Genomic DNA, 57671 nt, shown 5'->3' with positions numbered 1-57671 from the left:
CAAGGCGCTCGACGTGTGGGAGTGGTCCACCGCGGACGGCGGCATGATCTCGCAGTACCAGGACGTCGGCGGCACCAACCAGCAGTGGCAGTTGGCCGTCCTGGGCGGCTCCAGCGGCTGCGGCAGCGGCGCGTTCCAGGCCGAGGCCGTGCTGAACGGCGGCACCTGGACCGCCCGCAACGGCGGCAGCACGGTCTACACCGGCACCGACATGCGCGCCGCCGTGCAGGCGGCGGTGAACAGCCTCAGCGCCGGCCGCACCAGCAAGCAGCGGGTCGTGGTCCGTGGCTCCGGCACGATCAGCGCGGGCTCCCGCATCTCGCTGCCCAGCTACACCACGATCGACGTGTGCGGCACCATCAACGTCACCGGTTCCGGCACCGGCGACCAGGCCCCGATCTACTCACGCGGCACCACCCAGGTCGAGGTGCAGAACCTCAGCGTCACCGGCGCCCCGCTGTACGGCATCTTCATGCGCAACGTGACCAACGTGATCCTCGGGCAGATCGACATGCGGCTCACCGGCGGTCTGGGCGTCCGCATCGACAACCGGGGCGACACCAGCCAGTGGTCGCGCAACATCCGCATCGACAACGTGTACGTCTCCGGCGCCCGGGCGCACGCGGTCGAGACGTACGGGGTGGACGGGCTGACCATCGGCACGGTGACCGCCCGCAACGTCGGCGAGTCGGGCCTGCTGCTCAACGAGACCATCAACGCCACGGTGACCACCGTGGACGCGGAGAACGCCGGCACGGGTACCGGATACGCGGCCTTCCGGGTCGCCAACCGCGCGGGTCGGATCGGCTCGTCGTACCCGATCAACATCCGGGTCGGTACGGTCCGCGCGCGCGGCGGCGGTCGGGGCGTCTTCTGCGTCTCGGAGTCCGGCGGCACGGCGATCAACCGGGTGGACATCGCCAACACCGGCAACAACGCCGTCCTGATCGAGAACTGCACCGGCGTGGACATCGCGGCGGGCGGCGGCACGATCAGCGGTGGCGGGGAGGTCCGCCTGGCGGCCCGTGCCGAGTTCCCCGGCAACCGGGACATCACCCTGCGGAACTTCACGCTCGCCAACAACCGGATCGTGGAGAACCCCTGCGCCACCAACCTGACCATCAGCAACGTCACGCTCTCCAACGCGAGCATCAGCCGCTGCTGACCCGCGCGACCGCGCCCGGCGCGCCGGGCGCGGTGTGCAGTGTTAGGAAGGGTCCCCTGCTATGCACGAGGCGTTAGCAGGGGACCCTTCCTTTCATCTCAGCTGGCGGTGCAGGTGGGGGTGGCGGTCGGGCCGTTCCCGTTGCCCTGGAAGCCGAACTCGGTGGTGGTACCCGCGTTGACGGTTCCGTTGTAGCTGACGTTGCGGAAGCTCACGTTGCCGCTGGTGCCGCTGCCCTGGGCGTTCCAGGTGTTGGTCACCGTGCTGCCGCTCGGCAGCGCCACCGTCACCGCCCAGCCGTTGAGTCTGGTGGAGCCGGCGGTGACCCGGACGGTGGCGACGAATCCACCGGTCCAGGAGTTCAGCGACACGGTCGCGGTGCAGCCGGATCCGCCGGGCGGCGGGGTGGTCGGCGGCGGGGTCGTGGGCGGCGGGGTGGTCGGCGGCGGAGTGGTGGGCGGCGGGGTGGTGCCGCCCGCGTTCAGGGCCTCCAGCGTCGAGTTGTACGCGGCCTTCTTGTTGCCGCTGCCGTCGAAGAGCAGCGGGGTGCCGCCCGAGCGCCACGAGTCGGTGTCCCGGATGCCCCACACCGTGATGCCGGTGCAGCGGGCGACGGCGAGGCAGTCGGTGACCACGCCACGGTACGCGTTCGCCTGCGAGGTGCCGGAACCCTCGATGTCCAGCTCGGTGATCTGCACGTCCACCCCGAGGGCGGCGAAGCTGGACAGCGTGGTGCGGTAGTTGCCCGGGTACGGCGAGTTGGCGTTGAAGTGCGACTGCAGGCCGACGCAGTCGATCGGCACACCGCGCTGCTTGAAGTCCTGGACCATCCGGTAGACGGCCTGGGTCTTGGCGTGGGTCCAGTCGTCGGTGTTGTAGTCGTTGTAGCAGAGCTTGGCACCGGGGTCGGCGGCCCGGGCGGCACGGAACGCCGCCTCGATCCAGTCGTTGCCGGTGCGCTGGAGGTTGGAGTCGCGGCGGGCGCCGCTGCTGCCGTCGGCGAACGCCTCGTTCACCACGTCCCAGGAGTGGATCTTGCCCCGGTAGTAGGTGGCGACCTGGGTGACGTGGTTCAGCATCGCGTTGCGCAGCTGGGTGCCGGACATGTTCTGCATCCAGCCGGGCTGCTGCGAGTGCCAGGCCAGGGTGTGTCCCCGGACGGACATGCCGCGCGAGATGGCGTGGTTGACGATCCGGTCCGCGTTGGCGAAGTTGAACTGCCCCTGCTGCGGCTCCGTCGCGTCGATCTTCATCTCGTTCTCGGCCGTGACCGAGTTGAACTCGCGGTTGAGGATGCCGACGTAGGTGGAGTCGGAGAGCTTGTTCGCCGCCACGGCCGCGCCGAAGTAGCGGCCCTTCTCGGCGGCCGAGGCGCCCAGGGTGGTCGCGGCGCTCGCGCTGGAGGCCACCACCACGCTGGTGGAGATGAGGGCGAGACCGACGGCGGCCGAGACCAACGCGATGCGTGGCCGCAGTCGGGAAGCCGGACGCCCGCTGCCGCGGGCGAAGGCGTTGTTCATGGCATGAGCCTTTCGACGAAGCCGTGCTTGATGGAAGCCGGCCCCGACTACTGCCCAAACATGGTGGCTCCCGCCGTCTGCGCGGTTGCCCGTGAGCCGCGCCGGTCGGTGCCTGCAGCCCGCCACCATGAGTAGATCGAGGCTGTTGTATCGAAAACAGTATCGAAACACGTCTGAAAGCTCAACGCGCAGCGACACACTTTCGACCCGCCCGAGCCGGACCCGCGTGCACCTCGCAGCGGAACAACCCTGTGGCCAGGGCGTCAGCCGATCCCGACCGACACCTCCGGAAGTTTCGGTGGCCCGGGCCGGTCCGTCGTCCCGGAGAACAGCTCGGACAGCCACCGGAGCTGGCGACGGACGTGGGTCGCGTCGCCGTGCTCGTGGCCGTTGAAGGGGTACACGTGCATGCTCCGCTGCGGGGTGGGGCCGTCGATGCCGGCACCGTACTGGTTGTAGGCGGCGAAGACGGTGCTCGGCGGGCAGACGGTGTCCCGCAGCCCGATCCCGAAGTGCGCGGGCGCCTGGGCCCGCCGGGCGAAGCTGACCCCGTCGACATAGGACAGGGTGCGCCGGACCGCCGCCTCCGCCTCCCGGTGCACGGCCAGGTAGGTGACGATGTCGCCGTACGGGGCGGCGTCGGTGATCTCGATGGCCCGCTGCACGTGACAGAGGAACGGCGCGGTCGTGACCAGTGCGGCCAGGTCGGGCACCAGTCCGGCGACGGCCAGCGCCAGTCCACCGCCCTGGCTGTTGCCGGCGGCGACCACCCGCGCCGGGTCGGTGCCGGGCAGGGCACGGGCGGCGTGTACGGCCCGGACCGCGTCGGTGACGAGCCGTCGGTAGTAGTAGCCCTCCGGCGCCAGGATTCCCCGGGTCACCGGCGTCGGCCCGCCGGGCGTCGCGCCGTGCGGGTCGGGCGTGTCACCCAGGCCGTACTGGCCGGACTGTCCCCGGGCGTCCATCAGCAGGTGCGCGTACCCGGCCACCGGCCAGGTCAGGCGCTCGTGCGGCAGGCCCCGGCCGCGCCCGTAGCCGACGTACTCCACCACCACCGGCAGTGCTCCGTCCACCCCGGAGGGGCGGGTGTACCAGGCCCGGACCGGCTCGTCGGCGAAGCCGGCGAACGTGACGTCCCAGGTGTCTACCAGACGCAGGTCGGTCGGCTCGGGCCGGACGTCGATGAGCACCGGTGTCGCCGCGGTCGCGTGCAGGGTCCCCTGCCAGAAGGCGTCGAAGTCGGCGGGCTCCGGCACGGTCGGCGCGTACCGCCGCAGCTCGTCGAGGGGCAGGTCGAACAGGGGCATGGCTCCTCGCAGCGGTTGCTCAGGTGGACGGCGGGGCGGTGCTCTCGCGGATCATCAGCTCGGCGACCAGGTCGATGCGGCTGGTCGGCAGCGCGACCCCGCGCGCCAGGTCGAGCAGCATCTGGGTCGCCGTACCGGCCATGTCCCGCAGCGGTTGGTTGACGGTGGTCAGCGCGGGACCGATCCAGGCCGAGACGGGCAGGTTGTCGTAGCCGACCACCGACACGTCGCCGGGCACGTCCAGACCGAGCTGCCGGGCGGCCCGCAGCACCCCCATCGCCTGGAGGTCGGACCCGGCGAAGACGGCGGTCGGGCGGTCCGGGCGACTGAGCAACTGCATGCCGTGGGTGTAGCCGGCGTCGAGGTGGAAGTTGCCGAAGCGGACCAGTTCGGGCGCGACGGGTACGCCCATCTCCTCGTGCGCGCAGCGGAATCCCGCAGTCCGGGCCCGCGCGCAGAGCACGTCCTGCGGGCCGGAGATGATCGCGATCCGCCGGTGACCGAGCTCCAGCAGGTGACGGGTGGCCAGCAGGCCGCCGTTCCAGTTGTTCGAGCCGACCGCCGGCACCGAGGCGGCGCTGGCGCTGTCGTTGTCGATGACCACCACCGGGATCGACTGCCGATCGAACCGTCGGCGCTGCTGGTCGGTCAGGTTGCACATGACCAGCAGGACGCCGAGCGGACGCCGGGCGAGCACCGCGTCCACCCACGACTGCGGCGGTCGACGTGCTCCGCCGAGTTGGGAGAGCACCAGGTTCACCGGCGGCAGGGCGGCGACGGCCTCCACCCCACGGATGATCTCCAGGGCCCAGTCCGAGCCGAACTCGTGGAACACCAGCTCGATCTGGCCCTCGCCGGACGACCGACGGGCACGGCGACGATATCGGTGCCGCTCCAGACTGGCCTCGACCCGCGCCCTGGTGGCGGCGGCGACGTCCGACCGGCCGTTGAGGACCTTGGAGACGGTCGCCGCCGAGACACCCACCTCTCGCGCGATGGTCGCGATGGTCGCGATGGTGGTGGAGCCGAGCACGTCCGGCGATCGGTTCTCCGTCATCCGACCCTCTGCAACGATCCCGAAAATTTCGGGGAACCATAACACGGGATCCCCTCGATGGCGACGACGCCGGTCGATGCGGATGAGGAGTGCCCGATCGGTCGGAAATCGCTTGCCTGCCCTGCGGGTGCCGCGTGGGCAGTCGCTTCGCAGACCCTTGACACACTCCATTGACGCCCTTAAGTTCCCGACACGGGTGACGAACTGGTTTCCGAAAATTTCGAGAATCGCCGTCCGCAGCGGCGTCCGTGTGGCCTGCCGGGACGACCTGCCGGTGCCGGCCAGAGGGGTTCGCATGACGAGTCAGCTACCTGTCGACGATCGATTGACGTCACCGGACGGCGATCGGTGGCGCGACCCGACCCGGTGCCCCGACGAGCGGGCCGACGCGCTCATCCCGCTGATGTCGCTGGAGGAGAAGGTCGCCCAGTTGGTCGGCCTGTGGGTCGGTGCCGACGCCTCCGGCGAGGGCGTCGCACCCCACCAGACCGACATGGTCGAGCACACTCCACCGTGGCCGGAGGCGATCCGGTACGGCCTCGGGCAGCTGACCCGGCCGTTCGGCACCGCACCGGTCGATCCGGTCCGCGGCGCCCGGTCGCTGGCCGCCTCGCAGGCGCAGATCGTGGCGGCGAGCCGGTTCGGCATCCCGGCGCAGGTGCACGAGGAGTGCCTGACCGGCTTCGCCGCCTGGCGGGCCACCGTCTACCCGGCCCCCCTGAGCTGGGGTGCCGCCTTCGATCCGGAACTGGTCGAGGAGATGGCCGACCGGATCGGACGGTCGATGCGGGCAGCCGGTGTGCACCAGGGACTCGCCCCGGTGCTCGACGTGACCCGCGACTACCGCTGGGGACGCACCGAGGAGACCATCGGCGAGGACCCGTACCTGGTCGGGACCGTCGGCGCGGCGTACGTGCGGGGGTTGGAACGGGCCGGGGTGGTGGCGACCCTCAAGCACTTCGCCGGTTACTCGGCCTCCCGGGGCGGACGGAACCTGGCGCCGGTGCCGATGGGCCGCCGGGAACTGGCCGACGTGATCCTGCCGCCGTTCGAGATGGCGTTGCGGCTCGGCGGCGCGCGCTCGGTCATGCACTCCTACGCCGAGATCGACGGGGTGCCGGTGGCCGCCGACGAGGAGCTGCTGACCGGGCTGCTGCGCGACCGGTGGGGCTTCGGCGGGGTCCTGGTCGCCGACTACTTCGCCGTCCGCTTCCTGCAGAGCCTGCACGGGGTGGCCGCCGACGCCGGGGACGCCGCCGGCCTGGCGTTGCGCGCCGGTATCGACGTGGAACTGCCCACCGTGGACGCCTACGGCGCCCCGCTGGTGGCGGCAGTCCGCTCCGGTGCCGTCGCGGAGCCGCTGGTCGACCGTGCGCTGCGCCGGGTACTGATCCAGAAGATCGAGTTGGGCCTGCTCGACGAGGGCTGGCAGGAGCTGTCCGACGACGTCGACGAGCTGCGCCTGGACGACGAGGCCGGCCGGTCCGTCGCGTTGCGGCTGGCCCGCCAGTCCGTCGTCCTGCTGCGCAACTCCGACGGCGTGCTGCCGCTCGCCGCCGACAAGCAGGTGGCCCTGATCGGCCCGGTGGCCGACGACCCGATGGCGATGCTCGGCTGCTACTCGTTCCCGCTGCACGTGGGAGTGCACTATCCCGAGCACGGCGTCGGGGTGGAGATCCCGTCGCTGCGTACGGCCCTCCAGCAGCGCCACCCCCGCCTGACGTACCTGCCGGGGACCGCCGTCACCGGCGATGACACCTCCGGCATCGCGGCGGCGGTCCAGGCCGCCACCGAGGCCGACGTCTGCGTCCTGGCGGTCGGCGACCGGGCCGGCATGTTCGGCCGGGGCACCTCCGGCGAGGGCTGCGACGCCGTCGACCTCGACCTGCCCGGCGTGCAGGCCGAGCTGGTCCGTGCGGTGCTGGCCACCGGTACGCCGGTGGTGCTGGTGGTGCTCTCCGGTCGGCCGTACGCGCTCGGCGCTCAGGTGGACGACGCCGCTGCCGTCGTGCAGGCGTTCTTCCCCGGGCAACTCGGCGGTCAGGCGCTGGCCGAGGTGCTCACCGGCGAGGTCAACCCGTCCGGGCGGCTGCCGGTGAGCGTGCCCCGGCACGGCGGCGGCCTGCCCGGCACGTACCTCTCCCCGCCGCTCGGCCACCGCACGCAGGTGTCGTCGGTGGACCCGACGCCCGCGTTCCCGTTCGGGCACGGCCTGAGCTACACCACCTTCGAGTGGGACGAGGCCACGGTAGCCAGCGCCGACGACACCGGGCCCACGCCGTGGCCGGTCGACGGCACCGCCACGGTCGGCGTCACGGTCCGCAACACCGGTTCGTGGGCCGGCACCGAGGTGGTCCAGCTCTATCTGCACGATCCGGTCGCGCAGACCACCAGACCGGTGGTACGCCTTGTCGGCTACGCCCGGGTGCCGTTGCGTCCGGGCGAGGCGGCCCGGGTCACCTTCGAGGTCCCGGCCGACGTCACCTCCTTCACCGGGCTACGCGGCCGACGAGTGGTGGAGCCCGGTGACGTCGAGCTGCGGCTGGCCCGGTCCAGTGGCGACCCGGTGGCGCACCTGGCGCTGCGACTGGTCGGCGCCGAACGCGAGGTCGGCCCCGAGCGGGAACTGGTCTCCCGGGCCCGGGTCGCCCCCGCCACCCGAGGTCGGCGATGAGTGCCCCGGCCACGGTGACCGCACCGGCCCCCGACCCACCCACCCACCCACCCGGCCCACCGCGCGCGGCCCGGCGTACCTGGCGACGGGCGCTGCGCCGGGACTGGCAGCTCTATTCGCTGGCGATCCTGCCGCTGCTGTTCTTCCTGATCTTCCGGTACCTGCCGATGCTGGGCAACGTGATCGCCTTCCGCCGGTTCCAGCCCGGCGGCAGCATCTTCGGCGAGTACTGGGTCGGCCTGCGGTACGTGAAGATGTTCCTGGCCGACCCGACGTTCTGGAACGTCTTCACCAACACGTTGGTGCTGGGCGGGCTGACGCTGCTGTTCTGCTTCCCGCTGCCGATCGTGCTGGCGCTGCTGCTCAACGAGGTCCGTGCGCGCCGACTCAAGCGGTTCGTGCAGTCCGTGTCGTACCTGCCGCACTTCCTGTCGATCGTGATCGTGGCGGCCATGGTGATGCAGTTGCTCTCCATGGACGGCACGGTGAACTCGCTGGTCACGTCCGCCGGCGGCGAGGCGGTGCCGTTCCTGCAACGCCCCGAGTGGTTCCGGACCATCTACATCTCCTCCGAGGTCTGGCAGACCGTCGGGTGGGGCACCATCCTCTATCTCGCCGCCCTCACCACCATCGACGAGGACCTGTATGAGGCGTCCCGGATCGACGGCGCGAACCGCTGGCGGCAGACCTGGCACGTCACGCTGCCGGGGATCCGGCCGACCATGGTGACGCTGCTGATCCTCAACATCGGCACCTTCATGGCGGTCGGGTTCGAGAAGATCCTGCTGCTGTACAACCCGCTGACCTACCCGACCGCCGACGTGATCTCCACGTACCTGTTCCGGATGGGCTTCGGGTCCAGCAACTTCAGCTACGCCGCCGCGATCGGCCTGTTCGAGGCGGTGATCGGGTTGATCCTGGTGCTGTCGGCGAACCTGATCGCCCGTCGCACGGTGGGGACGAGCCTGTGGTGACCGTCGACTCCACCGCCGCCCGGTCGCGTCCCCGTCGCCGACGGGGCATCCGGCAGAGCCGGGGCTACCGGGCGTTCCAGGTGGTCAACGCGATCGTGTTGACCCTGGTCGTGCTGGTGACGCTCTATCCGTTCGTCAACATCGTGGCCCGCTCGCTGAGCAGTGAGGCGTTCATCATCGCGGGCGACGTGAACCTGGTGCCGCGCGGGTTCACCGTCGACACGTACCGCCTGGTGTTGTCCGATTCGCTGTTCTGGACGAACTACCGCAACACCCTGGTCTACACCGTCACCGCCACGGTCATCTCGATCGTGCTCACCACCTGCTACGCGTACGTGCTGTCCAAGAAGGACCTCAAGGGACGCGGCGCGCTGGTCGGCATCGCGGTGTTCACCATGTTCTTCTCCGGCGGCCTGATCCCCAACTACGTGCTGGTCACCAGCCTCGGCCTGAAGAACAGCGTCTGGGCCATCGCGCTGCCCAACGCGATCAACGTGTTCAACCTGCTGGTGATGAAGGCGTTCTTCGAGAGCCTGCCGAACGACCTGGAGGAGGCCGCCGCAGTTGACGGGCTCAACACGTACGGCATCCTGCTGCGGATCGTGCTCCCACTGTCGAAGGCCATCGTCGCCACCATGGTGCTGTTCTATGCCGTCGCCTTCTGGAACTCCTGGTTCGCCGCCTTCCTGTACATGGACAAGCAGGAGCTGTGGCCGGTGACCGTGTACCTGCGCAACCTGATCGCCGGTGCCACCGGCGCGGAGAACGTCGGTGCGATCGCCGAGGCCAACGAGGTACAGGCCGAGGCGACCCTCAAGTCCGTGACCATCGTGCTCACCACCCTGCCCATCCTCCTGGTCTATCCCTTCGTCCAGCGGTACTTCGTCCGGGGCATCATGCTCGGCGCGGTCAAGGGCTGACCAGCGGTTCCATCCCCGCTCCCACCACACCGAAAGGACCGCCATGTTCCGCAGATCGTGGCGACAGGTGGCGATAGCCGCTGCCGCCCTGCTCACCGCCTCCAGCCTCGTCGCCTGTGGCGACGACCCGTCCGACAACCAGGACCTGTCGGAGAACCGGGCCGGCGCGATGGAGAACTACGCGGTCGGTACGCAGTTCAAGGCCACCGAGCCGATCTCCTTCTCCGTCCTCTACAACAACCACCCGAACTACCCGCTGAAGAACGACTGGTTGTTCTGGTCCGAGTTGACCTCCCGGACCAACGTCACGCTGGAACCGGTGGCGGTGCCGCTGAGCGACTACAACCAGAAGCGCAGCCTGCTGATCGGTGCCGGTGACGCACCGCTGCTGATTCCCAAGACGTACCCGCCGGACGTGAACACGTTCGTCTCCTCCGGGGCGATCCTGCCGGTCAGCGACTACCTCGATCTGATGCCGAACCTCAAGGAGAAGATCGAGAAGTGGAACCTCCAGCCTGAGATCGACGCGCTCCGCCAGCAGGACGGCAAGTTCTATCTGCTGCCCGGCCTGCACGAGAAGCCGTGGCACGACTACTCGCTGGCGATGCGCACCGACATCCTGGAGGAGCTGAACCTGGAGGTCCCGAAGACCTGGGACGAGCTCTACACCGTGCTCAAGTCGATGAAGGCCGCGTACCCGGACGTCTACCCGTTCTCCGACCGGTGGAGCCAGCCCAACCCGGCCGGCAACCTGCTCAACCTGCTGGCCGTCTCGCACGGACTGGACGGTGCCGGCTGGAACTTCCAACACATGAGCTGGAACGCGCAGGCGCAGAAGTTCGAGTACACCGGCGCCAGCGAGCACTACCGGCACGTGCTGGAGTACCTCAACAAGCTGGTCGCCGAGAAGCTGCTCGACCCGGAGAGCTTCACCCAGACCGACGACGCCGCCCGGCAGAAGCTCGCCAACGGCAAGTCCTTCGTGATCAGCGCGAACGCCCAGGCCGTGGTGAACGACTACCGGCCGGACCTGGCGGCGACCAACCCGAAGGCGAAGATCGCCAAGATCCCGCTGCTGGTCGGACCGGCCGGTGAGATCAACCCGTCCAGCCGGCTGGAGAACGGGATGATGATCTCGTCGAAGGCGCGGGACAGCAAGAACTTCGTGGCCATGATGCAGTTCGTCGACTGGCTCTGGTATTCCGACGCCGGCCAGGAGTTCGCCAAGTGGGGCGTGGAGGGCACCACCTTCGTCAAGGACGCCTCCGGCAAGCCCACCCTGGCCCCCGACGTCAACGTCATCGGCCTCAACCCGAGCGCGCCCAAGCACCTGCAGAAGGACTTCGGCTTCTATAACGGCGTGTTCGCCTACGGTGGCAAGCCCGAGCTGGTCCAGGCGTTCTTCTCTCCCGAGGAGCAGGAGTTCCAGCAGGTGATGAACGCCCGCGCGCCGAAGTCACCGCCGCCGCCGTACCCGCTCAACGACGAGGAGCGCGAGCAGGTGTCGCTCTGGGAGACGCCGCTGCGTGACCACGTCTACCAGGCCACCCTCCAGTTCGTCCTCGGCCAGCGGGACCTCGGCCAGTGGGACGCCTACCTGGCGGAGCTGAAGGCCAAGAACATGGACGCGTACGTGGAGCTGGCGAACAAGGCGTACGAGCGCTACAAGGAGGCGAACCGCTGACCCCCGGGCCGGTCCGATCGTGTCGGTGCGATCGGACCGGCCACTTCCCCGCCCCACCCCCTGCGAGCCCCCGAGGACGAGGATGCGCACCACCGTTGTCGACCACACCGCGCCCGGCGGGAACGAGAGCCGCCTGCTCGGCCAGGAGCGGCCGTGAGCGCCGTGGTGCGGGAGTTCGGCGACGGGCCGCTGTCGCGGGGCGCGGCGCTGGTCTACACGCTGCTGGTGGTCGAGGTGCTGCTGCTGGTCTGCGCGGCACCCGGCCTGGTCGCCCTGTTCGCGCTGGAACGTCACCCGAGCAACCTGCCGCTGGTCGCGCTCTGCGCGGTGCCGCTCGGCCCGGCGCTGTCCGCCGCGCTCTACACGCTGCATCATCAGCGCCTCGACCTGACCGACCTGCACCCGGGGCGGCTGTTCTGGCGCGGCTACCGGGCCAACCTGGTCGGTGTGCTGCTGGTCTGGGTGCCGACGCTTTCGTGGCTGACCGTCATCGCGCTCAACCTGGCCAACCTGCCGGCGGCCGGGGTCCCCGGATGGTGGGTGGTGCCGCTGGTCACGGTCGGCGTCGGGGTTGCCGTGGTCGGGCTGAACGCGCTGGTCATCACCTCGCTGTTCGCCTTCCGACTGCGCGACGTGCTGCGGCTGGCCGGATACTTCGTACTGCGTACACCGGTGGTGGCGGTCGGTACCGCGCTGCTGCTGGTCGCGGCGGCGGCGCTGACGCTTGTCGCGTCGGAGGCGGCGACCGCGGCGCTGGGCTCGCTGCTGGCGCTGGCGCTGGTACGCGGTGCCGCACCCATGACCGACGTGGTCCGCGAGGAGTTCGTGCGGTGAGGTGTAAGGAAGGGACCCTTCCTAACGTCTCGTGCATAGCAGGGGTCCCCTGCTAACACCTCACCGCGTGCGCTGCGCACGGGCGACGGCGCGGGCGTGAGCGATCGCCAGCAGTCGGTCGATCTCGGGCAGCATCTGCGGGCCGGGCATGACGATGCTGGCGAAGCCCTGCCGGGCGTACGCGGGATGCGGCAGCACGGTGTCCAGCCGGGCGAAGTCGCACTCGTGCCGGTGCTGCGGGAAGTCGGCGGGCGGGAAGCCGAACAGTCGCGCGAACTCGGTCCGACCCAGGTCGAGGTTGAGCCGGAAGACACCCGGTCGGTCGAGTCCGGAGTCCTCGTCGAAGCCGGGCACGTCGCGTTCCACTATGGTGGCGAACGGCCGGCGGTGATCCGGGCCGACGGAGAAGAACCGGTCGCCCCAGGCACCTTCCGGCGCACCGTTCTCCTCGCTCGCGACCAGTTGCGCGGTGTCGGGCAGAGCCAGGATCCGGGCGGCGAGCATCGCCGGGTCGGTGCCGGTCGGCACGTGCAGCAGCGCGTCGGCGTGCTCCACGGTCGCCTGCTCCAGCGGGAAGTAGCGGTAGTCGTGGCTGCGTTTTCCGGCGGGACGCACCGTCGCGGCGGGGAGGTACCGGGGCAGGTCGCCGTCGCGCTGGAGGACCGCCTCGAAGGAGCCGGGCTCGGGTGCCCCGATGCCGAGCGCCGGGCTGACGCCGAGGCTGCCGACCACCACCGCGTACCCGTCGCCGAGCAGCGAGCCGGCGATGGCACCGGCGCTGCACCAGGTGACCTCGGTGCCGGCCATCGTCATCGTGCCCGGGTCGCGTTGCAGGTGCCGGTTGTGCGCGAAGACCAGGGTGGGGCCCCGGTCCGCCTCGGCCGCGCGGATCGCGAGCAGGTTCTCCGCCATCAGCGCGTCCCGGACCGCCACCAGTCGGGCGAAACGTTCCTCCCGGCCCAGCGGCGCGGCGGCCGCCGCGTGGTAGCGCAGCACCGCGACCGCAGACGTGGCCTGCGCGTACGCCGCCCGCCAGCCGTCGCGCCGCCGGGGAGCGTGCAGGTACAGCTCGGTCAGCAGGTCATCGGCGAGCACCCGCAGGCGGTGCGCCTCGGGCGTGTCGCCGACCGACCGCCCCGGCTCCCAGATCGCCGCCTGGTCGCTCCACCGGGCCTCGTCCCCCACCAGGGCGTCGATCTCGGCCGTCCGGTCCTGGCCAAGGAACTCGCAGACCCTGAGCAGGAAAGTGCGGGGGCTCGGGGCCCCGGTGATCTCCAGCGGGGCGTCGAAGCCGTGGAAGCTCAGCCGCTCGGCCGCCGGCCGCCCCGCGTTGTACTCGCGCATCCGCACCAGCAGGTCCCGGTTGGCCGGGGCGTCACCGAACCCGTGGCTGAACCCCTCGGCGAGGGCGCGGTCCAGGGGCACCGTGGCGGAGCCCCGCACGAACTCGTCGGCGACCAGGCCGGCGACCCGGTCGCTCTCCAGCGCGATGGACCGGTACCCGCGCTGCGCCAACGCCAGGAACAGCTCGTTGCGGATCTGGAGGAAGGCGGATTCGCCGTGGGTCGGTTCGCCGAGCGCGAGCAGGGTCGGCGGTACGGGAAGCAGGTCCAGGAGATTCGTCACTCCATCGACCGTATCGCTGAACCGCCCGTGGAGACTTTCCAGCAAACTGGCACGGTGAACGCGGTACAACCCTCAAACAGCGGGGTACGGCGACCGGTCGACCTCGCCCGCCCGTACGGCCTGTCCACGCAGGCGGTCCGCAACTACGAGCGGGACGGGGTCCTACCGCCCGCCGAACGCAGTCCGAGCGGATACCGCCGATACACCGAGCGGCACGCCCGGGCGCTCGACGCGTACCTGGCGTTGATCCCGGGGCACGGGCACGCGGCGAGCGGCGAGATCATGCGCGCTGTGCACCGGGGCGAGATCGACACGGCGTTGCGGGTGATCGACGAGGGGCACGCCCTGCTGCGCCGCGACCGGGAGACCCTGGACGCGGTCGAGACGGCGGTGGCGGTCCTCACCGGGGTCGCGCCCGAACCGCGCCGCCGGGAGGGGCTGCCGATCGGCGCCCTGGCGCACCGGCTCGGCGTACGGCCGGCGACCCTGCGCAAGTGGGAACGGGCCGGCGTGCTGCGGCCGGACCGTGACCCCGCGACCCGCTACCGCGTCTACTCCCCCGACGACGTGCGGGACGCCGAACTCGCCCACCTGCTGCGGCGCGGCGGTTACCGGCTCGACCACATCGCCGACGTGCTCCGCCGGGTACGCGCCGCCGGGGGTGCCGCACCGCTCGCCGCGTCGCTGCACGGCTGGCGGGAGCGGCTCACCGTACGCGGGAAGCACCTGCTCACCGGCGCGGCGCGACTCGCCGCGTACCTGGACCTTCCGGCGGAGACGACGCTGCCCGGCCGGTGAGGGGTACTCACCGACCGGGCAGTCGTGGTGGTTCCGGGTCAGGAGGTCAGGTCCCCGAGGCCCTTCATCATCTCGGCGAAGTCGGTGGTCTCCGCCGCCGGCGGGGTCTCGATGTTCACCGGCTTGCCGTAGTCGGTGTAGTCGACGGTGAGGTCGCCGAGGTTGCCGGTGACGATCTTGGCCCGACGGGGCTGGTACTGCCCGTCGACCCAGAGGTCGATGGTGATCTCCTTGACGCCCTGCTTGGCCAGCTCCTCCTCGGCGCCCTTGCGCATCTCGGCGTCGACCTGCTGGAGGTACTCCTGGATCGACTGGGTCACGGTGTAGTGGACGGTGTCCACCCCGTTCACCTTCTCCTCGCCCACGACCGTGACGTTCTCGCTGGCGAGCAGCGCCTTGACCTGCTTGGTCGGGTCGACGTCCTCAAGCTGCTTGGTGAAGTCCATGCCCGCCTGCGCACCGGCCGCACCCACATCGATCTTCAGCCAGCGCTTGCCGCCCATGCTGGCGCGGTCGGCCTCCGGGACCTCGACGTAGACCGCGGTCTCGATCATCCGGATGGTCGTCGGCTTGCCGTCCGAGTCGGTGGTCGTCATCTCGACCTTGATCGGGTCACGCAGATCGATGACACCCTGCGCGGTGATCTTCTCACCGGCGGCCGTGCCCTGCATCGACAGGGTCACCGAGTCGCTGGACTCGGTCTTCTCCACGGTCTTCTGCAGCGACCCCTTGAGGTCCTTGGCGAGCTGCTCCAGCACGTTCGGCTGCGCCGCAGCATCCGAGTCGGACGACGAACCGCCGCCGCCACCGCAGGCGGTCATCGCGAGTGCCGTGAGCGCGGAGACCGCCACGACGGCGACCCTCTTGGACAGTGACAACTGACAGCCCCATTCCCTGGACAACGCTGGGGAACCTCCCCCAGGCAGACCGCCGACACGCTACCGGAGTCGGTCAACCCGCACCGACCCCGCCCACGCTCAGTACAGCGGGCGACCGTACGCGTCCGGCACTCCGGACTTACGGTGGAAATAGGCGTTGACCTGGTCGCACCACTCCTGGGCGCTGCGTTGCTGCTCGGCCAGGCGCTCGTCCACCCGGGCGTGCACGACCGGGTCGACCAGCCCGGTCAGCGCCGCCCAGCGGTCACTCATCGCCGTCACCTCCGCCACCCCGGCGAAGTGGGTGTCGTAGATGTGCTGCACGACCGTGGTGCCGCTGCGCAACACATGGTCGTAGCGGACGTGGTGGAAGAAGAGCAGCAGTTCGTCGGGGCACTGCTCCACCGACTCGTACACCTGCGACCAGGGTGGCGGGTACTGGCCGGTGAAGCCGGTGCCGGTGGCCCGGGTCCGGTCCACGCCCACCCCGTCCCGGTCGGCGAAGTGGTAGGTGCCCCAGGCGGTGTACTCGTATCCGTCGACGTCCGGGCCGTAGTGGTTCCCGGGTCGCACCATGAAGCCCACTCCGAGCGGGGCGGTGTACCGCTCGTAGGTGCGCCACGAGTCGTCCATGATCTCGTGCAGCGTCCGCCGCAGCAGCTCGGGATCCTCGCCGCCCACCGGGTCGAAGGTCAGGTCGATCCACTCGTCGAGCACGTCCTCCGGACGCAGGCGCGGATCCCAGGCGAGCCGGCCGTACGCGTACAGGTTGGCCTGGGCCAGCGGATGACCGGTCCAGAACGGGTCGTCGCCCACGTTGGAGACGGCGGCCAGCCCACCTCCGTCGGCGGCCACGTCGGCGACCGTCGGCCCGTCGTCGCCCCACGGCCTGAACCGCAGCACCTCGTGCCACCAGGGCGCCAGATAGCAGACGTGCCGCTGCTGGCCGGTGTACTCCTGGGTCACCTGGAACTCCACCGCCAGCCGGGTGCCCGGCATCGCCGAGATCACCGGCGACACCGGCTCCCGGGTCTGGAAGTCCAGTGGACCATGCTTGACCTGCACCACGACGTTGTCCTGGAAGCGACCGTCGAGCGGGGCGAAGGTGTCGTGGGCGGCGCGGGCGCGGTCGGTGGAGCGGTCCCGCCAGTCCTGCCGGTGGTTGTAGACGAAGGCCCGCCAGTGGACCACGCCCCCGTACGGCGTCAGCGCCTCGGCCAGCAGGTTCGCCCCGTCGGCGTGGTCGCGGCCGTAGCTGAACGGGCCGGGCTGCCCCTCCGAGTCGGCCTTCACCAGGTATCCGCCGAAGTCGGGGATGCGGGCGTAGACCCGGGCGGTGGTCTCGGCCCACCAGGCGCGCACCTTCTCGTCGAGCGGGTCGGCGGTGGGCAGGCCACCGACCATCACGGGCGCGGCGAAGTTCACCGACAGGTGCACCCGGATGCCGTACGGACGCAGGTCGTCGGCGATCTCGGCGACGTCGTCGAGCCGGTCGGTGAGCAGCCGCGCCTCGGTGGCGTGCACGTTGACGTTGTTCACCGACACCGCGTTGATCCCGCACCCGGCCAACAGTCGCGCGTACGCCCGCACCCGCGCCCGGTCCGGGTGTGCCCGGCCGTCGCGCCAGAGGATCGACCCACCGGCGTACCCGCGCTCGACCTGGCCCATTACCGGGTGCACGTCGACGTTGTCCCAGTGGTCCAGCATCCGTCGCCGCATCACCGGCCGGTACGCCCGCGCCGGATGCGGTGCGCCGAACGCCGACTCGCCGAGCCGGACGACGTGGAACAGTCCGTGGAGCAGTCCGGCCGGCGCGTCGGCCAGTACCACCGTGACCTCGCCGTGGCGGACGACCGCGTACCCCTCGTCGCCGAGCGGCCCGCCCCCGGCGGCGGCCAGGTCGTCCCGCGCAGCGTCGAGGAGCCGTTGCGACCCGTCCTCGTTCACGACGGACGGTGAGCGGTCGGACGGCTCGGTCGCGGGTGCGGTCCCGCCCGGACGCCCGGCGGTCTCGGTCAGGGCGAGGACGAGGTGGGCGGGTGGGCCGTCGGCGGAGCGGCGGACCGTGCCGCCGTGCGTGGCGCAGGCGAGTCGGACCTCGTGCAGCACCGTGTCGACGAGCAGGCCGTCGCCGTGGACGAGCGTGTGCCGGGAACCGACGGCGCGAAACGCGGCCGGCGGCAGCCAGGCGGGATGGACGTCGGTCGGGTCGGGGCCGGTGAGCTCCGGGCGAATCCGTCGCATTGCGCAAATCGTAACCATCTTGGTCGATGCGTCAAGGTCCTTCCGGAACCTTTCGGCCGGTACCGACCAGAGCGTCCAACAGCCGAGCCAACTCCACCGGGGTCCGTGGCCGGGCACCGGCCAGGTCGGGTACGCGGTCCAGCAGCCGGTGCACCACCGGCGCCCACGCCGGAGTCAACGCGGCACCGTCGAGCAGGTCCCCGCCGCCCAACTCGGCACCGGTCACGCCCTGCCGGATCCGGCCACCCGCCACCAGCACCCGCTCGTCGGCCCACCGGTACGCCAGGTCCACGTCGTGCGTGGCGAGCAGCAGCGTGGTGCCGGCCCGGTGCAGGGCGTCGAGCGTCCGCAGCAGCGCCTCCACCCCCGACGGGTCGAGCCCGGCGGTCGGCTCGTCCAGGATCAGCACCCGGGGCCGCAGCGCCACCGCCCCGGCGATCGCCACCCGCTTGCGCTGGCCGTACGAGAGCAGGTGGGTGGGGCGGTCGGCGAGGTCGGTGATCTCCAACGCCGCCAGCGCCTCGGCACAGCGCTGCCGCACCTGCGCGTCGTCCAGACCGAGGTTGACCGGCCCGAACGAGACGTCCTGGAAGACGGTCGCGGCGAACAACTGGTCGTCCGGGTCCTGGAGCACCAGTTGCACCTGCTGGCGGACGTCGAGCAGCCCGGCCCGGGTCCGGCGCAGCGGCACCCCGCCGACCAGCACCGTGCCCGCGTCGGCGGCCAACGCGCCGACCATCAGCCGGAACAGGGTCGTCTTGCCACCGCCGTTGGGCCCCAGCACGGCCATCCGCCGCCCGGCCGGCACCCGCAGGTCGGCGTCGGTCAGCACCGGCCGCTCCGCCTCGTACCCGAAGCTGACCCCGCGCAGTTCCAACAGCGGCGGGTCGCTGACCTCGCGCAGCTTCGCCAGGGGCGGGTCGCCGCTCATCCGAGCGCCACCAGCAGCCGGGTGGCCAGCACCACCGCCGCCAACAGCAGCACGGTGGTCGCCAGGAACGCCACCGACGGTTGCCGCACCTCGGTGCGTACCGCCAACGAGCCGGTGTAACCGCGCAGCGCCAACCCCTCCTCCCAACGCCGGGCCAGCGAGAACGCCCGGACGAAGACCGCGCCGGCCTGCCCGGCCAGTGACCGGTAGGTGCTGGCCCAGGTGCGGTAACCCAGCCGGGCCGCCTGGGCCTGCCGCACCGCGTGCACGCTCTCCAACAGCAGGAACAACATCCGGTAGATCAGCGCGGCCACCTCGGTGACCGCGCTGGGCACCCCGAGACGCTGGAGTCGGGGCAGCACGTCGGCGAGCGGCGTGGTGGCGGCGAACAGCAGCAGGCAGAGCAGGGCGGCGCAGGCCCGACCGGCGGTCGCGGCGGCCGTCGCCAGCCCCTCCGGCGCCCACCGCACGCGCGTCGGGCCGGAGACCGCCACCAGCATCGGCACCGAGCCGGTCAGGATGAACAACAGCGGGGTCCGGGCCGCCCGGACCAGCAGGCGCGGCGGCAGCGCCGCCGGCCCGAGCAACGCCGCCGCCGCGGTCAGACCCACCACCAGGGCACCCGGCCACGGTGGCAGGAGCAACGCGCAGCCCAACAGCCCCAGAGCCAACAGGGCCTTCTCCGCCGGGTGGCGGCGTCGCCAGGGGCTGGCGTACGCCGCCACGTCCAACGCGAGCACTAGTCGGTGGTCTTCTCCCCGGTCGCGGTCTGCTCGCCACGCAGCCGCTGCCGGGTCCGGGCGACCCCGAAGTAGTAGCCGAGGAACCCGGCGCCGAGGGCGGCCTGGAGTGCGAACAACGCCGACTCGATCTCACCCGACGGTGGCTCGTAGATCGAGCTGAACCACGGCTCGTAGTCGGGATGGTCGTTGACGATCGCCTCCTCGGCGAGGGCGTCTGCCCCGGCGAACGGCTCCTCGCCGCTGCCGAGCCCCAGCACCAGCGGCGCCACCGCCAGCGCCACCACGGCGAGCAGCAACAACAGGTTGGTCCGGCCGAACGACTTCACGCCACCGCTCCCTGGGTCGTCGGGGCCGGACGGCGCAGAATGCCGAGCCGGCGGAGTTCCTGCGGGCTCACCCGGACCAGCAACCGGACCACCAGGACGGTGAGCAGCCCCTCGCTGATCGCCAGCGGGATCTGGGTGACCGCGAAGATGGACCCGAACTTGGCCAGCGCGCCGACGAAGCCCGAATCCGGGTCGGGGAAGGCCAGCGCGAGCTGGGCACTGGTCACGCAGTAGGTCGCCAGGTCGGCCAAAGCGGCGGCGAAGAACACCGAGATGCCGAGGCCGCCACCGAGCCGGCGGATCAGCGCGTACACGCCGAAGGCCACCCAGGGGCCGACGATGGCCATCGAGAAGACGTTCGCGCCGAGCGTGCTCAACCCGCCGTGGGCCAGCAGGAGTGCCTGGAACAGCAGCACGATCGTGCCGAGCACACTCATCACGGGGGCTCGGAACAGGATCGCGCCGAGACCCACACCGGTCGGATGGGAACAGGAGCCGGTCACCGAAGGGATCTTCAGCGCCGACAGGACGAAGGTGAACGCACCGGCCGCGCCGAGCAACAACTTCGCGTCGGGGTTCGCGCGGACCTGCTGGACCAGGTTGCGCGCACCGTGGATGACGAACGGTGTCGAGACCGCGAACCATGCCGCCGCCTGCACCGGTGGTAGGTAGCCCTCAGCGATGTGCATGAGTCGACCTCCCCTTCCAACACCTCGTGGACGAGATCACACGTCGGGGTCGGTCTCCTGGCTCCCGGATCGTCGCGAACTCCGGCCTTCCCAGGTCCTCCACGGACCCAGTGGCGTACAAGTCGGAGTGAACTCCCCGGTCACAGTGGCGAGGGCCGCGCCGGTCTCACACCGGCTTCCCATTACCGCGACGGCGCGACGTTATCCGTTCCGCGCACCGGCGCACAAGACTCATCGATGCCCCAGCGGCCGTACTCGGGTGAAGAGTGCCGTTTGTCACGACGATTCCCGGGTAGACGCCAGATCCGTTGCGAGAAGGGGGCCGGCGGGTTGGACGAGAACGAGTTCATCGAGTCCGTGGCGAACCGCACCGGCGCGTCGACGGAACAGGCGACCGCCATCGCGCGCGCCACCCTGACCACGCTGGCCGAGCGGATCGACGGTGGCGAGGCCCGGAACCTGGCCGACCAACTCCCGGAAGGGCTACGGGCGTACACGTTCGCGCCCAGCGAGACCGCCGAACGGTTCGGGCTCGACGTGTTCGTCCAGCGCGTCGGCGGCCGGGCCGACGTCGACCCCGACCTGGCCGAGGCCGGCATCCGGGCGGTGATGGACACCATTCGGGATGACGTCGCCCCCGCCGACTACGACGACGTCATCGCGAACCTGCCGGCCGAACTGTGGCAGGTGGCCAACCCGGCGCCCTCGTACGACGCGCAGCGCGACCGCGGCTAGCGGATCACCGCCCGGTCAGGTGGGGCGCCGGCTCCACGTACACCGGCAGGTGATGCCCGGCCCGGGCGCAGAAGAGGGCGACCTCGTACGCCATGTCCCCCACCTCGGCCGAGCCGTCGATACCGACGGTGAGGATCGCCCCGTTGCCGGTGGTGGCGTGGAACAGGAACGCCCGCGACATCTGCACCACCACCTGGTGCAGCTCACCCTCACCGCACAGTCGGGCGGCGGCCAGACCCAACGCCTGGAGACCACAGACCACACTGGACAGTTGCTCGGCGATCTCCTCGTCGATGCCCCGCGAGGCCCCCAGCATGATGCCGTCCGGGGAGAGCACCACCGCGAACTTGGCACCGGGCACCCGATCCACGATGTCGTCGAGCGCGTCGTTGAGGTTCTCGGCGGTGACCAGGGCATGGGTCATAAGGGCGCTGTCCTCTCGTCGAAACTCCTACGTTCGTACCAGAGAAGACCCGGCGTCAGGGGGCTGACACTCCCCCTGATCCTGTTCCCTGATCCTCCTAACGTACGACGACGCTGGTCACCCTAATCGGACGGGTCGGACGGCACGATCACGCCGGGAATCGCTCCTCTGACCGACGGTGACGCCCGCTCAGGACGACGACACCGGGCCACGCAACCCCACCAGGCCGGGCACCGCGGCACGACCCAGTTCGGCGCCGCTGGCCGGGTCGAGCCATCTCAGTGCGTCCCGCCCACCCACATAGAGGCGACCGCTGTCCGGGCCGAGGAGGAGACCGCTGACGGGAGCGTCGACCGGCCGTTCGGCAACGACCCGCAGACCGACGGCATCCACGGTACGCACCACACCGGCCCCGCCGAGGAACAGTCGATCGTCGTCCGCCGTCGCGTACGCCGGGCCGGAGGCGACGGGGACGGCGGCGGTGCGGCGTACCGTCAGCTCCTCCGTGGAGATCTCGGCGACGGTGCCGGAGGTGAGGTCGGCGACGTACAACCGCGAGCCGTCCGGGGCGATCGCCATGGCGTGCCCGTCGGCCGGTCCCTCCCCGAACGGGTGCGGCAGGTCCACGCAGAACGCCCACCGCTCGTGCAGGTGCAGCGTGTGCACGAAGGCGTGGACGTCACGGCCCGGCCGCCCGCTGATCCGGTCCCGGGTATGCCGGTGATCGGGTTGGTGGGTGTAGAGCGTGTACAGGACGCGACGGTCCGGGGCGAGCACGGCCTGCCGCCCGTCGCCGCGCATCTCCTCCTCCGCGTCCGCCGGGATCGTCTGCTTGAGGCGGGTCTGCAACGGGCCCGCCACACCGGTGGCGAGGTCGACCACCCGGACCCGGTACCGGTCCGGTGCCTGCGGCGGCAGCCACTCCAGCACGAACAGGCCGCGGTGGTCGTGGCTGAACGCCTCCGGGACGACGTTGCCCGGCAGCCGTAGTCGCTGCCGCACTCCATCCGCGTCGGCGATCAGCACCGGCGTGACGTCCCGCCCGGCCGGAGACGCTGCGGTGACGCTCACCGCCTCGGTGGTCAGTGCCACCCACGTGCCGTCGGCGGAGACGGTCTGCGGCACCCAGCGGCCTGGCAGCCGCACCCGCGCGGAGGCGACACCCGTGGCGGTCTCGATCCGCCAGAACGCGGTGTCGGCACCCTCCGGTGCGCTCGCGTACACCGACCGCCCGTCGGCGGCGGCCACGGCGTGCGGGATGACCTGCCGCTCGGCGCCGCGCAGCAGGGCGACTCCGTCGGCCAGCTCCAAGAGCAACGGATCCGGCGGCACCGCCGCCACCCGGGACCCGGTCGGATCACACCCGACCAGCGTCGCGACGCCCGCGCCCACCAGCGCGGACAACAGGGTACGTCGGGTGGCCGTCCTCGTCGCCATCATGCCCGGATGACACCGCCACGCCGATCCCGGTTCCGTCAGCGGACAGTGGAACCTGGACGACGCGACCGGTGTCAGGACAGTGATCCCACCGGAGGTTTCCCTGGACGACGAGGAGTTCGTCACCCGCGCGCAGGCAGGTGACCTGGAGGCGTACGAACTCCTGGTCGCCCGGCACACCGCGTCCGCATACCGGACGGCGATCCTGCTCGGCGCGGGATCCGACGCGGAGGACGTGGTCCAGGAGGCGTTCGTGAAGGGCTACCGGAAACTGTCCCGCTATCGCGGCGACGCCTCGTCCCGATCCTGGCTGCTGGCGATCGTGGCGAACGAGACGCGCAACCTGCACCGGTCACGCGACCGGCGTACGGGTCTGGTGCTGCGGGCCGCCCGGGTGGCCCCGAACTCGGAGGCGGTCGAGGACGGGGCCGTCGACGCCGTCCTCGCCGGGGAACGGCGGGCCACCCTGGTCCGGGCACTGCGGTCGCTGCCGGAGCGCGACCGCGAGGTGATCGTCTGCCGCTACTTCCTCGACCTGTCCGAGGACGAGACGGTCGCCATGCTCGGCTGGGCACGCGGCACGGTGAAGTCGCGGACCTCCCGCGCCCTGGTGAAGCTGCGCGGCCTGCTCGATGTCGAGGAGCTGAGCCGTGGCTGACCTCGAACGGGAACTGCGCGAGCTGTCCGCCTGGCTGGAAACCCCCGAGCCACCGGACGTCACCGCCCAGGTCCGCGCCCGGCTGGCCACCCCCGCCCGGTCCTCCCGGACCGTCGGCCGACGTCGCCGTCGGTGGCGGTACGCGGTCGCCGCGCTCCTCTCCGCCCTGCTGGTCGCGACCCTGCCACCCGGCCGGGCCGCGCTCGCCGACGCGATGGCCGGACTACTGCGCGTCGCCGGCATCACCATCAGCACCGCACCCGACCCGTCGCCACCGACCGCTCCCCCGTCACCGCTGCCCGCGCAACGCCCGGCCGACCTGAACGAGGCGCGACGGCTGGTGCGGTTCCCGGTCCGGGTCCCGGCGGCGCTGGGCCCGCCCGACCGGGTGCTGGTGGCCGACCCGGACGGCGCGGGGGGCCACCGGGTGGCGACCCTGCTCTATCGGGGCGGTCAGATCCGGCTGGACGCCTTCGACGGACGCCTCGACGGCGTCTTCTTCAAACAGGTCGGCGGTTCCGGGGCGCAGTGGATGGAGATCGGCGGACGACAGGCGGTGTGGATCGCCGGCCCGCACCCGGTGTCGTACGTCGACCGCGACGGCGTGGTGCGGGAGGAAAGCGCCCGGCTCGCCGCCGCGACGCTGATCTGGGAGCAGGGCGGAGTGACCTACCGCCTCGAAGGCGAGCTGACGAAGGACGAAGCGGTGGAGATCGCGTCCACCCTCAGATAGCGAGAATCGGTGCCGACGTCACCGCCGCCGGACCAGATTTGCATTGCCGCACCTCGATATAGTTAAGATCGTGGAGGAATTGACGATCGAGCAGCGGGCGACCAGGCTCCTTGGGAGCGACGACGTCGACAAGGACGACGTGCGCTTCTTCCTGTCGCGCCTCCTGCAGGTGCAGGAGGACCAGGGACGAAGTGCCAGTCGGGCGGTGTCCCGGGGGCTCGTTCTCGCCGCCGCATTCGTCGTCCTCACGCACAGCACGCTCCTGGAAGCCGAACTGCTGGGGATGAAGATCCATGACATCTCCCCGGTGCGGCTCGTCATCCCGGTCGCCATGATGCTCATGGTGCTCCGTGCGGTCACCGCCCTACGGCTGTCCCTCTTCTATCGACGCGTCTTCCACGAGGCGGCCGGTCAGCAATTGCCGAGTTGGCGGGCGTCCGGGCTGTTACCTCTGCTCAGCCCGTGGAACGGGCCGATGTCGACCCATGCCAGCCCGGTTTGACTCGACGTCGATGAGCATCCGGCAGTGGACCGCCTGCATCAGGTGATGCGAACGACTGACTCCTGGGCGGGTATCACCGCCCTCGCGGCATTCCAGGTGTACGCGTTCGTCATGTTGTTCCACGATCCGCGAGTCCCGACCATCGCGATCGTCGCTTCTCTCGTTCTCACGGTGAGCCTGATGTCGTTCGTCGCCGCGTACCTGTGGTACGTCAACCTGAGCAGGCCCTGAGTTCTGCTCCCCGCGCACGCTGGGATGATCCGACGAAGCCCACCAGTTCGTCTGCCACCTGAGCCTGTTCCCTGCGCACGCGGGGCGGAACAAAACCCCACCTCGGCACGCGATCTTGAAGCCTGGGCAACCGGCAGAACTGGTGGCTGCTTTCCTGTCCACCTGTGCCGTTTGATCTGAGAGAACCCAGCCGTTCTCGCCTCGGCTATCGGCTTGCCATGGTCAGAGCGCGCACTTCATCCAGGTACGAGGCGACCTCACCCTTATCCGGATAGTGGCTGGCCAGCGTATCCGCCAGTTCGCGCGAGCACATCAAGAGGGATGGCAGCGACTTTCGGTCGCCTTCGAGGGCTTGGCGTCCATGGGACACCGCTGCTTCGACATCTCCGTCCCTGGCCGCTGTGACACCCAGTGTCACCCACGCTTCCGCAATTCGCATGGGCTTGCGAGGGATGCCGTGCGGGTCGGTCGATGAGCTGATGACCTCCTGGGCGTACAGGTTGGCCAGGCGGTTTTCACCGACGATGCGGTAGCAGTCCATGGCGTAGAAGTCGAACTTGGCGGGGTCGACCATGAAGTGGTGGTCGACGTCCGCCGGGTACGGGAGGGACTCCAGGAGGCGGCGACCTTGGTCAAGGGCGGTTTCGACCTGTCGTCTGTCGCCCAAACGCGCCCAGGCTTTGGCACGCTGTGCCGCGAGTTGGACCGCAGCACCATCGCTCGTTGCCATTTCCTCGCCCGCCTCAGCGGCAGCGATGGCACCTCGGTAGTCGCCCTGCGTCAGCGCGAACCAGGCACGCATCTCGTGCGTCCAGGCGACGACGGCACTGTTGCCGGCCTCTTCACCAAGTGAAAGCGCCGCTCTACGGGTACCCTCTGCGGTTCTACGGTCGCCCATGTCGTACTCAAGGCAGCCGACCAGGAGGGCGATCCATCCGGCGAGGGTCAGCACCTCCCGGTGCTGAGAGAGCGTGAGTCGGCGATCCATCATGGATGTGAGGCGCCGCAGCCATGCCTGGCCCTCGGTGTGGAGCTGCTCCGAGGGTATGTACGGGTACTCGCAGCAGAGACGGTCGGCGGTGACTGTCAGAGCATCCAGGGTCGACGGCGAAACGTCGGACGCACGGACTCTCGCCAGGATCTCCAGTGTCTCCATCCCGGTCCCGGCGAACAGTGCCCGATCTGCATCGTGCGAGGTCTGGGGAGGAAAGAACGCGGCGGTAACGGTGCCGAAGGTCTTGGCTATGAGCGTCTTGTAGAACGGGTCCGGCTCCGTTCCGCCGGCTTCCCAGCGCTTCCAGTTGCGCAGCAAGGTGCTGTCCGTGGGGAGCCGCTCTCTTGAGTGGGCACGAAGCGCCCGGATCGCATCCGCCTGGGACCAGCCCCGCGCCGCGCGTTCAGCGCGTAGTCGGGAGGCCCAGACCGGCCGGTCCTCGGAAGCGTCCAGAACTTCTGCCATGCCATCCATTATCGCTCTATCCAGCGGTGGCAACGAGGGGACGGGGCCGTGTCACCGCAGTGACATCTGTAGTTGGGTGCGAATCTACGAAAACGTTGACGTCGGCGATGCCGAGCCCTGACGGGCAGGTGCGACAGGCACGACCGCGCCGAGTTCGGGCGCTCATCGTGACGCCATCGGCCTTCGACGGAGACCTGACATGAATGTGCTTGGTGCTGACGTATTCACGCCACTTATGGACGCCACTCACGTTTGCTCGACGACGAGCGGCCGGACGAATGGCTGACCCGAGGTCGTCGTGGGTGGCCGTTCGTGGGGTGCATGAGCGGGCCAGTGATCATTTTTGGGCGTTCATGGAGGATCGGAGTGTGCGGTTTCTGCCGCACCTGTACGCGTCGATGTTCTTCACCACGCTCGGGCAGGTGATCGCGGGGCGGGACGATCCGTCGGGGCGGCGGGCGGCGCTGGCCGTGTTGGGGCGGATGTACCAGCGGTTCGGGCTGCACGCCTATCACGACACCGCGATCAGCGCGGCGTTGGTGGACACGGTGGGCCGGTTCTCGGGTACGGCCTGGGACGCGGGGGCGGCGGGGCGCTGGGAGCGCGGGTGCCGGCGGGCGTTGCGGCTGGTGGAGCGGGTGGCCGGGGCGGTCGGCGACGGGCCGCAGGTGATGGTCGGTGAGGTCGAGTCGCGGTCGGAGCCGGTCGCCGGGGTGGCGGTGTTGACGGTCCGGCCGGTGCGGCGGTTGCGGTTCCGGCCGGGGCAGGCGGTGCCGGTGGGTACGCCCCGGCTGCCGGGTGTGTGGCGGTGGTACTCCCCGGCGAACGCGCCGCGTCCGGACGGGACGCTGGAGTTCCATGTGCGCCGTGTGTCGGCGGGTGCGCTGTCGCCGCTGCTGGCGACGCAGGTCCGGCCGGGTGACGCGCTCTGGTTGGGGCCGGCGGTCGACGTGGGGTTGTCGCTGGAGGCGTCCGGCGGCGCGGATCTGCTGCTGGCGGCCGGTGGGACCGGGCTGGCGCCGTTGCGGGCGATGGTGGAGCAGGTCGCCACGGCCCCCGACGGGCGGAGGGTCACGTTGGTGGTGGGCGCGCGCACCCTGTTCGACCTGTACGACGCGTCCACCCTGGACCTGCTCCAGCGGGCCCATCGCGACTGGCTGACCGTGGTGCCCGCGTTCTCCGACGATCCGGCGGTGGCGCCGGCCGCCCGGGGTGACCTGGTCACGGTCGCCCGGCGTCACCATCGGCCAGGGCAGGCGGTGTACGTCTGCGGGCCTCCGGCGTTGATCGAGGCGGCCCGGTCCCGGCTGCCCGGCTCCGGCATCGCCGCCGCCGACCTGCACCTGGCGGTCACGTTCGGGCGGGCCGGGGACTCGGCGCGGTGGGGGCGGCGGCCGGGGCGGCAGCGGGACCAGTGTGCCGTCGACCGTCCGGCGGAGGCGTGACGTGCGACGACTCACCGTGCGGCGGGCCACCGCCGCCGATCTGCCCGCGTTGACCGGGCTGCTCACCGCCGATCTGGCGAGCGGACGGTTGGCGGCCTGGCTGGTGCCGGACCCGGTCCGGCGGCGGGCGCTGCTGGCCGCGTACGCCCGGTTCGTGGTGGCGCACGGCCTGGCCCACGGCCAGGTCGAGACCGGCGGGGACCGCGCCGCCGTGGCGGTCTGGTATCCCCGGCTCGGGCCGCCCGCGCCGGCTGCGGCGGCACCGTTCGGCCTGCACCGTGCGCTCGGGCGGGACGCGGGCCGGTTCGTGCTGCTGCACGCGCACACCGACGCGGTGCATCCGCACCGACCGCACCACCGGCTCGCCCACCTGGCCGGGGACGAGCACGCCGGGCAGGCGTTGCTCGCCGCCCGCCACCGGCTGATCGACCCGCACGCCCTGCCGTCGTACGCCGACATCGTGACCGACCGGCCCCGGACCGGCCTGCTCGCGCGACTCGGCTACGCACCGCGCACGCCGGTCCGGCTCGACGGCGGCGGTCCGGTGCTGTGGCGGCTGTGGCGGGCCGCGCCCGACCTCGACAGCGTTCTGCCCCGCCGGGTCCGCGTGCACCGCGTCCCGGTTCCCCGACACTCCCAGGAGGATCTGCCATGCCGACCCTGACCGGCTCCGCGCACGTGCCGGTGGCGCTCGCCCGCCGTACCCTCACGCCCTTCGGGTCGTGGGTGTTCGTGGCCGCCGCCTCGGCGCCGCTGGTGGTGCTCGTCGGTGGTGTTCCCGCCACCTATGCGACCACCGGCGTGGTGGCGCTGCCGTTGACGTTCCTGCTGGTGGCCGGGGCGGTGGCGCTGCTCGCGGTCGGGTACACCGCGATGGCCCGGCAGGTCGGGCACCCGGCCGCCCACTACGGCATCGCCGCACACGGGCTGGGTCGTGGCGCGGGTGTCGCCGCCGGTCTGGTCGCGCTGGTCGCCTACAACGCCATCCAGATCAGCCTGTACGGGCTGTTCGGCGCGACGGTGGCCGCGCGGCTCGGCGGCGCGTGGTGGGTGTGGGCGGGCCTCGCGCTGGCCGTCGTCGGGGTGCTCGGGGTACGCGCCATCGTGCTGTCCACCCGGTTCCTGGTCGCGGTGCTGGCCGCGTCGCTGCTGGTGGTCGCGGTGTTCGTGCTGGCCGCCGTGGCACGCCCTTCCGGCGGCACGCTGTCCTGGGCGGGTTTCGACGCGTCGGGGTTGGCGGTCAGCGGTGTCGGCGGTGCGGTCGCGTTCTGCGTGGCCGCGTTCACCGGCGTCGACGCCCCCGGTTCGCTGGTCGAGGAGACCACCGACCGCCGGTCGCTGGGTCGGGTCACCGTCGGCGCGGTGGTCGTCCTCGGTGCCGTCTACACGCTCGCCGCCTGGGCGATGGGGGTCGCGGTCGGTCCCGGCGACGTCGCCGCGCTGGCCGCCGACCCGGCGGCCGGGCTGCCGTTCGCGGTGCTGGCGCGGGCCGGTGGCGGGTGGCCGCCGGTGGCGGAGGTGCTGCTGGTGCTCGCGATCCTCACCTCGATGCTGGCCTTCCACAGCGTGGTCGCCCGGTACGTCTTCGCGATGGCCCGCGAGCAGGTGCTGCCCGCCCGGCTCGCGCACTCCGGCACCGGAACCCGGGTCAGCGCGCCGCGCGGAGGGTCGCTGGCCCAGAGCACCGTGGCGGCGGGCGTGGTGGCCGCGTTCGCGCTGCGCGGCGCCGACCCGCTCGCGATCATGTTCACCTGGTTGTCCACCCTGGGCGCGATGGGGCTGCTCGGCCTGCTGCTGGTCGCGTCGGTGGCCGCGACGACCGCCCCCGCCGCCGTACGCGGTCCCCGGCCGGGCCGCGGGGAGTGGCGGATCGCCCCCACCCTGGGGGTGTTCGCCGGGTCGGCGCTGCTGGCCGCGATGGTCGGCAACGTCGGATCGCTGCTCGGTGCCGTACCCGGCTCGCCGTACCCGTACCTGCTGCCGCTGAGCCTTCTCGGCGCGGCGGTCGGTGGCGGATTGTGGGCCCGGCACCTTCGTGCCCGCCGCCCCGACGTGTACGCCGGCATCGGTCGCGGCACGCCGAGGACCAACGCCGTGCCCGACTCCGTCGACGTGGCGATCTGAACGGGGCAGTCGATGACCACACATGCCACGACCGTGTCACCGGAGGCTCGACGGTGGGCCGACCTGCGCCGGCAGATCGTCTTCCGGACCAAGCGGCTCAACGTGGGCCACCTCGTCGAGGCGGACCAGCGCTACGGGCGGCGGGACGCGCTCGGCCCGCACGGGGTGATGCTGTTCTTCGTCTCCGCAGCGCCGACCGAACCGCACGGCTACCGGCTGCACACCGCGTACCGGCTGTGGCTGTCCTCGCCCGAGGCCGACGACCTGCCCCGGCTCCTCGGTGAGCTGGCCGACATCGCGGCCGAGAACGTGGCCCGCTGCGCCGCCACCGGCGACCGGTGGCATCCCCTCGGGCCGTACCGGTCGATGGTCAACGGCGGTGACATGAGCCCACCGGCCGGTGCCGTCTATGTCGGCGTCGGGGTCACCACCCTCGACACCGACCAGGGCCGCTGGCACCAGGTCGCCCGGACCCTGCGCGACGCGCCGCCCGGCGGTCGGCGACTGTCCGCGTTCGATCTCAAGGGCCAGTGTTACGCGCTGTTGACCGACGGCACCGCCCTGCACGTCGACCGTAACCCGCACGCCCGTCTCGGTGTCGACGGCATCCGCTGCACCCGGACCCTCGACCCCGACCGGATCACCCACTACAACCCGCACCACGACCTCACCGAGCAGGGCGACCAGCACACCCGCGAGGTGTGGCGGGCACTCGGGTCGCTGCACACCGTCCTCACCGCCCACCTGCTGCCCCGGGAACGCCCGTGACCGACACCCCGACGCTGCCGTCCGTCGTGGACGCGGAACTGGTCGACCTGGGACGCGACCGGATCGACGTGGCGGCCGTACTCCGCCATCTTGTCGACCGGGCCGACGCCGCCGCGTCGACGAGCATCGGTTTCCCCGGCGCGGTCGACCTCGACCACAGTGAGGTGATGGCGCGGCTCGGCCGGCGGCTGTGGAACAACATCGGCGACCCGGCCACCGACCCGGGCGGCGCCGCACACACCAAGGCCATGGAACGGGCCGTCGTGGCCTGGGTCGCCGACCTGCTGGCCATGCCCGCCGACGACCGATGGGGGTACGTCACCACCGGCGGCACCGAAGGCAACCTGGCCGCCCTGCACGCCGCCCAGCGCCGTCATCCCCGCGCGGTCGTCTACCACTCGACCGCCGCCCACTACTCCATCCCCAAGATCCTCGACATCCTCGGTGCCCGACGTCTCGCAGTACCCGCCCGTCAGGACGGCGAGATCGACCACGAGCAGCTCGCCGCCCAGCTCCGCCGACGACCCACCCGCCCGGCGATCGTGGTCGCCACCGCCGGCACCACCATGACCGAAGCCGTCGACGACCCGGCCCGTATCCACGCCGTCCTGGCCGCCCATCCGGCCGGCGGGCACCTGCACGTCGACGCCGCCCTCGCCGGCATCCCGCTCGCCCTCGACGGTCGGCTCCGCCTCGACCCGTCCGGTGGCATCGACAGCATCGCCATCAGCGGCCACAAGTTCTTCGGTACGCCCACCCCGTGTGGCGTCGTCCTCCTCCGTGGTCGACTCCGCTGCACCGGCACCCCCGTCGCCTACACCGACACCGTGGACAGCACCGTCACCGGTTCCCGCTGCGGCCTGGCCGCCGCCCTGCTCTGGCACGCCATCGCCACCCACGGTCGCGAGGGGCACCGCTGGCGGGTCAGCGAGGCCCGCCGCCTCGCCGCGTACGCAGTCGACCGGCTCACCGCGGTCGGCTGGCCCGCCTGGCGTCACCCGCACGCCTTCACCGTCGTCCTCGACACGCCGCCGGCATCCGTACGCCGCAAGTGGCTCCTGGCGACCGACGGTCCGATCAGTCACATCGTCTGCATGCCCGGCCTCACCAAGGGCCAGGTCGACGCTTTCGTCGCCGACCTGCGACCAGACCCGGCAGCGCGCACTGCTCCGGACCCGGCACCGCCGAGTGGTCCAGCGGCACGCAGTGGTGCGGCGGCGCGGAGTGCTCCAGCAGCGCGGGGTGATGCGGCGGCACGCAGTGATCCGGCCGGGTGGACCGGTACGGCGGCGCGGACGGTGGTGCAACCGGGCTGAGTTTCCGGGGCGGATCAGGCTCGCGCCTTCCGCCCCGGGTTCTGCGGTGGTCGTCGGGCCCGGCGACCACCTGGCCGGCTGCCGCTCCAGGGAGGGGACGGCACCGGTCGGTGGCCGGCGGCGAGGGACAGCGTGGTCCTGCGCCGCCGGCCACCTCCACACCTGCGCGACGGATTCGCACGGCAGCGCTGCGCGCCGTCCGGGCATCGGCCGCTCTCCGCGCCGTCCGGATGTTAGGAAGGGTCCCCTGCTATGCACGAGGCGTTAGCAGGGGGCCCTTCCTTACCTCGAAGCTCGCGCGGTACGCGCCGTACCTCGAAGCTCGCGCGGTACGCGCCGTACCTCGAAGCTCGCGCGGTACGCGCTGTACGTCTGAGCTCGCGCGGTGCGCCTGCGGTCGCGGCGGTTGCCTCGGGTGATCAGAATGGCGGGATGACGCGTACCCGCTGGACCGCCCTGATCGCGGTGGCCGCTCTCGCGACGGTCGCCGGCTGCTCCGACGGGGCGGAGTCGGAGTTACCGGTGCGCGCCGCGCCGTTGCCGGCCGAGGTGCGGGGCCTAGGTGCGGCGGTGCTGGCGGTGCCGGTGACGGACGAGCGGCGCACCGACCTGGTCGGGTTGCTGGCGGTGGACCGGTTCGGTGACGACGTGGCGGGGCTGACGCCGGTCCGGCGGCACGTCGACCTCGCCCTGGGCGATCCCCGGTTCCCGACCGTCGCGCGGGGGCTGGCGGAGGATCGGCGCGACGCGCTGCTCGTCGACGGTCGACTGCGCGACGTCACGTTGCCCGACCACACGGCCGCCCGGGAGGTGACCGGCGTCGGTGCCGGGCTGTCAATCACGGGATTCCGGTGCCTCACGGTGACCGGCGAGGGTGCGATCACACAGCCGTCGGTGGAGGCGTCCTGCACCGCCGCCGAGTTGGGTGGTGTGATGTGGCAGGACCGGCCGCGCACCGGGTACGGCGGGATCGACCTGAAGACCGGGGCGGCGAGTCCGCCCGTCACGTTGCCGTCGTACCCGATCGCCGTCGGCGCGGACGGCCGCTACCTGGCCGCGCTCAGCAAGGATCGGCCCCGGCGGCTGGTGATAGCGGACACCTCGAACGGGCGGTCCCGGCCCACCATCGAGCTCGGCGGCGGGACGGTGCAGGGGGCGATGACCGGCGGCGGCTTCGCGGTGCTGCACATGGTCGACCGGCGGCGGGCGGTCAGTGTGGTCGCCCCGGACGGTGAGGTGCGGACGCTGCTCAGCCCGGTCGGGGAGGTCGCCTTCGCCCCGGACGGGAGTCGTGCCGTGGTGGTGGACACCCGCTCCGACAGTCGCCGGCTCTCCGTGCTCGATCTCTCGTCGGGTGCGGTCACGCCGGTGGCGGACCTGCCGCCGATGACGGGGTCGGTGACCGCGACGGTGTCCGGGGACACCGCCCTGGTGGTGGACGTGCCGTTCGGGCCGGACAGTGGCGAGCCGACGCCGCGCCCCACGCGCGCCTGGTCGGTGCGGCTCTCCGAGGTCACCGCGACGCCGCAGCCGGGCTCGCCCGCCGCGTCGGCGGTGCTGGTACGCAAGACCGACACCCCACCGGCCGTCGCCTCGGCGGTGTCGGCGTTGTCGTTCCAGCCGGGCGGCGAGACGCTCACCCTCAGTCCCGACGCTACGGTGACGGTCGCCCCGCCGGGCGCCACGCCCACCGCGAGCCTCGGTGGCGGTGCGGTGCTGCACACGCTGGTCGACTCCGACGGCGAGGTACGGGCCGACCGGGTGTTGGTGACCGACGGGTCCGGCGGTGCGGCCGAGGTGCGAACCGGTGCCGGCGACGACCAGCGCGTCGACCGGGTGATCCTCACCCCGGACGGTGGCCATCTGTTGTTCTCCCTGCGCCCGACCCGTCCCCGTGGGCAGCCGAGCGACCTCGACACCGTGGTGGTGGCGCGGCGCGACGGCTCCGGCGAGCCGGTCGTCGTCTACCGGGGGGCGGTGCTGGCCGGTCTCGGCGTGGAGCAGACGAGCGCCCCGTGACCGGGTGACGGTTGCGCGGTCAGTGCATCGCCTGGGTGCCGATGACGGCCAGCAGTTGCAGCTTCTCGTAGCTCTCGCTGCCGGGCACGGCGGTGTAGACCAGCAGCGAGTGGCCCTGCGTCGGGTCGACGAGCGCCTGGCAGGTCAGCTCCAACATGCCCAGCTCGGGGTGGACGAAGTGCTTCACCTCGTGCGGGCGGACGCCGACCTCGTGGTCCTCCCAGACCTGCCGGAACTCGTCGCTCTGCGTCAAGAGCAGGTCGGCCAGGTACGCGGCGCGGGAGCCGGGGCCGCGCAGCGTGACGATCCCGCGTAGCCCGGAGGCGAACATCCGGGTGAGGTGCGGATGGTCGCGGGCGTCGTAGCGGGCGCGGGTCTCCGGGTCGGTGAACCAGCGGTAGCCGATGCTGCGGGCCGGGCCCTGGTAGCGGGTCAGGTCGCCGGTGAGCGCGACGCCGAGCGGGGTCTGTCGGAGCGTCTCGCCGAGTTCGGTGACGATCTCCGCGGGCGTGTCGTGCAGGCGGTCGAGGATGCGCAGCAGCCCCGGGCTGATGTGGGTGCCGGCGGCGCTGGGCGCGGGCGGGTTGTGCCCGGCGAGCCGGAACAGGTGGTCGCGCTCGTCGAGGGAGAGGTGCAGGCCCTGCGCGATGGAGGCGATCATCTGCTCGGAGGGCTGCGGGCCGCGTTCGCGTTCCAGCCGCGAGTAGTAGTCGGTCGACATGTGGCAGAGCGCGGCGACCTCCTCGCGCCGGAGCCCGCTCGTGCGGCGGCGTTGCCCGCGCGGCAGGCCGACGTCGGCGGGTTGCAGCGACTCGCGACGCCGCCGCAGGAACTGCGCCAGTCCGGTCCGGTCGATCGCCATGGGTGCCTCCTTCGGTGCCGCCTCGTTTCTACCGCCCGCGTCGGCCGGTAGCCACGGCCCGCCGATCCCCCCTTCGCCGCGCTGACCCGGCCGCGCGATCCGGGGATCGACGGTCCCTGAATATCGCCGTCGAGATCGCCGAGGGTGGAGACACCGACACGATCCCAGGAGTACGAACATGCCAGGTAAGCCGATCGACATCAGTGTTCCCGACCTGTCCGGAAAGCGGGCGGTCGTCACCGGGGCCAGCGACGGCATCGGGCTCGGCATCGCCACCCGGCTCGCCGCCGCCGGCGCCGACGTGATCCTGCCGGTGCGTAATCCGGGCAAGGGCGAGGCGGCGGTCGCGGCCATCCGCCGTCAGCACCCGAGGGCGACCGTGTCGCTGCGGGCGCTCGACCTCTCCTCGCTCGCCTCCGTCGCCACGCTCGGCGAGACGCTGCGTGCGGAGGGTCGGCCGATTCATCTCCTCGTCAACAACGCGGGCGTGATGACCCCGCCGCAGTTGCAACGCACCCCCGACGGGTTCGAGCTGCAGTTCGGCACCAACCATCTGGGGCACTTCGCCCTCGTGGGTCACCTGTTGCCGCTGCTGCGCGACGGTCGGGCGCGGGTGACGTCGCAGGTCAGCATCGCGGCGAACCGCAACGCCATCAACTGGGACGACCTGAACTGGGAGCGGTCGTACGACGGGATGCGCGCGTACAGCCAGTCCAAGATCGCGTTCGGGTTGTTCGGGCTCGAACTGGACCGCCGCAGTCGGGCCCACGGCTGGGGCATCACCAGCAACCTGTCCCACCCGGGGGTCGCCCCGACCAGCCTGCTCGCCGCGCGTCCCGAGGTGGGTCGCCAGCGGGACACCATGGGCCGACACATGATCCAGACCATGTCCCGGCTCGGCATCGTCGTGGGCACGGTCCAGACCGCGCAGCTTCCCGCCCTGTACGCCGCCACCTCCCCCGCCGCCGTCGGTGGCCGGTTCTACGGGCCGAGCGGCATCGGGAACCTGGGGGGTGCTCCGGCCGAGCAGAAGCTCTACTCCCGGCTGGGCGACGCCGCCGAGGCGCAGCGCGTCTGGCGGGTCTCCGAGGAGTTCACGTCGGTGTCGTACCCGACCGACTGAGCCGAGTGCGGTGGGTGCCCCGGATGCCGCCCGGCGCGGCACCCGGGGCGTCCCGGGCCCCGTCGGCCCGTCATCCGCGTACCGCGACGGGATCGACCGTCGCGGTACGCCGCTGGTGGGTGCGGATCAGGTCGGCGTAGCGGGCGCCGCTGGCCTTGAGCGTGCGCCGCTGGGTGGCGTAGTCGACGTGCACCAGACCGAAGCGCTTGTCGTATCCGTACGCCCACTCGAAGTTGTCCAGCAGGGACCAGGCGAAGTAGCCGGCCACCGGGGCGCCCCGGCGCACCGCCGCCGCGCACGCGGCCAGGTGTCGTTCCAGGTGGTCGGTGCGTTCCGGGTCGGTGACGGTGCCGTCGGCGGCGACCACGTCCGGCCAGGCCGAGCCGCTCTCGGTGACCAGGATGCGGGGCGGGGCGTACTCCTGGCTCACCTCGACCAGCAGGCGTTCCAGGCCCGCCGGGTGCACCTCCCAGTCCATGGCGGTGTGCGGCGCGTCGGGCACCGGCACCTGCCGGGCGTACGGTGCCGGGCCGTCGGGGTCGTCGGCGGCGACCTGCCGGAAGTAGTAGTTGACGCCGAGGAAGTCGGTCGGGGTGGCGATGACCGCGAGGTCGTCGCCGCGTACCGGCGGCTCGACGCCGTAGGTGGCCACCATGTCGGTCGGGTAGCCCCGGCCGTGCAGCGGGTCCAGCCACCAGCGGTTGACGTGCCCGTCGAGTCGGCGGGCGGCGGCCAGGTCGGCGGGCCGGTCGCTGGCCGGGTCGATCGGGCTGAGGTTGAGCACCGGCCCGATCGACGCCGGGGCGGCGGCGTGCGCCCGGATCGCGGTGGTGGCCAGGCCGTGGCCGAGCAGCACGTGGTGGGCGGTGTGCACGGCGCGACCCAGGTCCCGGTCGCCGGGGGCCATCCGCCCTTCGAGGTGGCCGATCCAGGCGACGCAGAGCGGCTCGTTCACGGTGCACCAGTCGGTGACCCGGTCACCGAGGCGGGCCGCGACCACGGCGGCGTAGTCGGCGAACGCCTCGGCGGTGTCCCGTTGCGGCCAGCCGCCCCGGTCCTGCATCGCCTGCGGCAGGTCCCAGTGGTAGAGCGTGACGAAGGGGCGGATGCCGGCGGCCAGCAGCGCGTCGGTCAGCCGGTCGTAGAAGTCCAGGCCGGCGGCGTTGACCGGGCCGACGCCGTCGGGTCGGACCCGGGGCCAGGCCACCGAGAAGCGGTACGCCTCGACGCCGAGTTCGCGCATCAGCGCCACGTCCTGCGGCCACCGGTGGTAGTGGTCGCAGGCGACCTCGCCGGTGTCGCCGTTGTCGACGGCGCCCGGCCGGGTGCAGAAGGTGTCCCAGATGGAGGGTCCGCGGCCGTCGGCGTGGACGGCGCCCTCGATCTGGTAGGCCGAGGTGGCGACACCCCAGAGGAAGTCGGGCGGCAGCGGGGACAGGTCCGGCACGGGCGGGTTCTCCTCGGTTCTCACGGTGGACGGGCTCACTTGACCGCGCCGGCGGTCAGGCCGGCGACGAAGTAGCGCTGCAACGCCAGGAAGCCGGCGACCACCGGCACGCTGACCACCAGCGAGGCGGCCATCACCTGGTTCCAGTAGACGTTGAACTGGGTGGAGTAGCCCTGCAGGCCGACGGCGAGGGTACGGCTGCTCTCGTTGGTCAGCACCGAGGCGAACAGCACCTCGCCCCACGCGGTCATGAACGCGTACACGGTCACCGCGACCACACCGGGCACCGCCGCCGGCAGCACCACCTGGAACAGGGTGCGCAGCGGGCCGGCGCCGTCGACCTGGGCGGCCTCGTCGAGCCCGCGCGGGATCGAGTCGAAGTAGCCGACCAGCATCCAGATCGAGAACGGCAGCGAGAAGGTGAGGTACGTGATGATCAAGCCGGTGCGGCTGGCGTAGAGCGCGATGCCGGTGGCGTTGCCCAGGTTGACGTAGATCAGGAACAGCGGCAGCAGGAACAGGATGCCGGGGAACATCTGGGTGGAGAGCACGGTCACCGCGAAGACCTGCCGGCCCCGGAACCGGTAGCGGCTGACCGCGTACGCGGCGAAGACCGCCACGGTGACCGAGAAGATCGCCGCCACGCTGGCCACCAGCAGGCTGTTGAGCAGGTACCGGCCGAGCGGGACGGTCGACCACATGTCCACGAACGCCTGCACGGTCGGGCGTCGGGGCCACCAGGTGAAGGCGGCCTGCACGTCGGACAACGGTTTGAGCGCCGAGCTGACCATCACGTAGAGCGGGACGAGCACGAACCCGGCGAGCAGGGTCAGCACGATCCGGCGGGACCAGCGTTCGGCGGCGGTCTCACGCATCGTTCCTCCGTCGGTTGGTCAGCAGCAGGTACCCGGCGGTGACCAGCAGCAGGAACAGCAGCAGCACCACCGACATGGCCGAGCCGGTGCCGAAGTCCCAAGTCTGGAAGGAGCTGCGGTAGATGTGCAGCGAGATCAGGTCGGCCTCGGCCGGTGCCGAGCCGCCGAACAGGACGTACGGGGTGTTGAAGTCGTTGAACGTCCAGAGGAACAGCACCAGCAGCAGCACCAGGTTGACCGGGCGCAGCATCGGCAGGGTCACCGAGCGCAGGCGACGCCAGAACCCGGCGCCGTCCATGGCGGCGGCCTCGTACAGCTCGTCGGGGATGTTCTGCAGCCCGGCCATGATGCAGAGGAAGGCGAAGGGCCAGGTCCGCCAGATCGACACGATCAGCAGCGCGACGAAGCTGTTGTCGCCGATCAGCCAGAACGGCGGCTCGTCGACCAGCCCCAACTGGTCCACCAGCACGTGGTTGACCAGGCCCGTGTCGCGCTGGAACAGGAAGGTCCAGGTGATCACGGCGGTGTAGACCGGCAGCGCGTACGGGGTGAGGAAGAGCGCACGCAGGATCGCGCGGCCCCGGAAGGGTCGTTGCAGCAGGACCGCGGCGGTGGTGCCGAGCACCCAGGACAGCCCGACGGAGAGCACCGTGTAGACGGCGGTGACCCGGAACGAGCGCAGCAGGTCGGCCCCGGCGGCGGAGTCGACGTCCAGCACGACGCGGTAGTTGTCCAGCCCGACGAAGGGCGCGCCGGACCAGTCGCGGATGTGGAACTGGGTGAGTTCCAGCAGGCTCATCCACGCGCCGACGAGCATCGGCACGACGTGGATCGCCAGCTCCAGCACGATGGCCGGGGCGAGCAACAGGTACGGCAGCAGCGACCGGCGGGGCCGGCGGGATCGTGGCCGCGCGGGTGGCCCGGTGTCGGTGGGAGTGCTGGCGGGCGGCGAGGTGGTGACTGCCATCAGGGTCCTTCCGCAGGCTGGCCGTGGGAGGGTCGGCGGGCACCTCCCACGGCCAGCGGTCCGTGGTCAGCGCATCTGCTGCTGGGCCCGGGTCAACTTCTCCCGGACGCTGTCCTCGGTGACCGGCCTGCCACTGGCCGCGTCGGCGAAGAGTTCCTTGATGGCGGTGCCGACCAGGGTCTCGAAGGTGCTCTCCTCGGGCACCTGTGGCAGCGGGGCCGCGCTGGTGGCCAGCGTCTGGGCGAGGACCTTCTGCTCGTCGGCGGCGAACGCCGGGTCGGCGGCGACGGTGCTGACGGCCGGCAGCGAGCCGTACGTCTTGTTCAGCGTCACCTGCTCGGTGTCGCTGGTCATGAACTTGACGAACTCCAGCGCGCCGTCGAGGTTCTCGGTGTGCTTGAACACGGCGATTTTGATGCCGGCGACCATGCTGTTGACCTGCTTGCCGCCGGCCGGCGGCGTGGCGAGGAACGGCACCGGGGCCACCCCGTAGGCGTCCGGGGCCATGTTCTGTGACCGCAGGTTGGCTCCGGCGGCCTGCCAGAGCAGCATGGCGGCCTTGCCGTTGGCGAAGTCGGAGACGGACTGGTTCTGCGCGTACTCGGCGTTGCTCGGGTTGACGATCTTGTCGACGGCCATCAGGTCGACGTAGCGCTTGACGGCGGCGACGTTCTGCGGGGTGTCGAAGCTGGGCTTGCCGGCCGCGTCGAACCAGTCACCGCCGTACTGCTGACCGAAGGTGAAGGCGTGGTGCGCGTTCTCCGACGGGTTGGCGCCCTCCACGGCCAGGCCCCACCTGCCGTCGCCGGTGAGCTTCCTGCCGACCTCGGCCACCTCCTCCCAGGTGGTCGGCGGGGCGGTGATGCCGGCGTCGGCGAACGACTTCTTGTTGTAGTACAACGCGTAGGCGAGGCTGTAGAGCGGGACGGCGGCCGGCGGCTTGTCGGCGGCACCGGCGGCGGCCAACGCGGCGGGGACGAAGCGGTCCTTGCCGCCGATCTTGTCGAGCGTGGCGTCGTCGAACTCGACCAGCGCGCCGGTGGCCTGCAACGAGGCCGACCAAGTGTTGCCGATGTTGACCACGTCCGGGCCCTGCCCGGTGGTGGCTGCGGCGAGCAGCCGGTTGAGCAGATCCGACCAGGGGACCACCTCGACGTTGACCGTGATGCCGGTCTGCTGGGTGAACCTGTCCAGCTCGGGCTGGAGGATCGCCTTGTCGGCCTCCAGGCTGGCGCCCTGGTTGCTGGCCCAGTAGGTGAGGGTCTTGCCGGCTTCGCCGGAGGACTCGCCGGAGCCGCAGGCGGTGAGCGACGCGGCGGCCAGCACGGTCGCGGTGAGTATCGCGAGGTGTCGTCTCGACACGGTCTGCCCTTTCGACGGGGGTGGTGGGGACGCCGGTCGGGCCCGGGAAGACGGGGCAGGGTGGGCGGGACCGGACGGTGGTGTGGAGGCGGAGAAGGCCCCGCCGAGTTACATCACGGCTTAATTAATGTCGTCATTAAAATGGCTCGGCGGGGGGCCGTCAAGCACGGGCCGTACAGTCGCCCCGGGGCGGGCCGATCAAAACGAGGTGACACGTGGAGCTGGCGCGGGCGACGAACCGCAGCGTCCGGGTGCGCAACCGGTCGGCCCTGCTGTCCCGGATCTTCCTGGACGGCCCGCTGACCCGGCAGGATCTGGTGCGCAGCACCGGCCTGAGCCAGCCGGCGGTCAGCAACGTGGTCGGCGACCTGATCGACGAGGGCCTGGTGATGGAGGCCGGCGCCGCCGAGTCCGACGGCGGCCGGCCGAGCATGATGCTGCGGATCGTGCCCCGGTACGCCGTGGTCGTCGGGGTGGACGTGGGCGAGACCCGGGTCCGGGTCGAACTGTTCGACCTGGCAATGATCCTGCTGGCCAGCGCCGAGTACCCGCTGGAGGACGGCGGCACCGAACCGGCCACGGTGGCCGGGCACGTGCTGACCGGCATCGACCGGGTGCTCGCCGACGCCGACGCACGCCACGACGAGGTCCTCGGCGTCGGCATCGGCGTCTCCGGAGTGGTCGAGCAGGGCGACCGGGCCGTGGTGGACGCGCAAACCCTCGGCTGGGATCACGTACCGCTGGAACGCCTGATCGCCGAGGGCACCGACCTGCCGCTGCACATCGACAACGGCGCGAAGACCCTCGGCCAGGCCGAGATGTGGTTCGGCGCCGGCCGGGGCGCCCGGCACGCGGTGTTCGCCCTGGTGGGCTCCGGTGTCGGCGCGTCCGTGGTGACCAACGGCGTCACCTATCGGGGCGCGTCCAGCAGCGCCGGCGAGTGGGGGCACACCACCCTCGTCTACGGCGGCCGCCCCTGCCGCTGCGGCGCCCGGGGCTGCCTGGAGGCGTACGTCGGGGCCGAGGCGATCATCGACCGGTACCGCGAGGCCCGGCGCGGGCGGGCGGTGCCCGGAGCCGACGAGGAGTCGCAGATCGCCGCGCTGGTGACGGCGGCCGAGACGTCGCCGACCGCCCGCCGGGTGCTCGACGAGACGGCCGACTACCTGGGTGCCGGGGTGGCCAATCTGATCAACCTGTTCAACCCGGAGCGGGTGGTGCTGGGTGGCTGGGCCGTCATGGCGCTGGCCGAACTGCTGCCCGCCGTCCGGGCCGCCGCCGGTCGCCAGGCGCTGCGCCTGCCGTACGCGCAGGTCTCGATCGCGCTGGGCGAACTCGGCGTGGACGCGGTGGCGCTCGGCGCGGCCACCCTGCCGATCGCCCGGCTGCTCGCCACCGGCGGCGTCCGCCGCTGAACGACAAAGCGAACCTTCGGGATAAATAACGAAGTTATAGATCGATGTCTTGACGCCACCGCGGGGCTCCGGCAACACTCTGCGGCAGACGCTCCGGCGTCCACGGTGCCCTCCCGGCGGCACCATCGCACAGCCTCACCGGCCTCATCAGCGCCCCGTCCCGCACCCCGTCGCGCCCGACGTCCGCTCCCCCACGACCGACAGGCGACGTCATGACCGCACGCGCACCCCACGTACCGCCACCGCACCTCCGCCGACGAGCCACCACCCGGCGCCTGCTCGCCGGGCTCGCGGTGAGCCTGGTCGCCGCCCTCGTCCCGACCGTCGGCGCGGCACCCGCCCAGGCCGCACCCACCCTGCTGTCCCAGGGCCGCCCGGCCACCGCCTCCTCCACCGAGGGTGGCGCCTACCCCGCCTCGGCCGCCGTCGACGGCGACTCCGGCACCCGCTGGTCCAGCGCGTTCAGCGACCCGCAGTGGCTCCGCGTCGACCTCGGCGTCCGGGCCACCCTCACCCAGGTCACCCTGGCCTGGGAGGCCGCGCACGCCCGTGCCTTCCAGATCCAGGTCTCCGACGACGGCACCACCTGGACCACCGTGCACAGCACCAGCACCGCCACCGGCGGCACCCAGACCGTCGCCGTCAGCGGCGCCGGCCGCTACGTGCGGATGTACGGCACCCAGCGGGCCACCGGATACGGCTACTCGCTGTGGGAGTTCCAGGTCTGGGGCGAGACCGGCGGCACCGGCACCCCGGTCGAGCCGACCGATCCGCGCAACCCGAACCTCGGCCCGAACACGTTCGTCTTCGACCCATCCACCCCCACCGCCACCATCCAGAGCCGACTGAACACCCTCTTCAGCCAGCAGGAGACCAACCAGTTCGGCCCGCAGCGCTACGCGGTGCTGTTCAAGCCCGGCACCTACACCGCCGACGTCAACCTCGGCTTCTTCACCCAGGTCGCCGGACTCGGCATGTCACCCGACGACGTCAACCTCAACGGGCACGTACGGGTCGAGGCGCACTGGTTCAACGGCAACGCCACCCAGAACTTCTGGCGAGCCGCCGAGAACCTGTCGGTGACCCTGCCCGCCGGGGTGCAGGTGGAACGCTGGGCGGTGTCGCAGGCCGCGCCGTACCGACGGATGCACCTGCGCGGCGCGCAGAACCAGATCCAGCTCTGGAACGGCCACGACGGCTGGTCCAGCGGCGGCCTGATGGCCGACACCCGCATCGACGGCCTGGTCGTCTCCGGCTCGCAACAGCAGTGGTACTCGCGCAACAGCGAGTTCGGCAACGGCTGGACCGGCTCGGTGTGGAACATGGTCTTCCAGGGCGTGACCGGCGCACCCGCGCCGAACTTCCCCAACCCGTCGCACACCGTCGTCCCCACCACCCCCGTGGTGCGGGAGAAGCCGTTCCTCTACGTCGACGGCACCGGCGAGTACCGCGTCTTCGTGCCCGCCCTGCGCACCAACTCCGCCGGCACCACCTGGTACAACAAGACCCCCGCCGGGTCGTCGATCTCGCTGGCCGACTTCTTCGTCGTCCGGCCCGGCACCTCGGCGGCCACCATCAACGCCGCCCTCACCCAGGGCAAGAACCTGCTGTTCACCCCCGGCGTGCACCGGGTCACCCAACCGATCCAGGTGAACCGGGCCGACACGGTGATCCTCGGCCTCGGCCTGGCCACCATCCAGACCGACAACGGCACCGTCGGCATGCGCGTCGCCGACGTGGACGGCGTCAAGGTCGCCGGCATCATGTTCGAGGCCGGCACCACCACCTCCCCCGTCCTGATGGAGGTCGGCCCGTCCGGGTCGTCGGCCGACCACGCCGCCAACCCCACCTCGCTGCACGACGTCTTCTTCCGCATCGGCGGGCCGGGCGTCGGCCGCGCCACCACCAGCCTGATCGTCAACAGCGACGACGTGATCGGCGACCACATGTGGCTGTGGCGGGCCGACCACGGCGACGGCGTCGGCTGGACCGTCAACACCGCTGACACCGGGCTGGTCGTCAACGGCGACGACGTCACCATGTACGGCCTCTTCGTCGAGCACTACCAGAAGTACCAGACCATCTGGAACGGCAACCGCGGGCGCACGTACTTCTACCAGAACGAACTGCCGTACGACCCGCCCAATCAGGCCGCCTGGATGAACGGGTCGACCCGGGGCTACGCCGCGTACAAGGTGGCCGACTCGGTGACCAGCCATCAGGCGTGGGGGCTGGGCAGCTACGCCTACTTCAACGTCGACCCGTCGGTGGTCGCCGAACGATCCTTCGAGGTCCCGAACAACCCCAACGTGCGCTTCACGAACATGGTGACCGTGTCGCTCGGCGGCGTCGGCACCATCAACCGGATGATCAACAACACCGGGAACACCGTCAACAGCGCCAACCAGGTCGCCTACCTGACCACCTACCCGTAGGCCGACCACCGGGTGCCGGGCCGCCCGCCCGGCACCCACCGTCGGGCTAGAGCGCGGCCGCGGTGCGGACCAGCCCGGCCACCGTCCGGGAACGACTGTGCGCGGGCCAGGCCAGCACGGTCGAGACGTACGGGGCGTCGGTCAGCGGTACGGCGGTGTGCGCGCTCCACAGCCAGGACCGGGACGAGGCGCAGAGGACCGCCATGGTGTGCCCGAGGGCGATCAACTGGGCCAACTGCGACTGGTCGTGGATCTCCGGCCCCGGGCCCGGTTCGTAGCTGCCGTCCTGCCCCGGCCACCGGGCCACCGGCAGATCCGGCAGGCCACTGATCTCCGCCATGCTCAGCGAGGTACGCGCGGCGAGCGGATGCCCGGCCGGCAGGATCGCCACCTGCTGCTCGGTCAGCAGGTCCTCGGTGTCGAAACCGGCCAGGTCGTCGAAGGGCCGCTGCATCAGCGCCACGTCGGCGCGACCGTCGCGCAGCATCCGCGCTTGGTCCCCCATCCCGCACAACAACACCTCGACCTCGGCCGCGCCGGGCTCCGCCGCGTACGCCTCCAGGAGCTTCCGCAACAGTTCGTGATTCGTACCCGCCTTGGTCGCCAGCGTCAGTCGGTGCGGGGCGCTCGCCGCCCGGCGGGTGCGGCGGGCGGCGGCCGAGGTCGCGTCCAGGATCGCGCGGGCCTCGTCCAGCAGCACCCGGCCCGCGCCGGTGAGCCTGACGCCGCGCCGGTCACGGTCGAACAGCGTCACCCCGAGACGCCGTTCGAGCTGCCGGATCGCCCGCGACAGCGGCGGCTGGGCGATACCGAGGCGCTCGGCCGCCCGAGTGAAGTGCAGCTCCTCCGCGACGGCCACGAAGTACCGCAGCTCGCGGATCTCCAGCGTGTCCACCTCTCGACGGTACTGCGCTGATACCGGCGGGGTATCAGCACGTACCGAAACGGTGTAAGGAGACCGCCGCCCGCCGCGCCACCATCGGCGTCATGAGCGACACGAAGACCGCGCTGATCACCGGCGCGAACAAGGGACTCGGCTACCAGATCGCGGCCGGTCTGGGCGCACGCGGCTACCGCATCGCGGTGGGCGCCCGCGACGAGGCCCGGGGCGAAGCGGCCGTGAAGACGCTGCACGCCGCCGGGGTGGACGCGTTCACCGTGCCCCTGGACGTCACCAGCGACCGCAGCGTCACCGAGGCGGCAGAATTGATCTCCCACCAGGGCGGACGCCTGGACGTCCTGGTCAACAACGCCGGCATCTCCGGACCTACCGGGCCGGGCTGGGCGCAGGACCCCACCACGCTCGACCTGGACGTCGTACGGGCCGTCGTGGACACCAACGTCTACGGCGTGATCCGGGTGACCAACGCGATGCTGCCGCTGCTGCGCCGCTCCCCCGCACCCCGCATCGTCAACGTCTCCAGCAGCGTCGGCTCCCTCACCTGGCAGACCGACCCCACCATCGAGGTCGGCCCGATCATGGCCGCCTACTCGCCGACGAAGTCGTACCTGAACGCCATCACCGTGCACTACGCCCGACAGCTCGCGGGCACCGGAATCCTGATCAACGCCGCCTGCCCCGGCCTGGTCGCCACCGACTTCACCGGCGGCCTCGGACGCCCCGCCGAGGAGGCCGCCGCCACCCCGATCCGGCTCGCCACCCTGCCCGACGGCGGACCCACCGGCACCTTCTCCAACGACGACGGCCCCATCCCCTGGTGACCCTCGGCCGCCCCTTCGACGGCTGTCCGGCCGTCGAAGGGGCGGCCCTTTCCTGTGCCACCGAACATCGCCCCGACGAACGCGACCTCACCGACGAAGGTCACCTCGGCGAGACGGCCTGACCACCGAAGGTCCGCCTCGACGAACCAGGCGGCGCTGCCGAACATCGCTCCGACGACCGCTCGACGCGGACGAGACCCGCGCCGTCGACCAGCGTGTGCGACAGCAGCGCGAAGAAGGGAAGATCATTGTCCCAGTGCTGAGGACGCTGGGCCGAATCGACGGCAACGCCGGCACGACAGCCGCGCCTTGTCCGCCGCAGAAGCAGGCATGAGATCCGGCCTGCTCAGGCCCGTGCTGTCGCATCCACCGCAAGATCGCGCTCGATCCGGGATCGAGTGGTCTCGTCGCGCGGCGATAACCACTCGATCCCGGTTCGAGCGTGTACCTTCTCCGCGGACCGTGCGCGCACACTGACCTCGTCGGTCATCGCCGTCGCCAAGAGCAAGGTCGTTCGCAACCCGTGCCCGCCCTCGGTGTAGCGCGGCAGAACCTGCCGCAAGACAGTGACGAGTTCACGAACGGGCAGCGCTGCGAACTGTTCTGCCAGGCCATGCCGATCTTCGTCCGTGGTCATGAAGCCGACCATACGTACGAGTACACCGTCTCACGGAAGGAGAACTGATGGCCCCGCCCACCACTCCGGAACCACTCTGGAGAATCGACGACGTATCCGCCTACCTGCGGTTCCCCGTGCAGACGCTTTATCAGTGGCGCACACGCAAGTACGGCCCACCCGCCGCCCGCGTCGGCCGGCACCTCAGCATCGACCTGGGCGCGGGCGTACCCGCTGATAGAGGTCTCCTTGCCCTGGGCAACTCCGACCTGCGAGCCGAATGATCATGGTTCAACGCCTACCGCAGGTGCCGGAAGTGCAGGTCACGGCACCTGCGGTCGTCACTTGGCATTGAAGTAGCTGGCCTCCGGGTGGTGGACCACGATGGCGTCGGTGGCCTGCTCCGGCATGAGCTGGAACTCCTCGGACAACTGCACGCCGATCCGCTCCGCGCCGAGCAGCTCCACGATCTTCGCCCGATCCTCGAGGTCGGGGCAGGCCGGGTAGCCGAACGCATACCGGCAGCCCCGGTAGTCGGTGCGCAGCAGTCCGGCGAGGTCCGTGGGGTCGTCGTCGGCGACGGTACGACCGTCGGGCAGCGTCAGCTCGGCCCGGACCCGCTTGTGCCAGTACTCGGCCAGCGCCTCGGTGAGCTGCACGGACAGTCCGTGCACCTCCAGGTAGTCGCGGTACTCGTTGCGGGCGAAGAGCTTGGCCGCGTACTCGCTGACCGGCTGGCCGACGGTGACCAGTTGCAGGGCGACCACGTCCAGGTCGTCGCCGCGCGGGCGGAAGAAGTCGGCCAGGCAGAGGCGCCGTTCCTGGCGCTGCCGGGGGAAGGTGAACCGGGCGCGCTCGGCGTGGCCGTTCTCGTCCAGCAGCACCAGGTCGTTGCCCTCGGAGTACGCCGGGAAGTAGCCGTAGACCACGGCCGCCTCCAACACCTTGTCGGCGATCAGGCGGTCCAGCCAGTAGCGCAGCCGGGGCCGACCCTCGGTCTCCACCAGTTCCTCATAGGACGGACCCTTGCCGCCGCGTGCGCCCCGCAGGCCCCACTGGCCCATGAAGGTGGCCCGCTCGTCCAGCAGTGCCGCGTAGTCGGCCAACGGAACGCCCTTGACCACCCGGGTACCGAAGAACGGTGCGCGCGGCACCGGCACGTCGGCGGCCACGTCGGAGCGCACCGAGGTGTCACTCAGCTCCGGAAGCGACTCGGCGACCACGGCGCGCTGCCGCTCGCGGCGGGCCCGCCGGGCCGCCAGGGCGGCCTCCCGGTCGGCGTCGACCACGGGGGCCCCGCCGCGCTTGGCGGTCATCACCCGGTCCATCAGGGAGAGTCCCTCGAAGGCGTCACGGGCATAGTGCACCTGGCCGGGGAACATCGACCGCAGGTCGTCCTCGACGTACGCCCGGGTCAGTGCCGCGCCGCCGAGCAGGACCGGCCAGCGCTCGGCAACCCCGCGCGTGGCCATCTCGACCAGGTTCTCCTTCATGATGACCGTGCTCTTGACCAGCAGGCCGGACATGCCGATGGCGTCGGCGCGGTGCTGCTCGGCGGCGTCCAGGATGGCGGAGATCGGCTGCTTGATGCCGATGTTCACCACCTCGTAGCCGTTGTTGGACAGGATGATGTCGACCAGGTTCTTGCCGATGTCGTGCACGTCGCCCTTGACGGTGGCGAGCACGATGCGGCCCTTGCCGCCGTCGTCGGCCTTCTCCATGTGCGGTTCCAGGTACGCCACCGCAGTCTTCATCACTTCGGCGGACTGCAGCACGAACGGCAACTGCATCTGGCCGGAGCCGAACAGTTCACCGACGACCTTCATGCCGTCCAGCAGGATGTCGTTGATGATCAGCAGCGGCGCGGTGCCAGCGGCCATCGCGGCGTCCAGGTCGGCCTCCAGGCCGTTGCGCTCGCCGTCGATGATCCGCCGCTTGAGCCGCTCGTTGAGCGGCAGCGCGGCCAACTCCTCGGCCCGGGTGGCGCGCGCCGAGGCGGCGTCGACGCCCTCGAAGACCTCGATGAACCGCTGCACCGGGTCGTAGCCCTCGCGGCGGCGGTCGTAGACCAGGTCCAGGGCGATCTCGCGCTGCTCGTCGGGGATCTTGGCCATCGGCAGGATCTTGCTGGCGTGCACGATGGCCGAGGTCAGCCCGGCCTGCACGCACTCGTGCAGGAAGACCGAGTTGAGCACCTGGCGGGCCGCCGGGTTGAGGCCGAACGAGACGTTCGAGATGCCCAGCGTGAAGTTCACGCCCGGCCAGCGGCGGGCGATCTCCCGGATCGCCTCGATGGTCTCGATACCGTCGCGGCGGGTCTCCTCCTGACCGGTGGCGATCGGGAAGGTCAGCGCGTCGATCAGGATGTCGGCGCGGCGCAGCCCCCACCGGCTGGTCAGGTCCTCGATGAGCCGGCCGGCGACGCGTACCTTCCACTCCGCCGTGCGGGCCTGGCCCTCCTCGTCGATGAGCAGCGCGACCACGGCGGCGCCGTGCTCGGCGACCACCGGCATGACCCGCGCGTAGCGGGAGTCGGGGCCGTCGCCGTCCTCGAAGTTCACCGAGTTGACCACGCACCGGCCGCCGAGCATCTCCAGCCCGGCCTCGATCACCGCCGGCTCGGTCGAGTCCAACATGATCGGCAGGGTGGAGGCGGTGGCGAAACGCCCGGCCAGCTCCCGCATGTCGGTGGTGCCGTCCCGGCCCACGTAGTCGATGCAGAGGTCCAGCAGGTGCGAGCCGTCCCGGGCCTGGCTCCGGGCGATCTCCACACAGGCCTGCCAGTCGGCGGCGAGCATCGCGTCCCGGAACGCCTTGGAGCCGTTGGCGTTGGTCCGCTCCCCCACCATCAGCACGCTGGCGTCCTGGGCGAACGGCACGTGGTGGTAGATCGAGGAGACACCGGCGTCGGCCCGCGGTTCGCGGGCCACCGGCCGCACGTCGCGCATCCGCTCGGAGAGCACCCGGATGTGCTCCGGCGTGGTGCCGCAACAGCCACCGACCAGCGCGACGCCGTACTCGACGACGAACCGCTCCAGGGCGTCGGCCATGTCCTGCGGGCCGAGCGGGAAGTACGCGCCGTCGGCGGTGAGCACCGGCAGGCCGGCGTTGGGCATCACCGACACCGGGATGCGGGAGTGCTGGGCCAGGTAGCGCAGGTGCTCGCCCATCTCGGCCGGGCCGGTCGAGCAGTTCAGCCCGATCAGGTCCACGCCGAGCGGCTCGATCGCGGTCAGCGCCGCGCCGATCTCACTGCCCAGCAGCATGGTGCCGGTGGTCTCGACCGCGACGTGGCAGATGATCGGCACCTGGACGCCCGCCTCGGCCATCGCCCGCTTCGACCCGGTCACCGCGGCCTTGACCTGGAGCAGGTCCTGACAGGTCTCGATGATCAGCGCGTCCGCGCCACCGGCGATCAGACCACCGGCGTTCTGCTGGTACGCGTCGCGCAGCGTGGCGTACGCGGCGTGCCCGAGCGTGGGCAGCTTGGTCCCGGGGCCGATCGAGCCGAGCACCCAGCGGGGCCGCTCCGGCGTCGAGTACGCGTCGGCGGCCTCCCGGGCCAGCCGCGCCCCCACCTCGGACAACTCCCAGATCCGCTCGGGGATGTCGTACTCCGCGAGGTTCGGCAGGTTGGCACCGAAGGTGTTCGTCTCCACACAGTCCGCGCCCGCGGCCAGGTACGCCTCGTGCACCCCGCGCACCACGTCCGGACGGGTGACGTTGAGGATCTCGTTGCACCCCTCCAGACCGTCGAAGTCGTCGAGGGTCAGGTCCGCGGCCTGCAGCATCGTGCCCATCGCCCCGTCGGTGACGAGGATCCGGTCTGCCAGCGCGTCGAGCAACGAAGTCCGCACGCTCTCAGGTTAGTGCGACGTGGCGGCCTCTCATCCCCACGTGCGGGCCGTTCCCACATTGTGTCGCCGGGATCACCCGTCCGCTTTCGCCTACTATGTGCGCTACACCCGGCCCTTCCGGCCGCCACCGGCCGTGGTGGTGGGCCGGGGATCCGGCGCGGCCGACGGGCCGGGTACGGGCGCGGCACGTAGGCTGACTGATGTGAGGGACATCAGCGACACCACCACGCACGGCGGGCGGCCGACCGGGGCCGCCGGCGACGAGCAGGGTGAGGTGACGGCGTGACCGAGTTCGACGGGTTGCCGGTGCTGCGATCCCCGGTGGCCATCGCCGCCTTCGAGGGGTGGAACGACGCCGCCGACGCCTCGACCGCCGCCGTGGAACATCTGGAACAGGTGTGGGAGGCACGGCCGATCACCGAGCTGGACCCGGAGGACTTCTACGACTTCCAGGTCAGCCGGCCCACCATCACGATGGCCGAGGGCGCCACCCGGCGGGTGGAGTGGCCGACCACCCGGTTCACCGTGGCCAGCCCGTCCGGCACCGAACGGGACGTGGTGCTGATCCGGGGCATCGAGCCGAGCATGCGGTGGCGCACCTTCTGCGAGCAGGTGCTGGAGATCTGCCACAGCCTGGAGGTCGAGCGGGTGGTCCTACTCGGCGCGCTGCTGGCCGACGTGCCGTACACCCGGCCGCTGCCGATCAGCGGCAGCGCCTCCGACGCCGACGCCGCCCGCCGTTACCAGCTCACCCCCACCCGGTACGACGGACCGACCGGCATCGTCGGCGTGCTGCACGACGCCTGCACCCGCGCCGAGGTGGACGCCGTCTCGTTCTGGGTGCACGTGCCGCACTACGCCAACAACCCGCCCTGTCCCAAGGCGACGCTCGCCCTGCTGCACCGGGTCGAGGAGGTCCTCGACCTGCCGGTGCCGATGGCCGACCTGGCCGAGGAGGCCGCCGAGTGGGAGCAGCGGGTCCGCAGCGCCGCCGAGCAGGACGCCGAACTCGGCGAGTACGTCCGTGAGCTGGAGGAACGCGTCGGCGACGCGGGCATCACCCCGTTGACCGGGGACGAGATCGCGCAGGAGTTCGAGAAGTACCTGCGCCGCCGGGGCGGATCCGCCGGCCCGACCGCCGGTTCCTGGTAGCCCTTTCCGCTTCTTCGCGACGCCCCGGACACGGCTGACGTGTCCGGGGCGTCGTTCTGTCGCTGGCGCCTCGTGTCGGGGTGGCGCGGCACGCACCGCGTGGGGCATCCTAGGAACCTAGCTGATAGGGGGTCGGGAATGCAGATCAACCCGGGTGCCGCAGAGTTCCCGCACCGGCAGATCGCCGCGCAGCTCAAGACGCAGATCCGCCGGGGCGACTGGGGGCCGGGCGAGCGCCTGCCGTCGATCCCGGCGATCGCCGAGATGTTCGGCGTGGCCAAGCAGACCGTGCAACGCGCCGTCGACCAGCTCCGCGTCGAAGGCATCCTGATCACCAAGCCCGGCTCCGGTACGTACGTCCGCGGCACCCGACGGCGACTCAACCGGCTCTCCCGAGGCCGCTACGGCGGATTCCGGGGCTACCACACCGACCTGGCCGCCCGATACCGCCAGCAACTCGTCGCCGTCGGCCGCTCCCCCGCACCGCCCGAGGTCGCCGACGCGTTCGGCGTACCCGACGGCACCGAACTGCTCTGCCGCCGCCACCTGGTCCGCACCGAGGACTCACCGGTCGAGGTAGGCGCCTCCTGGTTCCTGCCCGCCGACACCGCCGGCACCACACTGGAGCGCGCCGAGGCGTTCGGCCGCCCGCTCTACCAGGAGGCCGAGGAGGCCACCGGACGCCGCTACGCGACCGCCACCGACACGATCACCGCGCGCCAGCCCAGCCGTGAGGAGGCCGAGACCCTCCAGATCCGGCCGGACACCCCGGTGCTGCACCTGCTGCACGTGGCGTACGACGCGCACCGCAAGCCGATCGAGGTCGCCCAGGCCACCTGGCCCGGCCCGGTCACCACGCTGACCGAGGAGTACCCGATCCCCGCCCCCACCAGCGCCCCCGACCCCGACCCCGGCCTGGTCCTCGGCTGACCCAGCTCCCCAGTCCGCGCGTCGGGCCACTCGCCGTCGACCGGATACGCCCCGCGGGGACACGCCGCCGGCCGGACACGCCCGTCGATCATGGACTCGTGACGGGCCCACGCGTCACTGGCGGGGCCCACACGTCACTGGCGGGGCCCACACGTCACTGGCGGGGCCCACACGTCACTGGCGGGGCCCACACGTCACTGGCGGGGCCCACACGTCGCTGGCGGGGCCCACGCGTCACCGATCATGGACTTGTGGCGGGGTCATATCGGCCCATCAACCAGCGAAACGACTGCCACAACTCCTTGATCGACGCTCGGCGCAGGCACAGCGCGGGCGGGGCGGGCGCAGGCCGGGTGCAGGGGTGGCGCGGGGTGGGGGGTCAGAGGCGGATGCCGAGGAGGGCGTCCAGGGTGGTGGCGAACAGGGCCGGGGCAGTGGGATCGTCGGCCGCACCGGCGAGCGTACGGTCGGCCCACTCGTCGGCCAGGCGTACCGCACCCGGGGAGTCGAGGTCGTCGGTGAGGCGGTCGCGTACGCCGGAGAGGAAGGTCTCGCCGGACGGCCCGGCGGGGGCGGCGGCGGCCCGACGCCAGCGGGCCAGCCGGTCCTGGGCGGTGGTCAGCAGATCGTCGGTCCAGGAGCGGTCGGCGCGGTAGTGGCCGGTGAGCAGGGCCAACCGCACGGCCATCGGGTCGACCCGGTCGGCGCGCAGCCGGGAGACGAAGACCAGGTTGCCGCGGGACTTGGACATCTTCTCGCCGTCCAGGCCGATCATGCCGGCGTGCACGTAGTGCTCGGCGAAGGGCAGCGTGCCGGTCAGCCGCTCGGCGTGCGCGGCGGAGCACTCGTGGTGCGGATAGACCAGATCGTTGCCGCCGCCCTGGACGCCGATGGTGGCGCCGAGCAGGTTCAGCGCGATGACGGTGCACTCGATGTGCCAGCCGGGACGGCCGGGGCCGAGATCGCCGCCGGGCCAGGAGGGTTCGCCCTCGCGGGCGCCGCGCCACAGCAGCGGGTCCAGCGGGTCGCGTTTGCCGGCCCGGTCCGGGTCGCCGCCGCGCTCGGGGAAGATCTCCAGCATCTCGTCGCGGGACAGGTTGGACTCGTAGCCGAAGCGCGGTGCGGTGGAGACGTCGAAGTAGACGTCGCCGGTGCCGTCCTCGAGGCGGTACGCGGCGCCGTCCTTGAGCAGCAGCAGCACCTTCTCGGCGATGTCCGGGATCGACTCGACCGCGCCGACGTAGTGTGCCGGCGGGATGATCCGCAGCGTCTCCATGTCCTCCCGGAACAGCGCCGTCTCCCGCATCGCCAGGACCTTCCAGTCCTCGCCGTCGCGTTCGGCGCGTTCCAGCAGCGGGTCGTCGATGTCGGTGACGTTCTGCACGTACCGCACCTCGTGGCCCGCGTCGCGCCACATCCGCTGCACCAGATCAAAGGTGATCATGGTGGCGGCGTGCCCCAGGTGGGTGGCGTCGTACGGGGTGATGCCGCAGACGTACATGGAGGTCGGTCCGTCGGTCGGGTGCACACCCTGCCGCGCCGAGTCGTACAACCTCAGCGGCCCACCCCTGCCCGGCAGCCGCGGCACCTCGTGCCCCACCCAAGACTCCATGACCGTCAGCCTAGCCAGCCGACCGTGGGCGTCACGCCGGGCTCTCCAGTGATCAAGCCGACATGGTCACACCGGCGGCCACGGCACGGCCGGCCAGTCGTGGGACGGCTGCGGGAAACGGCACTCCTCGCGGAGCCGACCGATCCGAGCGGCCAGTTCGGTGATCTCACCGATGGTGAGGTGGTCGGCGAGGTCGTCGCCGAGCGGGCCGGCGACCTGGACGGCGAGCCGGTCCAGCGTCTCGACGGCGTCGGGCGGCAACTGACGACCGGCCCAGCCCCAGAGCACCGTCCGCAGCTTGTCCTCGACGTGGAAGCTGACGCCGTGGTCGACGCCGTACAGCCGGTCGTCCGGCCCGACCAGGACGTGGCCGCCCTTGCGGTCGGCGTTGTTGATCACCGCGTCGAGCACCGCGAGTCGCGCCAGTCGCGGGTCGTCGGCGTGGGCCAGCGCGTACGCGGTGCCGTCGTCGTCACGGGCCGCCGCCACCGGGAACCAGCGGGGCGGTACGGCGTCGGCCGGCACAAACCCGACGAGCGGCTCGGCGTCGTCCGGCTCGTCGATCCACAGTTGGCAGGAGCCCGGGCCGAACGGGCCGTCCCGCAGCACCGTGAGCGGCACCAGGTCCCAGCCACTGGCGGCGGAGACCAGGTAGGCGGCCACCTCCCGACCGGCCAGGGTCCCGTCCGGGAAGTCCCAGAGCGGGCGCTCACCGCGTACCGGCTTGTAGACGCAGCGGGCGGTCGCGCCGTCCAGGGTGAGGATGCCGCGCAGGGTGGTGTTGGAGGCGTCGACCAGCCGGCCCTCGATGCTCAGATCACCGTCGCGCAGCAGCCGCAACGCCGCGCCACCGTCCTGCCGGGGTGCCAGGCCGGACGAGGTCACCGGTGGTAGCCGTTGTTCCGGGGGCAGAGGTGGCCGGCCGGGTCGAGCGGCTGGCCGCACAGCGGACACGGAGGACGGCCGGCGTTGACCACGCGCCGCGCCCGCTCGATGAACTCGCGGGTCGCCTCGGGCGTCAGCCGGACCCGGAGCCGGTCGAGGTCCTCGTCCGGCTCGACGTCGTCGGCCTCGTCCTCCTCCGACTCCCCCAGCTCCAGTTCGCTCTCGGCCTCGCCGACGGCGATCGCCTCGATGACCACGGTCGCGGTGTCCGCGTCGAAGGCCAACCCCAGGGTGCCGACCCGGAACTCCTCGTCGACCGGCGTCTCCAGCGGCTCGTTGTCACCCAGCGAGGCGGGCGCCTCGGGCAGGTCGACGCCGAAGCGACGCTGCGCCTCGGTGAGCAGTTCCTCCAACTTCTCGGCGAGCAACGAGACCTGGACCTTCTCCAGCGCGACGCTGACCACCCGGCCGTCGCCGCGGGCCTGGAGGAAGAACGTGCGCTCCCCCGGCGGCCCGACGGTCCCGGCGACGAACCGCTCAGGCGGCTCGAAGGCGTGCACCTGGTGCGTCATACCCACGACCCTATCCGGCGGCCCGACACGCCGCGCACCCCACCGACCCGAGTCACCGCACGCCGCCCGCACCACCACCGACGGCGGCGTCCGAGTCCGCCGGCCGGGTGGTCCGGCGACGTCGCTTGCCAACCGGCGGCACCAACCCGGTCAGGTCGCCGCCGACGTCGTTGAGGCGTACCAGGAAGGGACGCAGTGGCGTGTAGCGGATCGCGGTCACCGACGCCGGGTCGACCACGATCCGCTGGAAGAGATCCAGGTGTACGCCGAGCGCGTCGGCGACGATCGCCTTGATCACGTCGCCGTGGCCACAGGCCAGCCAGACCGCCTCCGGGCCGTGCTCGGCGGTGATCCGGGCGTCCCAGGCGCGCACCGCCGCGACGGCACGGGCCGCCATCTGCGCCATCGACTCCCCCTCGGGAAAGACGGCTGCGCTCGGGTGTTGCTGCACCACCGCCCAGAGGGGCTCCTTGGCCAACTTCTTCAGCGGCTGGCCCTCCCAGGTGCCGTACCCGCACTCGATGAGCCCGTCCTCGACGACCGGCGCGGCCTGCGGGAGGGCGAGTTCGAGAGTCTGCCGGCAGCGGATGAGCGGACTGGTCACCACGGCGGCCAGCGGCAGGTTCGCCAGTCGCTCGCCGACGGCCCGAGCCTGGGTACGCCCGGTGTCGTCCAGTTCGACCGGTTGCCGACCGGCCAGACCGCCGTCGGCGTTGGCGGTGGTGCGTCCGTGTCGCAGGAGCAGAAGTGTCGCCACCCGCACCACCCTAGGCCCTCACCGCCGCCCGTCCCCGCCCGTCCCGTCGGTAGCGCCGACCCCGACATACCTCGCGTGTCGCACCGAACGGCACGTCGCTCGTTTCCGCGCGCGACAGCGACCGTCCCGGCGACGTCGTTCGGGCGGGGGATGAAAGGAGGGGTCCCCTGCTAACGCCTGGTGCATAGCAGGGGCCCCCTCCTAACACCGCGGCACGAGGAGAGCCCAGGGTGGGTAGATCTGTGGTCGCTCTGGCGACCACAGATCTACCCACCGTCGGCGCAGTCGCTCGACCTCAGCCGAATCACGCGATGCATCTGGGGCCTTTGTCCGCTATTCACCGCTTGGCAGTGGAATTCTCGGCGGCCGGGTGTCGTTGTAACGAAGACCGGCCGCCTCCAGCGCGCCCGCATGCCCTCAGGCCCGCATGCCCTCAGGCCCGCCCGCCCGCGAGCCCTGGCTCCCCCACCGGGAATGACCCGCCCCCACCGGTCGTTACACCTGGACCCGGCACCGCGAGCGGCCACCACACCCCGCCAACCCGGGCCACCCTCCCCGAGAACCAGCCCAGCGCCAGACGGCGTCGGCACCGCATCCCCCTGCGGCGCCCTACCTCCGAATGGAGCTACCCCCATGAACACCATGCTGCGCAACGGCGTCCTGGCCATCGCCGGACTCACCGTCGCAGGCGGCCTCGCCGCCGGCCCCCTCAACCACACCACCACCGACACCACAGCGACCAACCCCATCACCGCCGCCATCCAGGCCGACAACCCCGACACCAACACACTCATCCCGCACGGCGTGCAGGGCACCCAATCCCGCATCGACGTCAACGACGAGCAGATCGCCAACGCCAAG

The 57671-nt window shown here is 71.5% G+C and carries 51 protein-coding genes, 1 pseudogene and 1 riboswitch (1 of these 53 running past the window's edge); of the genes and pseudogenes, 27 read left to right on the top strand and 25 right to left on the bottom strand.

The annotated features are described in order from the left end of the window. Positions 1-1165 carry the 3' portion of an RICIN domain-containing protein gene (locus ACIBO1_RS19460; protein ID WP_396748347.1) on the top strand. It extends 437 nt beyond the left edge of the window, so 1165 of the gene's 1602 nt are visible here — the last part of the coding sequence; its start codon lies off the left edge, out of view; the stop codon is at positions 1163-1165. Positions 1166-1263: 98 nt separating this feature from the next. On the opposite strand, the gene ACIBO1_RS19455 is transcribed toward ACIBO1_RS19460, so the two are convergent. The 3 genes from ACIBO1_RS19455 to ACIBO1_RS19445 form a co-directional block, all read right to left on the bottom strand. Further along, a complete protein-coding gene (locus ACIBO1_RS19455; RefSeq protein ID WP_396748345.1) occupies positions 1264-2685 on the bottom strand; it encodes an endo-1,4-beta-xylanase in 1422 nt (473 codons plus the stop codon). A 263-nt stretch (positions 2686-2948) separates the two neighbouring features. Continuing rightward, a complete protein-coding gene (locus tag ACIBO1_RS19450) occupies positions 2949-3992 on the bottom strand; it encodes an acetylxylan esterase (RefSeq protein ID WP_396748343.1) in 1044 nt (347 codons plus the stop codon). 19 nt (positions 3993-4011) lie between these two features. Continuing rightward, on the bottom strand, positions 4012-5049 hold the full coding sequence (locus ACIBO1_RS19445; RefSeq protein WP_396748341.1) for a LacI family DNA-binding transcriptional regulator: 1038 nt from the start codon (positions 5047-5049) through the stop codon (positions 4012-4014). Between the two features lie 295 nt (positions 5050-5344). Here ACIBO1_RS19445 and ACIBO1_RS19440 point away from each other — a divergent pair, with 295 nt between their 5' ends. From ACIBO1_RS19440 to ACIBO1_RS19420, 5 genes are all read left to right on the top strand, one after another. Continuing rightward, a complete protein-coding gene (locus ACIBO1_RS19440) occupies positions 5345-7723 on the top strand; it encodes a glycoside hydrolase family 3 N-terminal domain-containing protein (protein WP_396748339.1) in 2379 nt (792 codons plus the stop codon). Then, the gene (locus tag ACIBO1_RS19435) at positions 7720-8697 is read left to right on the top strand and encodes an ABC transporter permease (RefSeq protein WP_396748337.1); all 978 of its coding nucleotides are present in this window, start codon (positions 7720-7722) and stop codon (positions 8695-8697) included. Before ACIBO1_RS19440 ends, ACIBO1_RS19435 begins: the two co-directional genes overlap by 4 nt. After that, positions 8694-9617, top strand: coding sequence for a carbohydrate ABC transporter permease (locus ACIBO1_RS19430; protein ID WP_396748335.1), 924 nt, complete (start codon positions 8694-8696; stop codon positions 9615-9617). Before ACIBO1_RS19435 ends, ACIBO1_RS19430 begins: the two co-directional genes overlap by 4 nt. A gap of 43 nt (positions 9618-9660) precedes the next feature. Next, positions 9661-11301, top strand: coding sequence for an extracellular solute-binding protein (locus ACIBO1_RS19425; protein WP_396748333.1), 1641 nt, complete (start codon positions 9661-9663; stop codon positions 11299-11301). A gap of 153 nt (positions 11302-11454) precedes the next feature. Beyond that, positions 11455-12135: a hypothetical protein gene (locus tag ACIBO1_RS19420; RefSeq protein WP_396748331.1), complete on the top strand. Its 681-nt coding sequence runs from the start codon at positions 11455-11457 to the stop codon at positions 12133-12135. Between the two features lie 60 nt (positions 12136-12195). Here ACIBO1_RS19420 and ACIBO1_RS19415 read toward each other — a convergent pair whose 3' ends face one another. Continuing rightward, positions 12196-13761: a DUF6194 family protein gene (locus ACIBO1_RS19415; RefSeq protein ID WP_396748329.1), complete on the bottom strand. Its 1566-nt coding sequence runs from the start codon at positions 13759-13761 to the stop codon at positions 12196-12198. Positions 13762-13815: 54 nt separating this feature from the next. Between ACIBO1_RS19415 and ACIBO1_RS19410 the strand changes: the two genes are divergently transcribed. After that, entirely contained in the window at positions 13816-14559 is a 744-nt protein-coding gene (locus ACIBO1_RS19410) for a MerR family transcriptional regulator (protein ID WP_396748327.1), read from the top strand. Positions 14560-14597: 38 nt separating this feature from the next. On the opposite strand, the gene ACIBO1_RS19405 is transcribed toward ACIBO1_RS19410, so the two are convergent. The 6 genes from ACIBO1_RS19405 to ACIBO1_RS19380 all read right to left on the bottom strand — a co-directional run bounded on the left by ACIBO1_RS19405 (position 14598) and on the right by ACIBO1_RS19380 (position 20370). Next, positions 14598-15410, bottom strand: coding sequence for a hypothetical protein (locus tag ACIBO1_RS19405; protein WP_396748325.1), 813 nt, complete (start codon positions 15408-15410; stop codon positions 14598-14600). Between the two features lie 126 nt (positions 15411-15536). Continuing rightward, positions 15537-17681 (bottom strand): alpha-glucuronidase, encoded by a 2145-nt coding sequence (locus ACIBO1_RS19400; protein ID WP_396748323.1) that lies wholly within the window; start codon positions 17679-17681, stop codon positions 15537-15539. 31 nt (positions 17682-17712) lie between these two features. Beyond that, complete coding sequence (locus ACIBO1_RS19395) at positions 17713-18612, bottom strand: energy-coupling factor ABC transporter ATP-binding protein (RefSeq protein ID WP_396748321.1); 900 nt, start codon at positions 18610-18612, stop codon at positions 17713-17715. Then, on the bottom strand, positions 18609-19352 hold the full coding sequence (cbiQ, locus tag ACIBO1_RS19390) for a cobalt ECF transporter T component CbiQ (RefSeq protein WP_396748319.1): 744 nt from the start codon (positions 19350-19352) through the stop codon (positions 18609-18611). The genes ACIBO1_RS19395 and cbiQ overlap by 4 nt, the downstream gene beginning before the upstream one ends. Further along, positions 19352-19681 carry an energy-coupling factor ABC transporter substrate-binding protein gene (locus ACIBO1_RS19385; protein ID WP_350697719.1) on the bottom strand — a complete coding sequence of 110 codons (330 nt, stop codon included), beginning with the start codon at positions 19679-19681 and terminating at the stop codon, positions 19352-19354. The genes cbiQ and ACIBO1_RS19385 overlap by 1 nt, the downstream gene beginning before the upstream one ends. Next, entirely contained in the window at positions 19678-20370 is a 693-nt protein-coding gene (locus ACIBO1_RS19380) for an energy-coupling factor ABC transporter permease (protein ID WP_396748317.1), read from the bottom strand. The genes ACIBO1_RS19385 and ACIBO1_RS19380 overlap by 4 nt, the downstream gene beginning before the upstream one ends. 29 nt (positions 20371-20399) lie before the next feature. Then, positions 20400-20575, bottom strand: a riboswitch (cobalamin riboswitch). 125 nt (positions 20576-20700) lie between these two features. Here ACIBO1_RS19380 and ACIBO1_RS19375 point away from each other — a divergent pair. After that, positions 20701-21105, top strand: a complete 405-nt coding sequence (locus ACIBO1_RS19375) for a DUF2267 domain-containing protein (protein WP_396748315.1) — start codon at positions 20701-20703, stop codon at positions 21103-21105. 4 nt (positions 21106-21109) lie between these two features. Here the strand turns inward: ACIBO1_RS19375 and ACIBO1_RS19370 are convergent, their stop codons facing one another. Next, positions 21110-21529 carry a roadblock/LC7 domain-containing protein gene (locus tag ACIBO1_RS19370; RefSeq protein WP_396748313.1) on the bottom strand — a complete coding sequence of 140 codons (420 nt, stop codon included), beginning with the start codon at positions 21527-21529 and terminating at the stop codon, positions 21110-21112. Between the two features lie 189 nt (positions 21530-21718). Continuing rightward, the gene (locus tag ACIBO1_RS19365) at positions 21719-22969 is read right to left on the bottom strand and encodes a YncE family protein (RefSeq protein ID WP_396748311.1); all 1251 of its coding nucleotides are present in this window, start codon (positions 22967-22969) and stop codon (positions 21719-21721) included. Between the two features lie 79 nt (positions 22970-23048). Here ACIBO1_RS19365 and ACIBO1_RS19360 point away from each other — a divergent pair, with 79 nt between their 5' ends. The 4 genes from ACIBO1_RS19360 (at position 23049) to ACIBO1_RS19345 (ending at position 25090) form a co-directional block, all read left to right on the top strand. Continuing rightward, a complete protein-coding gene (locus ACIBO1_RS19360; RefSeq protein WP_396748309.1) occupies positions 23049-23624 on the top strand; it encodes an RNA polymerase sigma factor in 576 nt (191 codons plus the stop codon). Further along, positions 23617-24357, top strand: coding sequence for a hypothetical protein (locus tag ACIBO1_RS19355; RefSeq protein ID WP_396748307.1), 741 nt, complete (start codon positions 23617-23619; stop codon positions 24355-24357). The genes ACIBO1_RS19360 and ACIBO1_RS19355 overlap by 8 nt, the downstream gene beginning before the upstream one ends. A 70-nt stretch (positions 24358-24427) precedes the next feature. Continuing rightward, the gene (locus ACIBO1_RS19350) at positions 24428-24859 is read left to right on the top strand and encodes a hypothetical protein (RefSeq protein WP_396748305.1); all 432 of its coding nucleotides are present in this window, start codon (positions 24428-24430) and stop codon (positions 24857-24859) included. A 45-nt stretch (positions 24860-24904) separates the two neighbouring features. After that, entirely contained in the window at positions 24905-25090 is a 186-nt protein-coding gene (locus ACIBO1_RS19345; protein ID WP_396748303.1) for a hypothetical protein, read from the top strand. A 205-nt stretch (positions 25091-25295) separates the two neighbouring features. Here the strand turns inward: ACIBO1_RS19345 and ACIBO1_RS19340 are convergent, their stop codons facing one another. Next, complete coding sequence (locus ACIBO1_RS19340; RefSeq protein ID WP_396748301.1) at positions 25296-26549, bottom strand: XRE family transcriptional regulator; 1254 nt, start codon at positions 26547-26549, stop codon at positions 25296-25298. Positions 26550-26917: 368 nt separating this feature from the next. Here ACIBO1_RS19340 and ACIBO1_RS19335 point away from each other — a divergent pair, with 368 nt between their 5' ends. From ACIBO1_RS19335 to ACIBO1_RS19310, 6 genes are all read left to right on the top strand, one after another. Further along, positions 26918-27994, top strand: coding sequence for an FAD-binding oxidoreductase (locus ACIBO1_RS19335; protein ID WP_396748299.1), 1077 nt, complete (start codon positions 26918-26920; stop codon positions 27992-27994). 1 nt (position 27995) lies between these two features. Beyond that, the gene (locus ACIBO1_RS19330) at positions 27996-28658 is read left to right on the top strand and encodes an N-acetyltransferase (RefSeq protein ID WP_396748297.1); all 663 of its coding nucleotides are present in this window, start codon (positions 27996-27998) and stop codon (positions 28656-28658) included. Beyond that, entirely contained in the window at positions 28646-30118 is a 1473-nt protein-coding gene (locus ACIBO1_RS19325) for an APC family permease (RefSeq protein WP_396748295.1), read from the top strand. The genes ACIBO1_RS19330 and ACIBO1_RS19325 overlap by 13 nt, the downstream gene beginning before the upstream one ends. Positions 30119-30130: 12 nt before the next feature. Continuing rightward, positions 30131-30886 (top strand): hypothetical protein, encoded by a 756-nt coding sequence (locus ACIBO1_RS19320; protein ID WP_396748293.1) that lies wholly within the window; start codon positions 30131-30133, stop codon positions 30884-30886. Then, on the top strand, positions 30883-32202 hold the full coding sequence (locus ACIBO1_RS19315) for a histidine decarboxylase (RefSeq protein WP_396748291.1): 1320 nt from the start codon (positions 30883-30885) through the stop codon (positions 32200-32202). The genes ACIBO1_RS19320 and ACIBO1_RS19315 overlap by 4 nt, the downstream gene beginning before the upstream one ends. Before the next feature lie 432 nt (positions 32203-32634). Beyond that, on the top strand, positions 32635-34221 hold the full coding sequence (locus ACIBO1_RS19310) for a hypothetical protein (protein ID WP_396748289.1): 1587 nt from the start codon (positions 32635-32637) through the stop codon (positions 34219-34221). A 19-nt stretch (positions 34222-34240) separates the two neighbouring features. Here ACIBO1_RS19310 and ACIBO1_RS19305 read toward each other — a convergent pair whose 3' ends face one another. Then, entirely contained in the window at positions 34241-35083 is an 843-nt protein-coding gene (locus tag ACIBO1_RS19305) for a helix-turn-helix transcriptional regulator (protein WP_396748287.1), read from the bottom strand. Between the two features lie 178 nt (positions 35084-35261). On the opposite strand from ACIBO1_RS19305, the gene ACIBO1_RS19300 reads away from it, so the two are divergent. Then, entirely contained in the window at positions 35262-36206 is a 945-nt protein-coding gene (locus tag ACIBO1_RS19300; protein WP_396748285.1) for an SDR family oxidoreductase, read from the top strand. A gap of 70 nt (positions 36207-36276) precedes the next feature. On the opposite strand, the gene ACIBO1_RS19295 is transcribed toward ACIBO1_RS19300, so the two are convergent. The 4 genes from ACIBO1_RS19295 to ACIBO1_RS19280 form a co-directional block, all read right to left on the bottom strand. Then, entirely contained in the window at positions 36277-37677 is a 1401-nt protein-coding gene (locus ACIBO1_RS19295; protein WP_396748283.1) for a GH1 family beta-glucosidase, read from the bottom strand. An 11-nt stretch (positions 37678-37688) separates the two neighbouring features. Further along, the gene (locus tag ACIBO1_RS19290; RefSeq protein WP_396748281.1) at positions 37689-38528 is read right to left on the bottom strand and encodes a carbohydrate ABC transporter permease; all 840 of its coding nucleotides are present in this window, start codon (positions 38526-38528) and stop codon (positions 37689-37691) included. Continuing rightward, complete coding sequence (locus ACIBO1_RS19285) at positions 38521-39495, bottom strand: carbohydrate ABC transporter permease (protein ID WP_396748279.1); 975 nt, start codon at positions 39493-39495, stop codon at positions 38521-38523. The genes ACIBO1_RS19290 and ACIBO1_RS19285 overlap by 8 nt, the downstream gene beginning before the upstream one ends. Before the next feature lie 66 nt (positions 39496-39561). After that, a complete protein-coding gene (locus ACIBO1_RS19280) occupies positions 39562-40857 on the bottom strand; it encodes an ABC transporter substrate-binding protein (RefSeq protein ID WP_396748277.1) in 1296 nt (431 codons plus the stop codon). A 215-nt stretch (positions 40858-41072) separates the two neighbouring features. Here ACIBO1_RS19280 and ACIBO1_RS19275 point away from each other — a divergent pair, with 215 nt between their 5' ends. Then, positions 41073-42272 carry an ROK family transcriptional regulator gene (locus tag ACIBO1_RS19275; RefSeq protein WP_396748275.1) on the top strand — a complete coding sequence of 400 codons (1200 nt, stop codon included), beginning with the start codon at positions 41073-41075 and terminating at the stop codon, positions 42270-42272. A 212-nt stretch (positions 42273-42484) separates the two neighbouring features. Then, entirely contained in the window at positions 42485-44707 is a 2223-nt protein-coding gene (locus ACIBO1_RS19270) for a discoidin domain-containing protein (protein ID WP_396748273.1), read from the top strand. Between the two features lie 46 nt (positions 44708-44753). Here the strand turns inward: ACIBO1_RS19270 and ACIBO1_RS19265 are convergent, their stop codons facing one another. Continuing rightward, the gene (locus tag ACIBO1_RS19265; RefSeq protein WP_396748534.1) at positions 44754-45593 is read right to left on the bottom strand and encodes a LysR family transcriptional regulator; all 840 of its coding nucleotides are present in this window, start codon (positions 45591-45593) and stop codon (positions 44754-44756) included. A 101-nt stretch (positions 45594-45694) separates the two neighbouring features. On the opposite strand from ACIBO1_RS19265, the gene ACIBO1_RS19260 reads away from it, so the two are divergent. Both ACIBO1_RS19260 and ACIBO1_RS19255 read left to right on the top strand, forming a co-directional pair. Continuing rightward, positions 45695-46429, top strand: coding sequence for an SDR family oxidoreductase (locus tag ACIBO1_RS19260; RefSeq protein ID WP_396748271.1), 735 nt, complete (start codon positions 45695-45697; stop codon positions 46427-46429). Then, a complete protein-coding gene (locus ACIBO1_RS19255; protein ID WP_396748269.1) occupies positions 46426-46551 on the top strand; it encodes a hypothetical protein in 126 nt (41 codons plus the stop codon). The genes ACIBO1_RS19260 and ACIBO1_RS19255 overlap by 4 nt, the downstream gene beginning before the upstream one ends. Before the next feature lie 224 nt (positions 46552-46775). Here ACIBO1_RS19255 and ACIBO1_RS19250 read toward each other — a convergent pair whose 3' ends face one another. Next, a complete protein-coding gene (locus ACIBO1_RS19250) occupies positions 46776-47066 on the bottom strand; it encodes a hypothetical protein (RefSeq protein ID WP_396748267.1) in 291 nt (96 codons plus the stop codon). 47 nt (positions 47067-47113) lie between these two features. Between ACIBO1_RS19250 and ACIBO1_RS19245 the strand changes: the two genes are divergently transcribed. Next, complete coding sequence (locus ACIBO1_RS19245; protein ID WP_396748265.1) at positions 47114-47329, top strand: helix-turn-helix transcriptional regulator; 216 nt, start codon at positions 47114-47116, stop codon at positions 47327-47329. A 57-nt stretch (positions 47330-47386) separates the two neighbouring features. Here the strand turns inward: ACIBO1_RS19245 and metH are convergent, their stop codons facing one another. Beyond that, a complete protein-coding gene (gene metH, locus ACIBO1_RS19240; protein WP_396748263.1) occupies positions 47387-50902 on the bottom strand; it encodes a methionine synthase in 3516 nt (1171 codons plus the stop codon). Positions 50903-51184: 282 nt separating this feature from the next. Here metH and ACIBO1_RS19235 point away from each other — a divergent pair, with 282 nt between their 5' ends. Then, a complete protein-coding gene (locus ACIBO1_RS19235) occupies positions 51185-52054 on the top strand; it encodes a PAC2 family protein (protein ID WP_117229830.1) in 870 nt (289 codons plus the stop codon). A 138-nt stretch (positions 52055-52192) separates the two neighbouring features. Beyond that, entirely contained in the window at positions 52193-52984 is a 792-nt protein-coding gene (locus ACIBO1_RS19230; protein ID WP_396748261.1) for a GntR family transcriptional regulator, read from the top strand. 379 nt (positions 52985-53363) lie between these two features. Here the strand turns inward: ACIBO1_RS19230 and mshC are convergent, their stop codons facing one another. From mshC to ACIBO1_RS19210, 4 genes are all read right to left on the bottom strand, one after another. Further along, on the bottom strand, positions 53364-54596 hold the full coding sequence (mshC, locus tag ACIBO1_RS19225) for a cysteine--1-D-myo-inosityl 2-amino-2-deoxy-alpha-D-glucopyranoside ligase (protein ID WP_396748259.1): 1233 nt from the start codon (positions 54594-54596) through the stop codon (positions 53364-53366). A 66-nt stretch (positions 54597-54662) separates the two neighbouring features. Next, positions 54663-55481: an SCO1664 family protein gene (locus ACIBO1_RS19220; RefSeq protein WP_396748257.1), complete on the bottom strand. Its 819-nt coding sequence runs from the start codon at positions 55479-55481 to the stop codon at positions 54663-54665. Then, positions 55478-56053 (bottom strand): DUF3090 domain-containing protein, encoded by a 576-nt coding sequence (locus ACIBO1_RS19215; protein ID WP_396748255.1) that lies wholly within the window; start codon positions 56051-56053, stop codon positions 55478-55480. The genes ACIBO1_RS19220 and ACIBO1_RS19215 overlap by 4 nt, the downstream gene beginning before the upstream one ends. Before the next feature lie 52 nt (positions 56054-56105). After that, on the bottom strand, positions 56106-56819 hold the full coding sequence (locus ACIBO1_RS19210) for an MSMEG_4193 family putative phosphomutase (protein WP_396748253.1): 714 nt from the start codon (positions 56817-56819) through the stop codon (positions 56106-56108). Positions 56820-57443: 624 nt separating this feature from the next. On the opposite strand from ACIBO1_RS19210, the pseudogene ACIBO1_RS19205 reads away from it, so the two are divergent. Continuing rightward, positions 57444-57671 (top strand): annotated as a pseudogene (locus tag ACIBO1_RS19205) (hypothetical protein); the annotation flags it as partial.

This window comes from Micromonospora sp. NPDC049903 (assembly GCF_044460945.1).
Lineage (GTDB): Bacteria > Actinomycetota > Actinomycetes > Mycobacteriales > Micromonosporaceae > Micromonospora.
This window is presented reverse-complemented; position numbering and strand designations above follow the sequence as displayed.

Coding starts and splice junctions, on each gene's coding strand:
- ACIBO1_RS19455 (WP_396748345.1), bottom strand. CDS start 2,685: ATGAACAACGCCTTCGCCCGCGGCAGCGGGCGTCCGGCTTCCCGACTG.
- ACIBO1_RS19450 (WP_396748343.1), bottom strand. CDS start 3,992: ATGCCCCTGTTCGACCTGCCCCTCGACGAGCTGCGGCGGTACGCGCCG.
- ACIBO1_RS19445 (WP_396748341.1), bottom strand. CDS start 5,049: ATGACGGAGAACCGATCGCCGGACGTGCTCGGCTCCACCACCATCGCG.
- ACIBO1_RS19440 (WP_396748339.1), top strand. CDS start 5,345: ATGACGAGTCAGCTACCTGTCGACGATCGATTGACGTCACCGGACGGC.
- ACIBO1_RS19435 (WP_396748337.1), top strand. CDS start 7,720: ATGAGTGCCCCGGCCACGGTGACCGCACCGGCCCCCGACCCACCCACC.
- ACIBO1_RS19425 (WP_396748333.1), top strand. CDS start 9,661: ATGTTCCGCAGATCGTGGCGACAGGTGGCGATAGCCGCTGCCGCCCTG.
- ACIBO1_RS19400 (WP_396748323.1), bottom strand. CDS start 17,681: ATGCGACGGATTCGCCCGGAGCTCACCGGCCCCGACCCGACCGACGTC.
- ACIBO1_RS19395 (WP_396748321.1), bottom strand. CDS start 18,612: ATGAGCGGCGACCCGCCCCTGGCGAAGCTGCGCGAGGTCAGCGACCCG.
- ACIBO1_RS19380 (WP_396748317.1), bottom strand. CDS start 20,370: ATGCACATCGCTGAGGGCTACCTACCACCGGTGCAGGCGGCGGCATGG.
- ACIBO1_RS19370 (WP_396748313.1), bottom strand. CDS start 21,529: ATGACCCATGCCCTGGTCACCGCCGAGAACCTCAACGACGCGCTCGAC.
- ACIBO1_RS19365 (WP_396748311.1), bottom strand. CDS start 22,969: ATGATGGCGACGAGGACGGCCACCCGACGTACCCTGTTGTCCGCGCTG.
- ACIBO1_RS19345 (WP_396748303.1), top strand. CDS start 24,905: ATGCGAACGACTGACTCCTGGGCGGGTATCACCGCCCTCGCGGCATTC.
- ACIBO1_RS19340 (WP_396748301.1), bottom strand. CDS start 26,549: ATGGCAGAAGTTCTGGACGCTTCCGAGGACCGGCCGGTCTGGGCCTCC.
- ACIBO1_RS19325 (WP_396748295.1), top strand. CDS start 28,646: ATGCCGACCCTGACCGGCTCCGCGCACGTGCCGGTGGCGCTCGCCCGC.
- ACIBO1_RS19320 (WP_396748293.1), top strand. CDS start 30,131: ATGACCACACATGCCACGACCGTGTCACCGGAGGCTCGACGGTGGGCC.
- ACIBO1_RS19310 (WP_396748289.1), top strand. CDS start 32,635: ATGACGCGTACCCGCTGGACCGCCCTGATCGCGGTGGCCGCTCTCGCG.
- ACIBO1_RS19305 (WP_396748287.1), bottom strand. CDS start 35,083: ATGGCGATCGACCGGACCGGACTGGCGCAGTTCCTGCGGCGGCGTCGC.
- ACIBO1_RS19300 (WP_396748285.1), top strand. CDS start 35,262: ATGCCAGGTAAGCCGATCGACATCAGTGTTCCCGACCTGTCCGGAAAG.
- ACIBO1_RS19290 (WP_396748281.1), bottom strand. CDS start 38,528: ATGCGTGAGACCGCCGCCGAACGCTGGTCCCGCCGGATCGTGCTGACC.
- ACIBO1_RS19285 (WP_396748279.1), bottom strand. CDS start 39,495: ATGGCAGTCACCACCTCGCCGCCCGCCAGCACTCCCACCGACACCGGG.
- ACIBO1_RS19270 (WP_396748273.1), top strand. CDS start 42,485: ATGACCGCACGCGCACCCCACGTACCGCCACCGCACCTCCGCCGACGA.
- ACIBO1_RS19260 (WP_396748271.1), top strand. CDS start 45,695: ATGAGCGACACGAAGACCGCGCTGATCACCGGCGCGAACAAGGGACTC.
- ACIBO1_RS19250 (WP_396748267.1), bottom strand. CDS start 47,066: ATGACCACGGACGAAGATCGGCATGGCCTGGCAGAACAGTTCGCAGCG.
- ACIBO1_RS19245 (WP_396748265.1), top strand. CDS start 47,114: ATGGCCCCGCCCACCACTCCGGAACCACTCTGGAGAATCGACGACGTA.
- ACIBO1_RS19230 (WP_396748261.1), top strand. CDS start 52,193: ATGCAGATCAACCCGGGTGCCGCAGAGTTCCCGCACCGGCAGATCGCC.
- mshC (WP_396748259.1), bottom strand. CDS start 54,596: ATGGAGTCTTGGGTGGGGCACGAGGTGCCGCGGCTGCCGGGCAGGGGT.
- ACIBO1_RS19215 (WP_396748255.1), bottom strand. CDS start 56,053: ATGACGCACCAGGTGCACGCCTTCGAGCCGCCTGAGCGGTTCGTCGCC.